At 37.7% G+C, this 55307-nt stretch carries 35 protein-coding genes and 1 pseudogene; 34 read left to right on the forward strand and 2 right to left on the reverse strand.

Annotated features, from left to right (window positions below):
- Positions 1-298: 298 nt before the first annotated feature.
- Entirely contained in the window at positions 299-1654 is a 1356-nt protein-coding gene (locus DW000_RS04110; protein WP_004692934.1) for a hemolysin family protein, read from the reverse strand.
- A gap of 254 nt (positions 1655-1908) precedes the next feature.
- On the opposite strand from DW000_RS04110, the gene DW000_RS04115 reads away from it, so the two are divergent.
- The 23 genes from DW000_RS04115 to DW000_RS04225 all read left to right on the forward strand — a co-directional run bounded on the left by DW000_RS04115 (position 1909) and on the right by DW000_RS04225 (position 30545).
- A complete protein-coding gene (locus DW000_RS04115; protein ID WP_120055231.1) occupies positions 1909-2508 on the forward strand; it encodes a class I SAM-dependent methyltransferase in 600 nt (199 codons plus the stop codon).
- 305 nt (positions 2509-2813) lie between these two features.
- Positions 2814-3992 (forward strand): transcriptional regulator, encoded by a 1179-nt coding sequence (locus tag DW000_RS04120; protein WP_120055234.1) that lies wholly within the window; start codon positions 2814-2816, stop codon positions 3990-3992.
- Between the two features lie 333 nt (positions 3993-4325).
- Positions 4326-6359 (forward strand): LTA synthase family protein, encoded by a 2034-nt coding sequence (locus DW000_RS04125; RefSeq protein WP_101928918.1) that lies wholly within the window; start codon positions 4326-4328, stop codon positions 6357-6359.
- A 57-nt stretch (positions 6360-6416) separates the two neighbouring features.
- Positions 6417-7172 carry a glycosyltransferase family 2 protein gene (locus DW000_RS04130; protein ID WP_101928919.1) on the forward strand — a complete coding sequence of 252 codons (756 nt, stop codon included), beginning with the start codon at positions 6417-6419 and terminating at the stop codon, positions 7170-7172.
- A gap of 67 nt (positions 7173-7239) precedes the next feature.
- On the forward strand, positions 7240-9261 hold the full coding sequence (locus DW000_RS04135; RefSeq protein WP_120055236.1) for an LTA synthase family protein: 2022 nt from the start codon (positions 7240-7242) through the stop codon (positions 9259-9261).
- Between the two features lie 105 nt (positions 9262-9366).
- On the forward strand, positions 9367-10452 hold the full coding sequence (locus tag DW000_RS04140) for a glycosyltransferase family 4 protein (RefSeq protein ID WP_101928921.1): 1086 nt from the start codon (positions 9367-9369) through the stop codon (positions 10450-10452).
- A gap of 41 nt (positions 10453-10493) precedes the next feature.
- Positions 10494-11432, forward strand: a complete 939-nt coding sequence (locus DW000_RS04145; protein WP_101928922.1) for a DUF535 family protein — start codon at positions 10494-10496, stop codon at positions 11430-11432.
- Positions 11433-11512: 80 nt separating this feature from the next.
- Positions 11513-12706 (forward strand): O-antigen ligase family protein, encoded by a 1194-nt coding sequence (locus tag DW000_RS04150; protein ID WP_008714512.1) that lies wholly within the window; start codon positions 11513-11515, stop codon positions 12704-12706.
- Positions 12707-12955: 249 nt separating this feature from the next.
- Positions 12956-14395 carry an undecaprenyl-phosphate galactose phosphotransferase WbaP gene (gene wbaP / locus DW000_RS04155; RefSeq protein WP_119563097.1) on the forward strand — a complete coding sequence of 480 codons (1440 nt, stop codon included), beginning with the start codon at positions 12956-12958 and terminating at the stop codon, positions 14393-14395.
- Positions 14395-15495: a UDP-galactopyranose mutase gene (gene glf, locus DW000_RS04160; protein ID WP_120055238.1), complete on the forward strand. Its 1101-nt coding sequence runs from the start codon at positions 14395-14397 to the stop codon at positions 15493-15495. The genes wbaP and glf overlap by 1 nt, the downstream gene beginning before the upstream one ends.
- Positions 15492-16496 (forward strand): acyltransferase, encoded by a 1005-nt coding sequence (locus DW000_RS04165; RefSeq protein ID WP_120055240.1) that lies wholly within the window; start codon positions 15492-15494, stop codon positions 16494-16496. The genes glf and DW000_RS04165 overlap by 4 nt, the downstream gene beginning before the upstream one ends.
- 25 nt (positions 16497-16521) lie before the next feature.
- A complete protein-coding gene (locus DW000_RS04170) occupies positions 16522-18132 on the forward strand; it encodes an O-antigen ligase family protein (protein WP_120055242.1) in 1611 nt (536 codons plus the stop codon).
- The gene (locus DW000_RS04175; RefSeq protein WP_207798785.1) at positions 18113-18883 is read left to right on the forward strand and encodes a DUF4422 domain-containing protein; all 771 of its coding nucleotides are present in this window, start codon (positions 18113-18115) and stop codon (positions 18881-18883) included. The genes DW000_RS04170 and DW000_RS04175 overlap by 20 nt, the downstream gene beginning before the upstream one ends.
- A gap of 10 nt (positions 18884-18893) precedes the next feature.
- The gene (locus tag DW000_RS04180) at positions 18894-19985 is read left to right on the forward strand and encodes a glycosyltransferase (RefSeq protein ID WP_120055244.1); all 1092 of its coding nucleotides are present in this window, start codon (positions 18894-18896) and stop codon (positions 19983-19985) included.
- Positions 19982-20983, forward strand: coding sequence for a polysaccharide deacetylase family protein (locus tag DW000_RS04185; protein WP_120055246.1), 1002 nt, complete (start codon positions 19982-19984; stop codon positions 20981-20983). The genes DW000_RS04180 and DW000_RS04185 overlap by 4 nt, the downstream gene beginning before the upstream one ends.
- Positions 20984-20995: 12 nt before the next feature.
- Complete coding sequence (locus DW000_RS04190; protein ID WP_120055248.1) at positions 20996-21790, forward strand: LicD family protein; 795 nt, start codon at positions 20996-20998, stop codon at positions 21788-21790.
- 16 nt (positions 21791-21806) lie between these two features.
- Positions 21807-22526, forward strand: coding sequence for an IspD/TarI family cytidylyltransferase (locus DW000_RS04195; protein WP_008601797.1), 720 nt, complete (start codon positions 21807-21809; stop codon positions 22524-22526).
- A gap of 9 nt (positions 22527-22535) precedes the next feature.
- Positions 22536-24044 carry a transporter gene (locus DW000_RS04200; RefSeq protein WP_008601795.1) on the forward strand — a complete coding sequence of 503 codons (1509 nt, stop codon included), beginning with the start codon at positions 22536-22538 and terminating at the stop codon, positions 24042-24044.
- Between the two features lie 13 nt (positions 24045-24057).
- Positions 24058-24978, forward strand: a complete 921-nt coding sequence (locus tag DW000_RS04205) for an NAD-dependent epimerase/dehydratase family protein (RefSeq protein WP_004692913.1) — start codon at positions 24058-24060, stop codon at positions 24976-24978.
- A gap of 5 nt (positions 24979-24983) precedes the next feature.
- On the forward strand, positions 24984-26039 hold the full coding sequence (locus DW000_RS04210; RefSeq protein WP_004692912.1) for an NAD-dependent epimerase/dehydratase family protein: 1056 nt from the start codon (positions 24984-24986) through the stop codon (positions 26037-26039).
- A gap of 235 nt (positions 26040-26274) precedes the next feature.
- On the forward strand, positions 26275-27351 hold the full coding sequence (locus DW000_RS04215; RefSeq protein ID WP_101928925.1) for an acyltransferase family protein: 1077 nt from the start codon (positions 26275-26277) through the stop codon (positions 27349-27351).
- A 66-nt stretch (positions 27352-27417) separates the two neighbouring features.
- The gene (locus DW000_RS04220) at positions 27418-27744 is read left to right on the forward strand and encodes a Tat pathway signal protein (RefSeq protein ID WP_119563086.1); all 327 of its coding nucleotides are present in this window, start codon (positions 27418-27420) and stop codon (positions 27742-27744) included.
- A 431-nt stretch (positions 27745-28175) separates the two neighbouring features.
- Positions 28176-30545 (forward strand): autotransporter outer membrane beta-barrel domain-containing protein, encoded by a 2370-nt coding sequence (locus DW000_RS04225; protein WP_120055250.1) that lies wholly within the window; start codon positions 28176-28178, stop codon positions 30543-30545.
- Positions 30546-31174: 629 nt separating this feature from the next.
- Here DW000_RS04225 and DW000_RS04230 read toward each other — a convergent pair.
- On the reverse strand, positions 31175-32584 hold the full coding sequence (locus tag DW000_RS04230) for a YadA-like family protein (protein ID WP_120055252.1): 1410 nt from the start codon (positions 32582-32584) through the stop codon (positions 31175-31177).
- Positions 32585-33003: 419 nt separating this feature from the next.
- Here DW000_RS04230 and DW000_RS04235 point away from each other — a divergent pair, with 419 nt between their 5' ends.
- The 11 genes and pseudogenes from DW000_RS04235 to tnpA form a co-directional block, all read left to right on the forward strand.
- Positions 33004-34047 (forward strand): inverse autotransporter beta domain-containing protein, encoded by a 1044-nt coding sequence (locus tag DW000_RS04235; RefSeq protein ID WP_120055254.1) that lies wholly within the window; start codon positions 33004-33006, stop codon positions 34045-34047.
- Positions 34048-34221: 174 nt separating this feature from the next.
- Positions 34222-35085 (forward strand): IS30 family transposase, encoded by an 864-nt coding sequence (locus DW000_RS04240; RefSeq protein WP_081094609.1) that lies wholly within the window; start codon positions 34222-34224, stop codon positions 35083-35085.
- Positions 35086-35267: 182 nt separating this feature from the next.
- Complete coding sequence (locus DW000_RS04245; protein ID WP_120055256.1) at positions 35268-42797, forward strand: ESPR-type extended signal peptide-containing protein; 7530 nt, start codon at positions 35268-35270, stop codon at positions 42795-42797.
- A 361-nt stretch (positions 42798-43158) separates the two neighbouring features.
- Positions 43159-45549, forward strand: coding sequence for an S-layer homology domain-containing protein (locus DW000_RS04250; RefSeq protein WP_120055279.1), 2391 nt, complete (start codon positions 43159-43161; stop codon positions 45547-45549).
- 467 nt (positions 45550-46016) lie between these two features.
- Positions 46017-46430 (forward strand): S-layer homology domain-containing protein, encoded by a 414-nt coding sequence (locus DW000_RS04255; RefSeq protein WP_243624524.1) that lies wholly within the window; start codon positions 46017-46019, stop codon positions 46428-46430.
- 80 nt (positions 46431-46510) lie between these two features.
- A complete protein-coding gene (locus DW000_RS04260) occupies positions 46511-47092 on the forward strand; it encodes a hypothetical protein (protein ID WP_243624526.1) in 582 nt (193 codons plus the stop codon).
- A 326-nt stretch (positions 47093-47418) separates the two neighbouring features.
- A pseudogene (locus DW000_RS04265) lies at positions 47419-53213 on the forward strand (ESPR-type extended signal peptide-containing protein).
- 536 nt (positions 53214-53749) lie between these two features.
- Positions 53750-53914, forward strand: coding sequence for an ESPR domain-containing protein (locus DW000_RS04270; RefSeq protein WP_120055258.1), 165 nt, complete (start codon positions 53750-53752; stop codon positions 53912-53914).
- Positions 53905-54069 carry a hypothetical protein gene (locus DW000_RS09810; protein ID WP_165850989.1) on the forward strand — a complete coding sequence of 55 codons (165 nt, stop codon included), beginning with the start codon at positions 53905-53907 and terminating at the stop codon, positions 54067-54069. The genes DW000_RS04270 and DW000_RS09810 overlap by 10 nt, the downstream gene beginning before the upstream one ends.
- A 98-nt stretch (positions 54070-54167) precedes the next feature.
- Positions 54168-54815 carry a hypothetical protein gene (locus DW000_RS04275; RefSeq protein ID WP_120055260.1) on the forward strand — a complete coding sequence of 216 codons (648 nt, stop codon included), beginning with the start codon at positions 54168-54170 and terminating at the stop codon, positions 54813-54815.
- Positions 54816-55101: 286 nt separating this feature from the next.
- Positions 55102-55307, forward strand: a 206-nt coding sequence (gene tnpA, locus DW000_RS04280) for an IS200/IS605 family transposase (RefSeq protein ID WP_120055281.1), incomplete at its 3' end; no start/stop codon positions are given.

A 55307-nucleotide genomic window follows, 5' to 3' on the forward strand; every position in this document is an offset into this window, starting at 1 on the left:
TATATATTTTATACAATTTAATAATACTATATTTATATTGAAAGTTCTAGCCTTTATGCAGAAAATTAAAGAATTATATACTTAATTTATATAATTGATGATATATTTTAATGATAATTTTTAAAAGTAATCTATATTTTGCTAGTATTTGTATTACTTATTTTATGAATACAAAAATGTAGCAAAAAAGTGAGTCCTCTATTAATTAAGCTGTATCCAAAAATATGTCCAATTTTTTGGTGTACAGTTCATAGTAAGAGAACTCACTTTTTTAGCTTTTGTCTATATAATTTGAACTTTATTTTTCTTCTTCTTGTTCTACAATAGGTTCTTCATAGGTTACAAGGATTTTATCGATACGAGTATGATCCATATCGATGACTTCAAAGGTATAGCCGTTCCATTTTGCCTTGTCGAGTTCCTTTGGGATACGACCGAAGAGGACGTTTAAGAGACCGCCCATAGTTTTGTACAAGTCGTCTTCTTCGCCTGGCAATTCTTGATCGATGTGAAAGAATTCTTTAAATTCATCTACGTTGAGAAGGCCATCTACGAGCCATGCACCATCGCGTTCGATGATCTTGTTTTCTTCTTCCTTGATTTCTTCCTCACCAGAAGGCATAAGACCTACGATTTCTTCCATGATGTCATGCAAGGTGACAAGGCCAGTAAAACCACCATATTCGTCGAGGATAATAGCTTCGTGAACGCCTTCTGTACGTAGAACGTTCAATAATTTCATGAGTGAAATGGATTCAGGAACGAGAACTGGTTCTTTCAAACAAGCTTTGATGATATCGTGAATGGAACTTTCACTAGGACGTTGCATAATTTGAACTAATACATCGGATACGGTAACGAGACCCTTTAATTCATCCAAGGAATCGGTACCTACAGGAATGCGGTAATGGTTGGCATTCTTGAGGACCTCCATGATTTCGTCTTCCGTGCCGTTAAGATCAATCCATTTGAGCTGTGTACGAGGCGTCATGATGTCACCTGCGTTCATATCTGCGAGATGGAAGATATTTTCTACGAGGATAGGTTCTTCTTCTTCGTAAGCACCCATAGCAACGCCTTCGGTAAGCATTTTATTAATTTCAGATTCTGTAACAGGCGCTTCTTCTTTTACAGTAACGCCTAGCATTTTTAAGAGAAATTCTGTGGAAACGCCGAGGAAGCTAACGATTGGTTTTAACGCCACAGATAGCCAGTAAATTGGTTTTGCTACTACAACGGCAATGCTTTCAGGGCTATTTAAGGCCAAGCGTTTAGGCACGAGTTCGCCGATAACGAGGGATAAATAGGTGATGATGGCGACGATAATGAAGGAGCTCACAGAGGCTGCGTATGGTTCGATGCTTGGAATATTTGATACTAAAATTTCTTCTAATGGACTAGAGAAGGTGGCACCAGAATACAAACCAGTTAAAATGCCTACGAGGGTGATGCCGATTTGAATGGTAGAGAACATTTCATTTGGGTTCTCCGATAATTCAAAGGCTGTTTTCGCGCGTTCATTGCCTGATTCTGCTAATTCTTCAAGTTTACGTTTTTTCGCATTTACAATGGCTAACTCTGTCATGGAGAATAAACCATTTGCGATGATTAATACAATGATAATAATAAAATCTAAGGTCAGATCACTGTCCATGTAAGTAGATACTCCTTTTTAATGACATATAATTCTGCACATGAGAATAATAGAAATATTACTCCTAGTATACCATATCGGCATTAATAAGTGTTTCATATAACAAAAGCACCCGATGTGGATGCTTTTGTTATATACTATAGGTGTTACTGGACTAGTAAATAGTACCCTAATAAGGGTATAGTATGTATAGAAATTAAGATTAGTATTAAATATTAGGTCATATATTTTGGCCTCATAATAGGATTATATAGATGGCAATAGAGCAAGAGTGGGAAAGTGTATTACAAATTAAAACCTCTGGTCGCGATGATAGTCGTTCCGATACGGAGCATCATCCGTACGAGCCGACGGATTATTGCGTGCTGGAGCGATTGGCAAATAGCGGTCATATTCGCAAGAAAAATACGCTCATCGATTATGGCAGTGGCAAGGGCCGAGTGAGTATTTTCATGGCTTACCAAACGGGCTGCTATTCCATAGGCATCGAATACGATGAACGGCTCTATGAAAAGGCTTTGATCAATGGTGAAAGCCCGGCAACTCGTAATCGTGTAAGCTTTGTACTAGGTGATGCAGCGCTGTATGAATTGCCAGATCAGGCTGATCGATGCTTTTTCTTTAATCCCTTTGCACTCCATACGATTAAGCGGGTACTAGGAAATATCTTTGATTCGCTATATCATAATCCTCGGGAGATTAAGTTATTTTTCTACTACGTTAATGACGAGGTGGAGAACTTTTTAAATAACCATGTGCGCTTGGAACAAGAGGAACCTATTGATTGTAGTGACCTTTTTGAAGGAAGCGATACAAAGGAACGAATTCTCGTCTATTCAGTTAACTTGTTTTAGTGCAGTAATTTAAGACTTTTATGTAACAATTAGATATATTTTTGATGTAACAGTTAATTAAATAACCTCGGTTTGAATAGTGTTTTAATAGTATGAAATGCATACTATTAGGGACGTATTTAAATTGAGGTTTTATTCTATTTTTAAGGAACTTTTACACATATTATTAAGGAAAAAGCAGATAAATTCTGCTATAATAATATATTAGAGATTATAAAATCAATTTATTTTTATGATTCTATACATTGATTCGTATACGCTAATGTAGCGGGTAGGACTGAGTGTATTGAATATAGGAGGTGCATATGGAACTCATCAATACAATGTTGATTGAACGCATTCGTAAAGCGTTAATTAAACGATATGACCGAGATCAACAGATTCAACAAATGATTGAAGAAATTGGTGCAGAGGAAGGTCTTAATGAGACCGAATTATCTATCGTTTACCAAGCGTATTTAGAGGTAAAAGAACGGGTGTACTATACATCTTCTCTCGTTGATTTGTGGAATCAAATTGAAGATGTTCAAAAACGTATGGCCTTATTGCATTCTTACGAATCTTTAGAAGAAGATCTATTTGGCGATGTGCTAGGTGACGATAAGGAAGATATCGTCATTTCTAATACATCTGGACTTGGCAAGGGTGCGAGTTACAATGATGATGCATATGCTATGGAACAGGTACAATTATCTGACGTTTCTGTGCATCATGATTCTACGGTGGGCATGAATCATATTAAATTGAATGAATTAAAATCTATAGGTGGTCTCTTTACTGGTTTTGGTGAAAGCTCTGGTAAGGAAATGGCGGATTTTGAAGATACTGCGATTGAGCACCTTGATGTAAAACCATTAGAAGGCGTTGAAAGTTTAGCAATTCATCATTTAGATGAAGATGAAGCGATAGATGTAGATGGTCTTGAAGAACTTTCAAAAGATAAGAAATTAGAGGCAGCTAACGTGGATGATGAGGATATGTCCTCTATCGATCCATACACGGCGGTGAATGCTTTATTATTTGGTAAAGCCGGTTTAGAGTCCGATAAAACAAATAAGAAGATGGAGAAGCTTCTTAAAAAGAAATTGAAACGCGTTGACGATGAATGGGCGCGTATTAACGGTTCTGAAGATAAGAAATCTAAGGACGATAAAAAATCCAAGGAAGATAAAACATCTAAAGAGGATAAGAAATCCAAAGAAGACAAAAAGTCCAAGGACGACAAAAAATCTAAGAAAGATAAAAAGTATAAAGAAGATAAAAAAGAGAAAAAACACAAGAAGTCTAAGGAAGAAAAACGCTCTAAAGACGAAGAAAAGTTAAAGAAAAAGAAAGATAAAGCTGAAAAGAAGCTTAAAGTCTTAAATGATAAGTTAAAAACAGTCTTCTTAGCTGATACTTTCAAGAAAAAAGATAAGAAGAAAGACAAGAAAAAGGATAAAAAATCCAAAAAGGATGAATCCGCAAAAAAGCAGAATCGATAGTTTCCGTATGGAATAGTAAGGCCTCTGAAAAGATGGTCAAGGAGAGTGCTAGTGCGAAAAAATCAGCAGGTGCTGAGACTATCGACCGTGGATGCGGTAAATGCAAACGATGTAAAGGTCCTAAATGTAAGAAATATCCAAAATAATTGATAGTTATGTAATTAGTAGAATATTACGTAACATATTACGTAGGATATATATGTAGTATATCTAGTTTATGATGTTTTATTACTCATTTAGGCAGTATAGTTATGTAGTTTTGTTATATTTGTAACAATATAGTTGGATTAGTGATTTAACAATTTGGTTATACGATTCAACAGTTAGGGGTTAATGATGAACCGATGGCAGCGATTATTTGAAGGCATACGAACAGAGATTAAGGTATTTATCTTTTTCTCTGTTCTGTTGACTGCATTTAGAATCGTGTTTCTTGCAGTATTTCAATCACAACTAGCTTCCGTGACGATGGAGAATATCCTCACGTCCTTGTGGCTAGGATTTAGATTGAGTCTCAAGACCGTCGGTTCTTTGTGTTTACTAGGCTTTTTAGGGGGGACGTTGGTACATACCTTTGTGCCAAAATGGCCGTCCTTGCGCATTAAACAGGTCCTCTACTCCATTGCGACTATATTGTTGACCTTCCTGTTTTTGGGACGCATTCCGTTCTACAAGATATTTAACTCTTCCTACAATGCGATGCTCATCAACGGTAAAAACGATGATATCGGCGCCATTGTAAATACCGCTATCAATGAATATAATGCCCTCATGTACATCATAGGGGCCGTTGTATTGAGCGCAGCGCTTTGCTATTTTCTAGTTCGTTTCCTAGCGTGGGGGGCCAAGAAATATAGTGACTACGCTGTTGACCTAAGGAATGGTGATGATGCGGATAATGTAAGAAATAGTGATTTTGCAGATCATCAACGACTTTGTACTACTTGGTATCCTAAAACTAAGAAAACGCAATGGATGACGGGCATTGGATTAACTGTCGCTATCGGTGTAATAGGTCTATTCTTTAGATTTGGCGGTGCTTTCAGCTATACAAATTCTATCAACTGGGAAAGTGCGGCCCGACTTAGTTCCAATTTGTTGAACGAAAATATTCTAGACGATGTGCAGGCTCTATATCGTGTTAAAAGCATTGCAAAACGGACGGCTGAGCTTGAGGTTATTAACTTAACGCCTCAAGAGTTAAATGAAAAAATCACTGCCGTTGGTGGTAAGTTTAACGGTACAAATTTTGACGGTTCTTTCACGAGAACCATTACGACACAACGATTAGCGGATCAACCGCAGTCTATAAACCTCGTTCTTGGAGAATCCTATGGCTTGTGGCCGTTCCTCGCTGAATATAACGGGCCTGGTGCGTACCTCGTTGAGCAAGGTCGTAAATACGCTGCCAGCCCTCAAGCGATGAGCACGCAGCTAGCCCTTGCCCAAGGCACCGGTACGATGCCGGCCATCAATGGTTTGTTGACAGGGATGCCTGATACAGGGCTATATCCTAACTATGAAGGTGAAAGTTTCAAAGAACCTTACGGTTTAGGCATTGGTCCTGTTATGAAAAAGCTAGGCTACAAGACTGTATTTTGGTATGGTGGCTTTAGCACATGGCAAAATGTTAAAAACTTTGTTTTATCTCAAGGTTTTGATGAATTCCACGATGCCTCTGAAATGCCAAGCGAAGACGGCAATGCTTGGGGCGTAGGCGATAAAGACTTGTTTAAAGCTATTTCTGCCTACATGGATCAGCATAGAGGGGAAAAAATCCTCAATGTGATTATGACCACCTCTAATCATCCACCGTATAGCATCAATGTGGCTAAGGAAGGCTACGATGTGAATAAGGTAAAAGGGCATTTGCCAGATTCTATCGAAGAAAACGATAAGCAATTGAACGAAATGGGCCATATTTGGTACGCAGACCACGTAATGGGTGATTTTATCGCTCGCGAAGAAACAGCAGATCCGTCTGCACTGTTCGTCATTACAGGTGACCATAGCGAACGCTTTAACTTTGCTCGTGAAGTAGGTCCTAATGTGGCATCTACTATTCCTATTATTTTTTATGGTCGTGGTATTCATAAAGATTGGCTTGCACCTAATGCGTTCGGCATGAGCATTCAAATCATTCCAACCTTGGCGGAATTGGTAGGCCGACCTGGTCAAACCTATGAAGCGATGGTACCAAGCTTGTTTACACAAGAGGAATTTGTATTTAATCATAGACTATATCTTGATAAAAGTGGCAAAGTGTTAGAACAAAGTGCGAGCATGCCTCAATCCTATGGGGATATGATTAAAAACATGCGTGAACTTGCGGCATGGCGCATTAAACATGGGGATGTCATCAAATAAAGAAATATACATTTTTATCCATTAAATTTAATTGATTTGTAAGTTAAAGGATTATCTATGAGTACTGTGACGGCTATTATCTTAGCGCGCAATGAAGAACAACATATTGTAGATTGTATTAAGAGTATTCAATTTGCTGATGAAATTTTAGTCATCGATGATGGCAGTACAGATCAGACAGTATCACTTGCTACGGGATTGGGTGCAAAGGTTATACCACATCCCTTAAATGGAGATTGGTCACAACAACGACGGTTTGGTATTTCACAAGCCCAGAGTGAATGGATTCTATTTGTCGATTCTGATGAACGTGTATCACTAGAGTTAGCAAAGTCTATTCAACGAGCTATTCAAGGTGAACCGAAGGCGTATTGGTTACGCAGATATAATCTATTCCATTATAATCAGGCAACCCATGGTGTGGTGAGGCCTGATAAGGTATTACGATTGATGCCTCGAGAGGGAGCAACTGTGGAAGGGGCTGTTCACGAAGCTTTTATCAGTCCGTATCCACAAGATACATTAGAGGGAAAATTGTATCATTATACGTATGATAATTGGCATCAATTTTTTGAGAAGTTCAATAAGTATACGACGGTAGCAGCTAATAAATACAAGGCACAAGGGAAGTCTTGTAATTTTTTAGGGGATATTATATTGCGCCCTACATGGGCATTTTTCAAGATATATATTTTGCAAGGTGGCATATTAGACGGAAAAATAGGTTTTCTATTATCGATCTATCATATGATGTACACCATGACAAAGTATGTAAAATTGTATTATTTGAATAAATCTAATGGACAATTATAATCAGTAATGTAGTATAAGTAGGTTGCTATGGGGAAGTATTGTTCTTTAAGTAGATATGGAAGTATAAATGAGTGAACAATTTTTTCTATCCCTACAACAAAATATAAAATTAATGATTTGGGCACCCATATTGAGTAGTATCTTTCGAATCATTTTTATGATTATTTATAATCCGTATCCAACATGGAAAGGTCGTTGGAAATCAGCTCTAGGTTCATTGCGTTACGGCTTTTGGTGGGGCATGGATTTTGATGCCTATGTATTCTTATTACCTTTAGTCTTGGTGACACTCCCTGCACTATGGTTTGAAGGGTACCATCAAATAGAAGATTCCATACGATTAGTAGGTCTAACGATGTATTCCTGTGTACTGTACGCAGCCTTTGCAGGAAAAATGATCTTCTACAAGCATTTCCATGATACGTACAACTATATGGTTCATTATGGAAATCATGCAGAGAAACGGAATTTGATTGATGTATTCTTTAATCAAGACCGAGGAATTCTTGTCATTCTAGGATTGATTCCTATTGCAGTTATATCCTGGTTCATGGGAGGTTTCTTCTTATCCTTGCCATCTATACCATATCCAAACATTGAAGGAACCTGGCCTACTGTAGCTTGGAATATAGGACTTGTGGCGGCATCTGTTCTAGGATTCTATTGGTTCCGCTACGGTGGTACCTTATCTCATGATGATAAACCAGAATGGGATACGATTCCTACAGTGGTAAAAGAAGATATATTCTTTGCTCGTGCTACAGTGCCAGATTTATGTGCCTTAGAAACGGTGTTTAAACATCCGCTACGTGATGAATATACCGCATCTCCTGAAGATATTGATGACGCCATTTATCGTATTGTTCCTAACGAATACAAAGATTCATGGCAGGATCTACACACACCGCTTCATGCATTTAAACGTGTTGCATCAGGTCCTCGTATTGATAAACCGCAGCATATTTTCTTTATTGTTGGTGAAAGTATCCCTCAATGGTCTCTTGATGAACCTTATAAGGATCTCAATATATGTCCTGGTTTATGGGATTTTAAAGATAATCCTCATACGGTGCAAGTACCTAATTTCTTGCCTGCTGGTAATGTGTCTCGTCCATCCATTGTAAGTCTATTATCCGGCGTCTATGATGCGGGTATGGAAATCAATGAACGGGAAGCTTTTTGGCATGAACCGTTGCCGACCTCTTTGGCAGCTCAAATGAAGCGATTAGGCTATGATACGATTTATTGGTATGGTGGTAATGCGTCGTACGGCAACTTTAATCACTTCGGTAAGGCTCAAGGCTTTGACCGTGTGGAAAGCGCTTCTGTTTTCTGTGGTCCTGATGTACCTAAAACTTGGGTGGGCGTATACGATCACGTATTTTTAGAGAATATAACGGAACAAATTAAAGGATTAGATCATCCGACATTCCATTTTATTTACACTACATCCAATCATGGTCCTTATAAAATGGAGGATTCCTTATTAGATTATGATCCTGAAAAGGTCATGCCGAATCTTGGGGATGATCTAAAATCTAATAAGAAACGCAATAAAGAATTGGCTACCTATCGCTATAGTGATAAGGCAATATTTAACTTTGTAAATGCTATGAAAGAGGCCTTTCCAGATAGTTTATTTGTTGTTACAGGTGATCACTCTAATCTATTTGGCTCATTGAATAATACATCTTTAATTCAACGGGACTATACCTTGCGCGATACATTCTGTACCGTAGGGTTGTTACAACATCCTGCTTTCACTAAGGATGTGATTACGGTGCCCATTGGCACGCATATGAGCCTCATGCCTACCATTATTGAAACCATTGCACCAAAGGGTTTTGAATATTATTCCATTGTGCCGTCCTTGTTTGATGAGCAGCCAGAAACTTTAGTTACGCCGTACCAGTGGATTACGCCGCATATGATGGGCGATGTTCGCATGGATTATGGTGAAAGCAACATACCGTCCTATAAACCGGTTGAGCCAATTCGGCCTATTGATAATCATGGGGATGATGCTCGTGATTGGACATTGTTGACCATGTGGCTCATTAATCATGAGGACAGTATGAATAAGTCGTAGTATAATTAGACGATGATATCTATTGATGTATATGTAAACATTATTTCGAATACATCAATGGATGCCACTATATGTGTATTGATCTGTATATGATAGGAGGAACCTATGTCTATAATCAATATTGTAGGCGCCAAAATTTGGGGCGGTGGTGAACAATATGTATATGATATTTGTAAACAATTACAACAACGACATAGGGCTGCTTATACCTTAGTAGACCAATCAAATGAAGAGATGCAATCTCGCTATGCTCAAGTCGGCCATGTGATGACTGCCAATCTCTATACTTTGAAGGGTTTTCTATCTGTTAATGCAGTAGCCAAACAGATGAAAGCACAAGGAATTAATACAATTGTATGCCACTCTGGTAAATATATCTTATTCTGTATTGCTCTTAAGCAGTTAACGGGTGCTAAATTGATGTTTATTAAACATAATCTTGTACCTGGTAAAACAGATATGTATCATAAATGGATCAATTCACAAGTAGATGCCTTTGTATGTGTATCTAAACTCGTTTATGATGACCTTATGACACCTATTATTAAGAATACTAGTAAATATTATATTGTTTATAATGGTATTGATCCAAATAGATTTCTTTCATTTGCAGATAATGTGCCAATGAAATCTAAAGTTACTACATTTGGATATAGTGCGCGTATTACAGAACGTAAGGGTTTATATCTGATTTTAAGTGCTCTTGAACAGATTCATCAAAACAATCCAGATATTCGGTTGATTATATCGGGGGCTGGTACAGAGGATCAAATCAAAAAACTTAAAGACTATATAGATGCGCATCACATGCATTCTTATGTTGAATTTATAGGTTTTACACCTGATATTGAAGGTTTATATAGATCAATTGATTGCTTGTTATTGCCAACTGTAACGCGTGAAGCCTTTGGTCTTGTTATTTGTGAGGCTATGTATTGCGGTGTACCAGTCATTACGAGTGGATCTGGGGCTCAGAGAGAAATTATAGAAGATGGTATATCTGGATTTATTGTTGATCCTTTGAATGAACATACATTACAACAAGCAGTGGAGCATGTGATGAGTGATGCGGTAGATTTATCAAGTATTATCACAAATGCACGACGTGTTGTTGAGGAACGATTCATTGTTAATCGTGTAGCTGATGAATTAGTTGCGATTATAGATAATTTACACTCCACTAATCATTAATGATAAAGTTTGTTAGTTGTATTAGTGGATAGGAGTATGAGATGGGATATTTACAAATACAATGGCAGCGAGGTCGTAAGATTTACGGCAAGCGTAGTTGGAGGGAAACACGTCGTACCTTCTTACATACAATGCGCTCCATACGAAATAAACGAGAAATAGAGGCGCTAGAGAACTACTTTGCAAGTTACACGCCTGATTTAACACTATTAGACCGACAAGTTGGTTTATTTGAGTTGATGACAAGATTTTTCTTGTTTAAAAGCTCTACACCTCAGGAACGATTAGAGGCTATTGTTAATCATTTTGATTATTTGAAAGATATATTTACAGATGAAGCAATTCGTGAGATGTACTCTGTAGATCCTGATAATATTTATGATGACGTAAGTCGGATGAATCGTGGCTATATCGTATGGGAATCGGTAGACCTTGATATGGTAGCTCGTTTATATTATGGACCTGGTCAGCGTAAAGAAGGTTTTTTGACCTTGTTACTCACCTTGGGTAATCAAGGGGTATACCATGCTAACTTCCGTTTTGGTAAAGGTTTTAATGGGGAATCTGCTATGTGGATTGGTACGATTCAAGGTTATAAAGATGGTCTTGATAATGCTAAAATAGTTACAAAAAAGATGTTTGGCTATCGTCCAAAAAACTTTATCATGTTCCTATTACGTCATATTGCAGCCATTTGTAAGGTAGAATCTATTTACGCTGTATCTGATGAAGGCTTTTATGCGAATACTCATTTAGTTCGCGGTCATCGTGCAAAGGTAGCTGAGCTAGATTCATTGTGGGAGGAATCTGGCGGTGTACTATGTAGTGATGAACGTTTTTTCAAAATTCCTTTAGAGGAATATCGTAAGCCTATTGAGGAGATAAAGTCACAAAAACGTAGCCAATATCGTAAACGCTATGAATTACTCGATCAATATGAACAAGAAATTCAAGAACATATGAAAAATTTAATAAAATAAGTATACATTTATACGTTATATGTAAGTCGTAACTATACTTAATTATTAGATAATAACAATAAGGGGATAAGGGTGTTAGTATGAAATCTTGGATACTTAAGAATTATGAAATGATACTTACTGTACTCATTTCAATTATGATATGTACGACGCGGTCATCTATGGCTTTTGGTAATTTTATTTATGGACTTATAGTACTCGTTACACTTTTAACATGGTGGTATAAAAGAGATGAAGTTTCTATACCAAATTCGATACGCCAATATGGATGGGCGTACTTAGGTATGCTGTTATGTATATTACCGTCTGCATTTATTAGTGATAATATACGAGTGACGACTAAGTACTTCTTTAATATTTGGATTTGGAAGATTTTAATTATCGTACCAATCTTGCTATTTATCAAGAGTTCTCGCAAATTATATACTATTTTATCAATATTTTTTGTGTATATAGGCATCGATGCTCTATCTGCCTTTGTACAATATTTACTGGGGTATAATGTAGGAACAGAGGGTCGTGCAGGTGGTGTCATTAATGGCTCTATGATGGGGCTAGCTATGTTGTTAACGCTCGCTTTTTCATTAGCTTTAATTACTGTTTATGATAAAACATTTCCTTCTTATGTAAAAAAATCAGCTGTATTCTCTTTATTTAGTATAGTGTTGGGAATGTTAGGCAATCAAAGCCGTGGTTCTTGGCTATTTAATGGTATTAATGGTGTACTTATTACATTGCGCTATTCCTTTGTTAACATTCGTTATTTATTGGTACTTCTTGTGGCTACTATAGGAATCAGTTTTATATTTACTAGTAATCAAGCTTATATGGCTCGTTTTGAAAGCACCTTTAATGTAACTACTGATGGCTCAAATTTAGGCCGTATCTATGTATGGGAGTCGGATAGAAAAATGATTATGGATCATCCTGTAATTGGTGTTGGTCCAGGTTTGTGGCAGAAAACATATCGAGAGCAGTATAAATCAGAAAAAGAAACCCAAGACTTAGGTCATTCTCATAATAATATGTTACAAATAGCCTCTGAATCTGGCATACTAGGTCTAATTGGGTTTTTAGGATTCTCAATTTTCACAATCTATAAATCAGTAAAAAGCTATATTATATCTACAAATCCTTATGATTTATCAATCATTGTAGGTTTTATTAGTTATTTATTTTTATTTGGATCTATTGATTATACTTGGGGTAATTCATCGGGTATTCGCATTTTTTGGGTTGTTATGGGGATTATGCTTCAATTGCGGGATAATTGAGAATTATATAGCTGTATTGGAAGGCATCTAACTACTATTTAATAGACAATTAAGTAGGATTTAAATAGACTTAAAGAATAAATAACTACATAAAAGATAGGTGAAATCTATGTTTTTTATAGTTTTATATATTTAAATATGATACAATATATGTAAATATTGGTACATTGTATTCGTATGATAGAGAGGTTGTTTTCTTAATATTTTGAGATTGAGAAAACAACCTTTTCTTATAATTGGGGTATTAGTATGAATCGTTCTATCTGTAATAACAATAATAAAAAGTTATTTATAAGTAAGCTCATAGTACTTATAGCAGATTATATTGCTATTGTTTTGGGGATATTAGCAGCCTATTATTTGCGTTTAAACTTATCAATTTTACCAGTAAGTTCAAATTTTAAGGTAGAAGAAATTTACGTATATGGTATTGTGCCTATCGTATTTTTAACTATCTTGTTGCTTAATAATGTCTATTCTGTGGTAACACCTTATTGGGATACGATGAAAAATTTGTTTCGCAGCATTACCATAGGGGTTGTCGTATCGATTGTTCTCATGTACACAGGACATGTTATTAATGATGTGTCTCGTTTATTTGTTGCCTTTGCTTATATATGTATGCTCGTATTTATCTTTAGCGAGCGTTTTATTGTAGGAAAATTACTTTCAAAAGCAGGATATTTAACAATTCCGATTCTTCTCGTTGGGGCGGGAAAGACAGCAGAACTTGTACAGAGATCATTAGAGCGTATGCCGATTACTACCTATAAGATTATTGGTTATGTAGATGATAATCCTAAATCATCATCCATCGCTAAAGAATATCCATGCCTTGGAGCCTTTAAAGATGTAGAAAGCGTTATTAAAGATACAGGCGTTCAAACTGTACTGATTTGTGCTCCGGGACTTGAGTCTAAAAAATTAGTATCCTTGATTAATCGATTACAAGTATTAGTAAAACGAGTAGCATTTGTTCCTGAATTATTCGGTTTACCAGCCAGTAATATTACAGCACGTGGCATGATGGAAGAACAAGCCGTCGTATTGCGTGTGCAAAATAACCTAGCACGCAAATCTAACCGTGTTTTCAAACGTATTTTTGATATTGTAGCTACGGTATGTGGTGGCATTTTGATTTTACCAATTCTCGGTATCATTGCTATATTGATTTACTTAGATTCTCCAGGATCTATCGTATTTGGACATAAACGCGTTGGTCAAGGTGGGAAATCATTTTCTTGTTATAAATTCCGATCCATGGTGCCAAATGCACAAGAGGCTTTGGAGCAATATCTAAAAGATAATCCAGCTGCTCGTGAAGAATGGGAGCGAGATTTTAAATTGAAAGATGATCCTCGCGTTACAAGAATCGGAAAATTCCTTCGAAAGACAAGTCTTGATGAATTGCCACAGTTGTGGAATGTTCTCGTTGGGGACATGAGCCTCGTAGGGCCAAGACCTATTGTTCGAGATGAAATTGTAAAATACGGCGACTATATTAATGACTTTTACCTTGTACCACCAGGGATTACTGGTGTTTGGCAGGTAAGTGGTCGCAGTGATACCACCTATGAAGAACGAGTTCTCATGGATTCTTGGTATGTGCATAATTGGTCTGTATGGATTGATATTGTATATCTGTTGAAAACTGTATTGGCTGTTGCTAAATCGAAAGGGGCCTATTAATGAAATACGATTATTTAGTAGTTGGGGCAGGCCCATTTGGTGCTGTATTTGCTCATGAGGCGCACAAGCGTGGTAAATCTGTACTTGTCATCGACCGTCGCAATCACATAGCAGGTAATCTATATTGTGAAAGCAAAGATGATATCAATATTCACGTCTATGGTGCTCATATTTTCCATACATCCTTGAAACATGTGTGGGATTATGTCAATCAATTTGCTGAGTTTAATCACTATGTAAATAGTCCTGTAGCAAACTATAAAGGCGAGATGTACAATTTGCCGTTCAATATGAATACATTCTCTAAAATGTGGAATATTCGAACTCCAAAAGAGGCACAAGATATCATTACTAAACAACGAGCTGCTATATCAGGGGAGCCAAAGAACTTAGAAGAGCAAGCTATTAGTCTTGTAGGTACGGATATTTATGAAAAGCTCATCAAAGGGTATACGGAAAAACAATGGGGCCGTAAATGTACAGAGTTACCAGCTTTCATTATTAAACGATTACCTGTGCGTTATACATACGATAATAATTATTTTAATGATCGCTTCCAAGGTATTCCTATGGGTGGTTATACCAAGATGATTGAACGCATGTTAGAAGGCATTGAAGTCCGCTTAGGTGTAGATTTCCTTAAACATAGGAATGAATACGAATCTTTGGCAGATAAGATTATCTACACAGGCCCTATAGATGAATACTTTGGTTATTCTGAAGGGATATTAGAATATCGTGGTCTTCGCTTTGAAACAGAGCGTCTCGAAGAGGAAAATCATCAAGGTGTTGCGGTGGTGAACTATACGGAAGGAGAAATTCCGTATACTCGTATTATTGAACATAAGCATTTTGAATTTGGCACACAGCCTGTTACGTATGTAACAAAAGAATATCCAAAAGACTGGAAAATCGGTGAAGAAGCGTATTATCCAGTAAATGACGTGAAGAATTTAGATCTTTACGCTAAATACGTTAAAAAGGCCGAAATGATTTCCAATGTTATCTTTGGTGGTCGTTTAGGAGAATATAAATATTACGATATGGATAAGGTCATTGCTAGTGCTTTAGCACTATGTAATAAGGAGTTTCAGGAATGAGAATTGAGTGGCTAGATTCGCTAAAGGGTTTTGCTATATTTTTAGTTGTTGTTGGTCATGTTATTCTTGGCTATATTCGTGCAGAAACTTTTACAGAATATCAATGGAGCTTACAGTTTGTATATGATGTTATTTATAGTTTCCACATGCCGTTGTTTTTTTTGATTAGTGGCTTTTTATATAAGCTTACATGGGCACGAAAAAATTCAGGTCTACTAAAAAAAATTTCTAATAAGTTTTTAAACATGGTACCTATGTATTTATTATTCTCGGTTGTATTTTGGTTATCTAAATATTATGCAACATTGTATGGGAATATCCAAATGAGTGATCATTTTAATCTAGTTGATTTAATGCACATTTATATAGCCCCTCTTTCTTATTTATGGTTCTTGTATGTATTGATTTGGCTTTTTGTAGCTATTCCTATATTTGAATCTATAATAAAGCCTACAATAGTCTTTATTATATTTCTATGTTTGTATTTTTTTATGCCACCCATTCATGGATTATTGAAGATTATTAATCTAATTATTTATGGAGGCGTGTATTTTACATTAGGATCAGTATTATGTATGTATCAGGATCAACTCAGGACAATTATTTGTAATAAGTTGAATGGTATTGGTTTTATTAGTATTGTTCTGGCAGTCATTACATTTCCTTATATTGAAGTGCATAATATTTTAAAGTTTATATGTGCTATATCAGGTTCTGTTTTTTTATCTGTTCTATTTTTTAAGTTTAAGAATATAAAGTGGGTTACTATTTGGAATATTTGTGGTCGTTACTCTTTGGGAATCTATATTTTACATTTATATTTTTCTGGACCATTGAGAACTATATTTAAGCACCTGTCTATTGATAATATTATGGTGTGTTTAATTTTATCTTGTATGATTAGTACAATAGTGCCTATATTTATTGTTAAGTTTTTTGATAGATATAAAATAACCTCTTGGGTTTTTGGTAATTCCAAGTTAATCAAATTGAAATCATAAGATGAGAGTAGTAGGATGAGAGTATATGTCTAGTAATAAATATATTGATAGTTTAATAGGATTAAGTTTTATATTTGTAATATTTCCTGTAATACCCATGTCTTTACGAATAGGTTTTTTAGGTGGTGAGTTTTCAGCAAAAGCATCATTTTATACACTATTTATTTGTTTAGTATATAGTGTATGGCTAAAAAGACATACTCTACGTCAATATCATTTATATTGGAAAGAATTATTATATATAGCTCTTTTAGGTTTCAGTATTGCTGTATCTTTAGTTCATGGTTTGATTAATTTCCCTTATTATGATTTAGTTCCTGGCACTAATTATATGAATCATAAATTGGAAGCTATAATTCAATTCATATTTAATGAAACTGTGAGTGAATATACATTATCGGTCATTCATTTTTGCTTTAGAGTTTTAAAGAACTCTTTGACTCAACTTATTTTTACATTTGGATTTTCTTATTTGATTTTCTATTGGTATAAAAATCGCTCGGAAACAATTTTGAAAATAGTAAGTAAGGGTTCATTGATTTCTGCTAGTCTAGTTGTTGTTTTTGGTGTTGTTGAACTATTTTATTTTGATAAACAGCAATGGGCACTTTCATTATTAACATACATAAGACCTATAGTTCATGCTATTGAGATTAATAATACATGGTGGCCACCATTATTTTGGCCAGAATTACAATTTAGGTCTCTATTTCCCGAACCATCCTTTTTGGGGATTTATGCAGTTATCACAATTCCTTTTATATGGAGTATTATTTTTACATCTAAGAATAAAAAGTTGGTAGGATTATCTTTCATTATTCTATTGCTTTTAGAGATGATTACCTTATTAGCTAATAGTAGAACTGCAACTGTTTTTTTTATCATAGATCACATATTGCTTGTATTTGCGCTTTGTATTCAATTTAGAAACAAAAAATTTATAATACATACAGTTCTTGTAACTTTAATAGGTCTTTTAGCTTTTGTAGGAAATATAGTATATACATCTAATGTTCTTTATGTACAAGATGCTTCTACTAAAAGTACAACTAGTACAACAATTAAAAATATTTCAACTCAGCAGGTTGCAAATGAAATCACATCTTATGGAGAAAATAATATTACGTCTTTATCTAAAAAAGGTGGTCGTAGTAATAACCAAAGATATGGTGTTATGAAAGCTGATTTGAATATATTTAAAGAAAATCCATTATTAGGAATTGGGCAAGGGTTACGTACCCCATATGTTTTGAATCATTTAGATGAAGATACATTAAATGGTGCGGAAGTAAAAATGTGGATTGAAAATATTAAAAATAAGGGCCTTATTAATATTTCTATTCCCATGTTAGGAGAATATACCTCTCGTTTATCGGAAACAGGGATCATAAGTTTTGTATTGTTTATGGGGCCTATTGTACTCTTATTAGTTAGATTGTTTATTTATGTATTTAAAAATCCAAAAGATATATGGATTATATTTTTTACAATTGCTTATATAGAGTCTTTGTTGACAGGGATAGGAACGACTTTAAATGAGCTGTATTATTTTTGGATATTATTAGGGTTTGGTTATGCATTAGTATATACGAGAAATTCATATCGTAATAAGGTGGATGAAATTAGTGAATATTAAGATTTTAGTAGCAACACATAAACAATATTGGATGCCTGAAGATTCTGTTTATATGCCGATTCATGTAGGGCGAGATGGTAAGGCTGATATTGGTTATACGGGGGATCATACAGGAGATAATATATCTTCAAAGAATGCTAATTACTGTGAATTGACGGGCCTCTATTGGGCATGGAAAAATCTTGATGCGGATTATATTGGTCTCGTTCATTACAGACGTTACTTTACACGTAAAGAGGTACGCTCTGTGGAGGATAAAAAGAATCAAATTTTAACGGGAGCAGAATGGGAGAATCTGCTTTCACAATATCCTGTAGTAGTAGCAGATAAGCGTAAATATTATATTGAGTCTAATCGTTCTCACTATAATAATGCCCACCATAGCTCAGGACTAGATGCGGCAGAGCAAATCATCGCTGAAAAACATCCCGAATATAGCGCTGCTTTCACAAAGGTATGCAATCGCACTTGGGCTCATATGTTCAACATGTTCGTGATGCGTAGAGATTTATTTGATCAATACTGTGAATGGATGTTTTCCATCTTAGAAGAAATCGAAAAACGTGTTGATATTTCTGATTATGATACATATGAAGCGCGTATCTATGGTTTTGTTAGCGAAATCTTGCTTGATGTATGGATTGAAGCTAATAATATTAACTATAAAGAACAAAATGTATCTTTCATGGAACCTCAAAATTGGATTAAAAAAGGTGGATTATTTTTAAAACGTAAATTATTTGGGAGATAATATACTGACTATGATAAAGGTAATAGAACTTCCTATAGATAAAGATATGGGAGGTTTAACATCTTATGTTCTTCAATTATATAGAATGATTGATAAAAAAGAATTTGAATTAACACTACTGAGTTATGATAATCCTCAAAATTTTGATGTAAATTATAATGTGGAGACGGTTAGTAGACCATATCATATTATTCAGTTCTATAAAAAAATGAAGTGTCTGCTTTCTGAAGAAAAAGATATCATTCACTTTCATCAATCTTATGTCAATATTATTCCTATTTTGATTGCTAAATTAGCCGGATTTAAAACTATTATTTTACATGCGCATAGCTCTAGTATAGATGATAATCGAAAAATCATACGCTTTCTAAAGACAGGATTACATAAGGTTGGAAGATTTTTATTACCTTATTTGGTTGATACTTATATAGGTTGCTCTACTAAGGCCTCAGAATGGATGTTTCCTAGAAAGTGTATAGATAGTGATTCATATTATTTATTACATAATGCGATTGATTTAGATTTATATGATAGAAATATAAATCTAGGGTTGGAGGTTAGACAAAAATTCAACATTCCTAAGGATGCATTGGTAGTAGGACATATTGGTCGTTTTACGCCTGTTAAAAATCATCCTTTTATTATCGATATATTTAAAGAGGTATTAAAACAAAATCCTAATAGTTATTTATTTCTCTTGGGGGATGGTGTAGAACGTCATAAGATTGAAAGTCTTGTAAAATCAGCAGCTATATCTGACAAGGTTATTTTTATGGGGTATGTAAATAATACTGTGGATATTATGCAAGCTATAGATATTATGATATTACCTTCTTTATTTGAAGGGCTACCCCTAATTGCTATTGAGTCTCAAGCATTAGGTATACCAATATTAGTATCTGATACGATTACACAAGAGGTTGTGTTAACTGATTTATGTAGGACTCTACCAATTGATAATCCTAAACCATGGGCTTATGAGATTATATCTAAATTTGGTAAGAATAAATATATTGATTATAGAGCTAGAATTAAAGAGTTAGGTTATGACTCCAGTGTTGCTATAAAGAAGATTGAAAATATATACAAGGGAAAACAATGAGTCTTAAAGGTTATATAAAAGAGAATCTACCATGGATTCGATCTATCTATAGAAAAAGATTGGCTCCAATTAATTTAATCCATAATATTTATGATAAGCCAGTAGTTGTTTTACTTTATCATAGAGTTAATCATTTGAATCGTGATTTATTTAATATTAATGTAACTCCTGATAATTTTGAAAGACATATTCGAATCTTAAAAAATCACTACAATGTAATAACTTTTAATGATTTAAAACGCAATGATATAAAGGAACCATCTGTTATTATTACCTTTGATGATGGATATTATGATAATTACAAATATGCCTTTCCAATTTTAAAAAAGTATCAAGTCCCAGCGACGATTTTTATAACATCTGGCGGTGTAGATACGGGTAAAGAGTTTTGGTGGGATCGATTAGAAACTGTTTTATTCGAAAATAAAAATCTACGAGAATCAATTGAGTTAGATATATTAAATCAAAGACATATATTTGATGTATCTGATGATAAAAAGCGATTACATAGTTTTTATACATTACACCATATGCTTTTTTCTCTACATCCTAATGAAAGAGATATGATGTTAGACAGATGGTATGAATCTTATGGATTGAAAGTTAATCCTAATAATAGAACTATGACCTCATCGGAGTTAATAGAGTTATATCAAAGTCAGTTAATCACATTAGGAGCGCATACTATTCATCATCCAGCGTTGAAACATATTAGTAGAGAAGAACAAATACAAGAAATACAATCTTCTAAGCTTTTTTTAGAGAACTTGTTACACACGGATATAGATATTTTTGCGTATCCTTTTGGTCATAAAGAAAGTTTTGATCAAGTAACAGAACAAATTGTTCAATATCTAGGATTCACATATTCAGTTAGTACTAAAAGAGCACAGATTCATTCTAATACTAATCCATTTTCTATACCTAGATTCGGCATTGAAGACTGGTCAGAAGATGAATTTATACGACAAATGAAGTTAGTATGGTTTGAAAATTAGGGGATTTTTATAATGTTGACTATATCTGAAATTCAAGATCATTTATATATAATGCTTAAAGAGTTTGATTCCTTTTGTAAAGAGAATGATATTAAATATTCTTTATCAGGAGGATCATTATTGGGGGCCATTAGGCATAAAGGTTTTATTCCTTGGGATGATGATATAGACATTTGTTTAAGTCGACCAGATTATGAAAAATTAATTACTATATTTCCAAAGGTTTTACATAGCAATTACCTGCTTAGATCTATTGAGCGTAATAACTCAAAATATCCTTTTGCGCGATTAGAAAAGCTTGATATCAAGATTGAAGATGAGTACAGTAATGCTAATCAGTTTTTATTTATGGATATTATGCCTGTTGATGGATTACCAAATGATAAAAATGAAGTTGTTAGTATCTATAAAAAACGTAAAGTTTATAGTAAAATGCTCGAATTATGCGATGCTAAATTATGTCATGGTAAATCATTTAGTAGAGCATTTATCAAGTCTATATTAATTATTTTTGCTAAATGTGTGGGATATAAATATTGGGCTCATAAATTAGATCAATTAGCAAAACAGTATGATTATAATACTTCTGATTATGTAGGAGCTATTACTGGGGGCGTTTATGGTGAAGCTGAATGTATGGTAAAGGTTGCTTTTGAAAAACGTGTCCCTATAGAATTTAGAGATTTAAAATTAGAGGTTTTTTCATGTTACGATACATATTTAAGTAATTTATATGGTCGTAACTATATGGAAATACCGCCAGAAGGTAAACGTAAAATATCAAGTATTAGAGCATATGAGATTTAATGTATAGGGGTATAGCATGAATATAGGTATTATTTTTGCTGGAGGAACTGGACAACGCATGAGTTCAACTGGCACACCGAAACAATTGCTAGAAGTTAATGGGAAACCAATATTAGTGTATACGCTAGAACACTTTCAAAATAATGATAATATTGATGGAATTGTTTTGGTAGTATTAGAGTCTATTATTGGAGAGGTTAGTAAATTAGTACAAAAGTATAGTTTGGATAAAGTCAAATCGATTATTCCAGGTGGAAAAACAGGGCAAGAGTCAATTTATCTTGGAATTCAAGAGTCTTCAAGACTATATGATCAAGATAGTATAGTTTTACTACATGATGGGGTTAGACCTATTATTTCTGATGAGCTAATTAATACGTGTATATCGTCCACAAAAACATATGGCAATGCCATTACTGTTTCACAAGCTATAGAAACTATTGTTTTAAAAGATAATGAGCTTTCTCATGTAGGGAAAATACTTTCTCGAGATGAATGTTTACTTGCTAAAGCTCCACAATGTTTCTATTTAAAAGATATTTATAAGGCACATGACAAAGCAAGATCTGAAAACTTGGAGTTCATAGATTCGGCATCTATGATGCAGTTTTATGGGACTGAACTGTTTACAGTAATAGGACCAGCTGAGAATATTAAGATTACAACACCTATTGATTTTTATACATTTAAGGCTTATTTAGAAGTAAAAAATAGCCTCAATATTATGGGATTATAGGCTGATATTATGCGGACAGTTAGTGCAATTAAGAATATAAATTCCACGTTAATTGTATATGGATTAAATATGGTATTACAGTTCATTATCCGTTTTGTATTACTATATTATTTATCTATTGAATATTTAGGCTTGAATGGTTTATTTGATAATATTTTGACTGTATTATCTCTTACTGAATTGGGCATTGGTCCAGCTATTATATTTAGTTTATATTCTCCTTTAGCTAATCATGATTTAGAAACAGCAAAATCAATCATGAGAATATTTAAAAAAGCATATATTTATATTGGTACACTTATTCTATTCTTAGGGTTATGTATATCGCCTTTTGTTCAATATCTTATAAAGGTACCTCCTAATATTGCATATTTAAATATTTTCTTTTTACTTTTTGTTGTTGATACGGGTATTAGTTATTTTTACTCTTATAAAAAATGCTTGCTTATAGCTGACCAAAAACAATATATAGCTAACTATTACAGAGGGATTACTCAACTGATAGGGAGTTTATTCCAAATTGCCTTAGTCATTTTAACTCATAGTTTTTGGGTATATATTATTCTACGTATATGTATGACCTTTTCTGAGAATTTTTTAATAGCTAGAAAAGCCGATCACTTATATTCGTTCTTAAATGAAAAGAATATTCAGCCTTTAAATAAAGATATATACCAAAATATTATTAGAAATATAAAGGCTTTAATACTTCATAAAATTGGTGGTGTTACTGTTTTTGGAACATCAAATATTATTTTATCAAAATTTGTAGGTTTAAGTGCTGTTGCGTTATATACGAATTATTATTTGATTATTAATGGTATCGATAAGTTGTCTGATCAGGTATTTAATGCACTAAAGGCATCTGTAGGAAATTTGAATGAGTCTCATGATGATGCTCATAAATTAGTCATTTTCAAGAGATTAGAATTTATGACAGCCTATTTGGCTTGTTTTATCTGTAGTAACTTGTACCTTTTGTTAAATCCATTTATTACCATCTGGCTAGGAAGTAGCTATCGTTTTGATGAAAGTATAGTGCTTTGGATGGTTATCAACTTCTATCTAATGTTTATGCGTAAAGGCGTCTTAGTATTTAAAGATGCTATGGGGCTCTTTTGGCAAAATCGATATATGTCCTTAATAGAGGCCTTAATAAATTTAGGATCTTCCATTGTTTTGGTTCAATATTTTGATGTTTGGGGCGTGTTATTGGCTATGTTTATTAGTACGATTTGTATGCCTTTTATAGTTGAACCATATGTTTTGTTTAAATACGGATTACGTTGGTCTTTGGTTAGTTATTTTAAACTTTATTTCCGTTATACTCTAATTACATTTATATTAGTTTATTTCAGTAAATTCTTATCACAGTTTATTGCTTTGGATAGTGGCTGGTTTGGGCTTTTACTGGGGGTTGTATGTAATAGCATCTTTATAATAGTGGCATGGGGAATATTATTTATTAGAAGTAAAGAATTAAGGTTTTATCTTGATTTAATAAAAAGTAGGCTATAAGAAGGGGATAATAATGAGAATAACTGTAACTGGTGGGGCTGGGTTTATTGGCTCTCATTTAGTTGATCGTTTAATAGAGGATGGTCATACTGTACAGGTTATTGATAACTTATATACAGGAAACAAAGAATTTGTTCATTCGAAAGCACAATTCGTAGAATTGGATATTAGAGACCCAAAGTTATACTCTGTCTTAGAAGAATTTCGTCCAGACTATATATTTCATGAGGCTGCACAAACTGAAGTTTCCACATCTATGAGTGATCCAATGTTAGATTGTGATATTAATTTGATGGGGTTAATCAATTTACTTAATGCAGCAGTAAAACTAGATGTTAAAAAGTTTTTGATGCCATCTTCTGCAGCGGTTTATGGTAATTTAGATACATTACCACTAAATGAGGAAATGATTGGAAATCCGTCTTCATTTTATGGATTAACAAAGTTAACTACAGAACATTATCTTCGTATTTATCATGAAGCTTTTGGATTACCATATATATGTTATCGCTATTCTAATGTGTTTGGTCCACGACAAGGTAATGGTGGAGAGGGGGGCGTTATTAGTATTTTTGCTAAAGCGATTGTACAAGGCTCTCCTATTATTATTTACGGTGATGGAAAACAAACAAGGGACTTTATATATGTGGATGATGTAGTTGAAGCTAATATTTTAGGTATGCAACACCAGGTTACAGGTATTTATAATGTAAGTACTGGCATCTCAAGTTCCGTCAATTTGTTAGTGGATGAGTTTAGAAATATTAGCGGTAAAGATATAGAGGTAGTTTATGATAAGCCTAGATTAGGCGATATTAGAGATTCTGTTTTGGCAACTGATAAATCAGAAAAAGAGCTTTTATTTACAGCAAAATATAATTTACACGATGGGTTAATAAAAACATATGAGTATTTTAAAACAGTAGAGGGCTAGTATTTATGAATGATGTTTTATCTTATGAGTTGGAACGCACTGCTAAAGATATTCATATTTTCTTATCTAAACTTTCAGGGAAAACTATTTTGATAACGGGGGCAACCGGATTCATAGGATCTATGCTCACCCGATTGTTTTTAGTTAGTAATATGAAATATGGAACAGATATTAATATTATTTGTTCCGTGAGAAATATAGAAAAGGCAGAGGCTTTGTTCTCTAACCTTAAGAATTCAGAACAGTTAGTCTATATTACTAATGGCCTTGTTGCATGTAATGATTCTGTTGATTATATATTTCACACTGCAGCACCTACTACATCTAAGTTTTTTGTTACACAGCCAGTTGAAACGTTAAATGGTAGCATTAGTACAACATTAGACGTCTTGCAATATGCAACAAAGAATAGAGTTAAAAAAATCGTATATTTATCCTCTATGGAACAATATGGTATTCAGCAAGTGGATTATCAAAATATGACTGAAGATGATTTAGGTTATATTAATCATTTAGATGTTAGAAGTTCGTATTCTGAAGGTAAACGTATTTGTGAATGTTACTGTAGTGCTTATTTTCATGAATATAATGTACCAATTTGTATTGCTCGCGTTGCACAATGTTTTGGTCCAGGTCTTTCACTTTTAGATAATCGTGTATCTATGCAATTTGCTAAAAGTGTTATGCATAATGAAAATATTATTTTACATACCAAAGGACAATCTGTATCAAACTTTTGTTATATAACTGATGTACTTTCCGCTTTGGTACTATTACTGTTTAAAGGAGAATGTGGAGAAGCATATAATATATGTAATAGTAATGAAACAAGAAGCATCAAAGATATTGCAAATTTAGTAGCGAAAGAAGTCGCTAAGGGTAAAATAGACGTGGTATTTGATATACCAGATAATGCCAATCAATATGGATATGCACATGATGTAAAATTTATTCTAAATAGTGAAAAAATCCAGTCGTTAGGGTGGAAACCCAAGATTAACATGGTAACAGGATATAGAAATTTAATTGATTATATAAAATATGAGAAGAACATCTCATAAGGGTAAAAAATAGTCGTACCGAATCGTATATGTTAAAAACAAGTATATTAGAGTAACTTGATAATATATAATTTGTAAAGACAGTTGATTATATCAGCTGTCTTTTTTATGTGTAAAAATTGTCACAACATTCTCATATATTTCATGTATTTTATGATGTATACAAGTCATCTAGGTAGTTACTAGTTGGCGTAGTATTCATATAGTTTAAGAGGAAGAATATGAGGTATAGAGAATGAGAGCGAGCAATATTGAATTGTTGCGTATCATTTCGATGATACTAATTATTATGCACCATTTCAGCGTGCACGGTTGTTTCCCCTTTACGCCAGATTTAACGTTTAATAAGGTGTTTCTCCAAGTATTTGGACTTGGAGGTAAGGCTGGTGTAGTCGCCTTTGTTATGATAACAGGCTATTTTATGATTTCTAGTAGCTTGAAGTTGCACAAGTTTGCCAAATTAGTTGGGCAAATATGGTTTTACAGCATTGCCATGCTCGGCATGGCTATGGGTTTAGGACTCGATACGGTGACGTCAAGGAATATGATGCTCGCTTTATTGCCCATTGGTGCCATGAGTTGGTTCGCCCAGAACTTTTTAGTACTCTATTTATTAACGCCTGTTATTAATCGAGTACTTCATTGGCTGCAGCATACATACTACGTTATACTCCTAGTGGTTTCCACGGTAATTTGGTTCTTAATGCCGACGGTGCTGAATTTGTGGCCTAATGTACCGCATACCACCTTTGGATTTAAACATATCTTTTCATTTGTCGTATTCTATTCGCTAGGGGCGTACATCAAACTGTACGGCTCACATATAACAAAGAAAATAGGTATTATTTTTACCGCCATAGGCTTTGTAGGGGCCTTTCTAGGGGATATCCTCGTCGATGTACTAGCTATGACGAATCCAGTGTATATGAAACAGATTTTCTACTTTACGCAAAATGATTATGGCTTCTTTCAATTGCTATTAGGCATTGGCGTATTTATTATTTTTTTGAAAGCAAAGATCACTTATCACCCTTGGATTAATGCGGTAGCATCTACTACCTTTGGTATATACCTATTGCATGATAATAAGCTATTCCTTCATTACATGTGGGACAATGTATTAGCAACGTATCAGTACTATGATTCAATACTATTACCTCTGTATGCAGTTCTTGTAGTGGTGCTTATTTTTGTCATCGGTATGATTGTAGACTATGTGCGGTTAGATTTCATAGAAAAACCTGTGATGAAAGCAATCACGCCGAGCCTCGAGCGAATTCAGTCAAGGGTTGAGAAAGTAGTGCCATTATAATGCGATTATCAGTGTTTTTTGGTATAATATATAAGTATTCTTACCATAAAACGGGAGGTAATTATAATGCGTAAATTCTTATATATGTTAGCGGCGTTGCTTGTATTAATTGGCATTAGCACAAACGATGTAGAAGCTCGTCAAGATGTGTATGCTACGACGTATCTCGGTAATAACTGGTATGTAGATCAAGACTCTGTAAAACGGGTGGGGGATATACTCAACTTTACGGTGTACACAACAGCAGGTCTTAGCTACAAAGTGACATCTAGTGATGACAACTATTACAATGCAGACGTATTTTACGATAATAATAAACTCGTATCAGATAATGGCCAATCCGTCTGGAAGTCGCCAGGCATGATGGCAGCCATGCGCGTGGCCCGTAGATAAACAAAAAAGGCAGGAATTATTGATATGTCCTCCATTACTGAACATCTAGTAATGGAGGACATGTTACATAATCTCTGCCTTTTCTTTTGCTTTGGAAAAAGAAAATAGCCCTTCGTTACCAGTGACTGGAGAACTGAAAGGCCATTCCATCATATTCTTTATTCTTTTGGGATGAGCCCGACAGAACTACTCGTCTGGCTATCTACCTATATTAAAGGGATAAAGATATATATCGTCAAATTCGAATAAATGATAATATAGCTTTCAATAGATTTTTTTATAATTATGAGCAGCACTTAGGTGCCGCCTTTTTTTGTTATTTATTATTTTTTGATGATGAAACAGTTTTCTTATGTTTACAATAATAGCCTTATAAATTATAATTAAAAATGTTTAATTATAATTTATAGTGTGAATAAGAGAGGGTTATTATGAAACGCATGTGTAAAGCGAATTTATCCTTAGCGATTGCCCTGACGATTGCTAGCTCTGTAGTGCCGTATGTAATGGCAGAATATCCTGTTGTTAGTGCTGTTAAAGGTGAAACTTTAAACTTGGGAAAGGTACAAGGGACACTGTTTGGAATTGATGCAGATAATAAGAGTACTATTAATGCAGATTATGTATCTGGTAGACTAATGGATGGACGAAAGACTATCATTACTAGTCAAAATGGAAGTACTGTGAATATTAAAAATGGCGATCTTCAAGTTGGTCGTGACAGTAATCCACTTGTTATTGCTAAAGGCGGTACTGTAAATCTCGGCGTAGATGGTAATAAGGGTAATTTTACTGGCCATGATATGTCCATTGAAGGCGATGTACGTATCGATGGTAGCAATACACATCCATCTGAAATTAATATCGGTGTAGATAGTGATGAAGTACTATGGACTGGCTTTGCTCTCAACTTAGCAGATAAGAATGCAAAACAGCCAAACCATATCAATGTATTTCTTGGTGATCGTGGTTATTGGGACCATATGTATCAAGGCGGTTTGAATGGTACTAGTTATAGCACAATGACAACTCCAAGCCGTGTACATCGTTTGGTCGGTTCAAAAAATCGTAATTTTGAATCCATAGTAACTCAAAGTGAGCATAATGAAATTCACATTGATAAATTAGAAGGCCATGTAAATTTTGTGTATGATCCAAATGGTGAGTATGATGATAAAGAGGATCCAAGTTATAAAGAGCGTGAAAATATTGTAAATGGATTGACTCCAGAATCATTCTGGGGTGGTGATGTTCATATTACAAGTGCGGCACCTAATTCCGGTGCTCATATGTACACGAGTCGTAAGGGCTTAGACTTGTCTACTGAGGACAATGTAAATAAAGTTTTGGATAATTTGGCGCATAAGGTGTACTACCATAATTATGTAAATGGTGAAAGAAATCTTCAAGGCACGGTTGCTATTGCTTCTGAAGGTGCTGAATCTGCGCGTTTTAAAGTATTAAACGAAGGTTATGCTAAGGAAGGTGCTGTTACGTGGCAGGCCGATAAAAATGGTCAGGGTAAATATGAGTATGGTAAGGTGCAACCGACTCCGAAGCCTGAGGTGAAACCGGCTCCGGTACCAACGCCTAAGCCTGAGGTAAAGCCAGCACCGCAACCGACTCCGAAGCCTGAGGTAAAACCGGCTCCAGTTCCAACGCCTAAGCCGGAAGTGAAACCAACACCGCAACCAACTCCGAAGCCTGAGGTAAAACCGGCTCCGGTTCCAACACCTAAGCCGGAAGTGAAACCAGCACCGCAACCGACTCCGAAGCCTGAGGTAAAACCGGCTCCGGTTCCAACACCTAAGCCGGAAGTGAAACCAACACCGCAACCGACTCCAAAAACTGAGGAAAAACAAGTACCAGCTCTTGAGCAGAATCCTCAGATGAATGTCAATATGGGTGCCTTTGATACGCCACATATGCGTGGTACTCGTTCCGCCATCATGAGTAATATTAATGGTTGGAGAACGTTGACAGATAATATGTATCGTTCACGCGTATTACAACAAGGTGAACCAACAGGTATTTGGGCTCGCGTTGGTGGAGGTAAATACAACTTTAATGGAAGCGGAATCGATACAGATACAACATACACGCGTATCCAAGGTGGTTACGATGCTAAAACTGGTAGCGGTTGGACCGTAGGTGGTCAAGTTTCTTATCTTCGTGGTAACGATGATTACGTTTTCAACGGCTCTGGTAAGGAAAAAGCCTTTGCTGTTGGTGCGTATGGTTTGAAAAATCTTGGTAACAACCAATATATCCATATTGAGTCCCAAGTAGGTCGTGCATCTAACGATTTCACTGTTCGTAATGAGATTGGTGAAAAATTTTCTGGTGAGACTAAAGCTAATGCGTATACAATTGGTGCACGCTATGGTAAAACCGTGAAACTTTCTAATGGTACATATATCGAGCCACAAGCACAATTGAGCTATACTCACTTTGGTGGTGATAGCTTCAATGCTGGCAGTATGAAAGTAGATCAGTCTGGTGTGAGCAGTACAGTAGGCGGTCTTGGCCTTGAAATCGGTAAACATTTCGGCGCAGGTAATCTATATACTCGTCTTGGTGTTAACCATGCATTCTCTGGTACAGTAAAAACTACATATACTAGTGGTGCTACTACTAAATACACTTCCGAGGACATTAAAGGCACTTGGACAGATTTAGCCTTTGGAGGTCGCTACGGTTTTAATGCAAATAACAGCATCTTTGCTGATATTAGTACAGGTCTATCTGGTGATTATAAGGCCGGTTGGTCTGTAAATGCAGGATTTACACATAAATTTTAAGCGAATTATTAATAGATAGGAGCGATTTTAGTACATCGATAATTGCATGACAGGTAAAGTCGTCTATTGATTCATTCATATATTTCTTTAAAACGTTTCTTATTGTATCGAGCATTAGTTCGACTTATAATAGGATTAGGATAGCCAACGAGGTTGGGCCTCTCTTCGTTAATGAAGGGAGGGGTGTCTATGAGTGATTATGAGTTAATCATGCTAATTCTAGAGGTAATAACTGTAGTTATTGCCTTTGGTGCACTTGTGGCTCTTATTTGTCTTGGAAAAGACAAATAGCCCTTCGTTACCAGTAACTGGATAACTGAAAGGCCATTTCATCAATTATTTATAGTTCTGAGATGAGCCTAACGGAACCACTCGCTTGGCTATCTACCTATATTATAGGGATAAAAATATATATCGTCAAATTGAGATGAAATACATTATTATAATAACTACATATAAATAATCATAAAAGCTGTACATACATAGATTAGATTGAATGGATTTGATGTCAAAACGAATGTAACATCAAAGGTGGTTCAAAAATTGATTATGTATGTACAGCTTTTTTGTGTTTTGGTTTTAGTGTGTTTGTGTGAAAGTAGTTATAGGACTACTATAAAGTGATCTTATTATTTTTCAAGTTTGTCTACCAAGCGTTTTACTGTTTCTTGTAGATCTTTATTTTGTGTTTCTAATGCTTGTACGCGTTGTTCTAGTGCGTTATAAGAGGCAGGGGACATAGCAGTAGATAAAGATTTTCCTGGTCTATAGGTGATGCCTACATTGGCCATAACGTGATTGTTCATCGTAAACCCTGTGGTGAGTAAAAGATTATCTTTGTGATAATAGCCTATACCTAAAGCTACTGCATTTGCATTTTTATAATGACCGTAGCCCGCCATGTATTGAACGCGATTATCTGGATCATATGGTAATGGATGTAATGCAGCTAATGCAGCGGCACGAGCATCACCTTTATTGGATTCCGATTCAACACGTTGTACCTCTTGAGATACATGTTGTACAGACTTTTCAATGGTGCTAATAGAATTATTAAGCTGTTGACTTGTACTTTTACCAAGGGTATCAATCATTTGATGAACGCCGTAGAGTTGGGATCCGTTGACCGCATCTGTAGAGGTAGCACTCACGCGACCTGCTGCGAGATTGGTAATCGTCCGTTCCTTGCCCTTAGCCCCTACGGATACTGTTGATACAGGGGCGGTGCCGGCATAGTTGACGGTAGTACCATTTTCAAAGGTATGACTTGCTGTACCGACTACATCGCCGTCAGCGGAATCATTGCCAAGGACAACGCCATTTTTTAGAGAGGTAGTCACATTATTGCCGAGAACAAAGGTGTTCTCTCCAGAAATGTGGTTGTAATTACCTATACTGTAAGAATTGGCTGCATCAATAGCTGTTTTACCGTATTCGCCCTGGCCGAATACACCGGATGCGGTCGCTTTCTCTGATAGTGTATTATAAGAGCCTACAGCCAAACCTTTTGCGGCTTTTACATTCACATAATGCCCTACGGCAAGGTCGAACTGACCGTTTACTGTTGAATTCGAGCCGATGGCTACAGAATTGCTGGCCTTACTGTTAGCACCTTGAAAATTACCAATCCACACGTTTTTATCACCTGCGGAGTTTTCCCCTGATTGAGTCCCCATGACAATGGAGTTCGTCAACTGGCTTGCATTACCTGCGGCGAAACCGACGGTTACGTTAAAATCGCCAGTACTGCCTCGGAAGGACTTCGCCCCAAGGTTGATATTGCCGCCGCCTGATGAGCCGGCCCCAGCAGCTGCACCTAAGGCTATGTTATTACCTTGCGCATTAACATTCTTACCCTTGCCGTTCGCCGCACCGGCATTCTCACCGAGGGTGATGTTGCCGCCTGTTCCTGCGGTGAAAGTTTGACCTTCCTTGCCGATGTTACCGTTGTTATCAACGATATTGACCGGCGCCGCATAAACTGAGGCGGACAAAGCTACCATTACAACACTTGCTAATACAAAACGTTTCTTACTCATCGTATACACTCCTTTGTGTACAAACAAACTTTCACAAAACTTTCATAAAAAGACTTACATGGCTACTATAATACCAAAAAGGTATATTGTAAATAGAATATTCACATAATTCCAATAAATATACAATATATTCTATAGGTATTTATAGTTAATAAGAAACCTTTGACACATAATTATAAAGTTTAAATATTTATTTATTCTATAAATTGTATTCTAGCATTTTATATGTATACATTGCATTCTATATGCATTGACAAGCCTCTATATATTTATATAAAATAGAAATAATTTCATGTTTTGTTCATGATAAAATCATGAGTCATCGGCGTGTGTAATCGTGTGTAATGACGTATTAAGTACATAATTAAGTAAATAATTATGTGCGTAATGAAAAGTGTGTTTGTATGTAAGAGTGTGTAATGAAATATATAATCGTGTTGATGGGTGCCCTTTATATGTTTGTCATGCCTGTATCGGGGGAGCAGGTAAATAAAGCAGAGCAGCCTATACAGGGGACTACGGTAAAACAAGTTCATAGTGAAAGTAAGACCGTATTATCTGACGACTTAGATACCTTCCATGTTAATTCGTCCCATACGCCGGACCATGTTATCGGTCAGGGCGGATTGGAGATGCCGGACTCCACAGATAAAAAGACGACTCGTTATTCCGATACGGATGCAGTCAATTCTGCGTTGCAGGCGGTGGTCATGACGGGTGTTCATTCCGCAATGCACGGATCGAAGGCGAAGCCCTGGATGCAGAGAACTGTCGTATCATTGCGCTTTCAGAAAAACTGGAAGCCCTTGTATGGCGTGGAAACCTTGCAACCACTAGGTCATTATGATGAGACATCTCGCCATGTGTGGTTTACACAGGAGCGTTTGGCGAATGCAGCGGATACAGGAACGACGGCGAATGTGGGCATCGGCTATCGCCGAATCGCAGCGAACGATGAACACTATTACGGTGGTAATCTATTTTATGACCATCGGTTCAGAGGCAATCACGGTCGCATGAGTGTTGGGCTGGAGTATGTGTCGGGGATTGGTGCGTTTCGCATGAACTGGTATCGCGGTGTGTCCAGCGAGCGTTCCTTTGATGGTGCGTCACGCTTGGAAAATGTGTCTAACGGATATACTGCGGAATATGGGACTAGCTTTAAGAATGCTCGTTGGGCGCGCGTGTACATGGAAGCCTATCGTTGGCAGTTGCGGCGTAGTGAGGATAAGCATGGCTTGCGCATCGGTACGGAGTTGCAGCTCACGCCAAGGATTTCCGTGGACATGGGCTATAATAAGCCCGAGCATGAGCACGGCAGTCCGTACGGAAAAATCATGTTCCGTCTAGCCGGTGTCGATACGGCATGGTTTGGTGGTAACCATCGATCGGATACAAAAACATCGGTTCGTGCTAATATGTTGGAAAATGTGCGTCGTCAACATACGGTGCACGTTGATTGATAGATTAGTATATATATATTTATTATTTTGATAAAAGCCGCATAAGAATCTATATTTATTTTTAGATAAAAGCAATAGCTTAATTGTAGAATGAAATTGAACACATAAAAAGTCCATAGTGAACCTTGTGTCATGATTTAAGTGACCAAACATAATCTAACCGAGGTAATCACTATGGGCTATACTAATCATAACACGACATTACGTACAAACAAACACTTAAACCTTGAAGAACGCTTTTATGTAGAAAAGAGAATCGCCGCAGGTGATTCTGTTACCGCTATTGCAACCGTATTAGGACGCTCTAGAACCACTATTTATACAGAACTAAAACGTGGTTCAGTTGTCCAAATTCGACAAGGTAAAGTCTGTATTGTATATGTAGCAGATTCAGGGCAATTAACATATGAACAACAACGTCTTGGCTCATTTAATACAATGAAGTTAGGTTCCATAGAGTCCTTCATACTTTGGGTTGAAGAAAAAGTATTTAAAGAACATTGGTCTTTTGATGCTGTTGTCGGATATGCTAATCGTCAGTGTATATTTGCACGTAATGAAATGGTTTGTACAAAAACTTTATATAACTATCTTCATCAAGGTTTACTTGGGGTAAAAGCCATTGATCTGCCTTTGGTAGTACGTCGTTCTATGAGAAAATCCATTGTCAGAAAACATAAGCGCGAACTGGGGCAATCCATAGAACTTCGTGATGCTACAATTGAAACTCGTAAAGAATTTGGTCATTGGGAATTAGATACTGTTCGTGGAACAAAGGATAAAACAGATAACGTATTAGTGACGTTATTAGAGCATAAGACGACAAGGCCATTTTCTCCGTGGCAGAATGGAAAAGTAGAGCGCAGTCATCGAATTGATGGTGAAAGATTCTATTCTCGTAAGTTTAATAGTATGGAGAGTTTTCTAAAAGCACATAGTCGATATGTTAATAGATATAACAACATTGCACAGAAAGTCTTAAACTTTAAATCACCGAACCAAGTTGTAACAGAGTACTTTATGAATCAAAAGGCATAGGTATTTGTCACAAATGTTTGATTACTCTAAATTAATTGTGAAAACAAGATGAAAAAAGTATTGATTTCGATAAAAAATAATGGTAGTATGAACCTGATTATCATTAGTGTATGTTATAAATGTATAATTAAAAGTTTTTAGTGTGTTTCAAATTATTATGTTGTTAAAATAGGAGTGATGTAATGAATCGAGTCTATAAGGTCGTGTATAATCGCACAAAAGGTCAATATGAAGTAGTGTCAGAATTAGCAAAAAATGGGGGTAAGGCGAATGGCAACCCTCTATTAAAGTCTATTTCGACTTCAGCTAAAGGCTTAAGCAGAGCGTTGTTGGTAGGTATGTTCCTCATGGGAGGAATCTGCGGTGTTCAGGCGGAAACGATTAATGACGGTGATAAAATTGTTGCCGGCCCTAACATTTCTGTAACTAAGGATGCTGCAACTAATACGATTACCGTTGCTGCGACAGGTGTTGCTACTACCGCTGAAATGGCAACAGCTACAACAAATATTACCCAAAATAAGACAGATATTGGGACTAATAAAGCAGCGATCGAAACGAATAAGACAGCTATTGCTGCAAATAAAACTGCGACTGAAACTAATAAGACAGATATCGCTAAAAATAAGGCGGCTATAGATACTAATAAAAATGCTATTGCAGCTAATACCGGTTCTATTAATACTAATAAGACCAATATTCAAGCAAATACTAATAATATCAATACAAATAAGACCAATATTCAAGCAAATACTAATGCTATCAATACAAATAAGACTGCAATTGGAACCAATAAGACAAATATCGATAAAAATAAAGTCGCCATTGATAAATTGGAAGACCTCAATACTAAATTGGGGTTAGTTCCAACTAAACCGGGCATGAAATATTTCAGAGCCAACTCTACAGGTGATGATGCACAGGCACTAGGTGATGATGCAATTGCTGTAGGTGTTAAGTCTTATGCGGGTGCTCAGGATTCATTAGCTATCGGTAATGATGCTCGAGCTTCCGGTACTGCTAGCAGAAGTGTTGCTATAGGTAATAATGCAACTAGCGGGTCCTTTGCGGGCATGACAGCTGATGGCAACAGCTCCGTTGTCGTTCTTGGCGGTGGGCAGTCCAGCGTATCCATTGGTGATAAAGCTAATGCACGTGGCAATACTTCTATCGCTATGGGTAAAAGGGCCACAGTTTACAATGATGGTGCTAATACTCAAATTGTGAGCAATAGCATGGCAATCGGCACCGATGCTAAAACTATTGCATCAAACAATGCCATAGCTATCGGTAACACTACTACTGTTGAAAAGAACAGCAATAGTGCGATTGCTATCGGTGATGGGACAAAAGTTAGAAGTGAAGCCGGTGTTGCTATCGGTAAGGAGACCGTTGCGTCCGGAAAAGATAGCTTATCTTTCGGTACGGAAGCGAAAGCTGGTGATGTAGGCGCAGTTGCGATGGGTAAAAAAGCTTCGGCAGGTCAAGCAGATTCCGTTGCCATTGGTACTGAAGCACTAGCTAATGCAGGTGCAGGTATCGCTATTGGTAATAAGGCTGAATCTACCGCTACAGGCTCTGTTGTTGTCGGTAATAATGCCGGTAAAGGTATGGTTGGTGACTTGTTGGGGGCTAAAGGTTCTCATGTTGTCATCGGTGACAATGCCGGTCATGATATAGATGGTCAACAAAATATCGCTATCGGTTATAAAACTGGCAAAGCCGTTAAAAGTGATCATAATGTGGCTATTGGTTCCGAAGCCGGTACAAATATAGGTTCTACCGGTAATACATCAGAAGGCAAAAACGTATCTATCGGTTATCATGCTAATAAAAATGATGCACCTGTATCTAGAATTCAATCTACTGCTATTGGTAGTGAAACTATAGCGGCTGATGATGCAGTAGCTATCGGCTATCAAGCTAGTGCTAATGATAATGGCGCTACCGCAATCGGTTTTAACGCAAGAGCAACAGGTGCTGCCAGTGTTGCAATCGGTCAAGGTGCTCGCTCTGAAGATGGCAATATCGCTCTTGGGAATAGTTCAGTAGCGACCGCTGCTATGAATACGGGTACCGGATATTTAACCGGTCAAGCAAAACCAAGGAACGTGGTTTCCGTAGGTGACACCGGTGCATTGCGTCGTATCGTAAATGTAGCCGATGGTTCTGCGGATCAAGATGCAGTTACAGTAGCACAATTGAAAAGATCCATTGATGATACAGTGGCTCGTGTAACGAATGCCGGAGCTGGTGGTGCCGGCAATACTGGGATATTCTACGATACCGTAACCACAGGCCCTGCCGATAATAGCATTACTCTTCGCAACACGAGCGGTAAAGGTACTATTGTCCGCAATGTGGCACCAGGTGTATTAGATACCGATGCTACTAACGTAAAACAAGTTAAAGAATTGGTAGATACTTCAAAAACGCATTATTACTCTGTAAAATCATCGAATAATAATAACTTTAACAATGATTTGGCTTCCGGTGTAGATTCCATGGCTGCCGGTGTGAGTATTAAGGCATTAGGCGAACGAAGCGTTGCTATTGGTAATAACAATGAAGCTCAAAGTACGGGCAGTATCACTCTTGGTGTAGGATATTCTGACGGCAATGCTGCAAATGGTCTAAAACAAACACTTGCCGTTACCGGTTATGAATACAACATGGCTATCGGTGCCGGTGCTCAATCCGCAGGTAATAGTTCTATTGCTATGGGTACACTGGCTACATCATCCATTAAAAACAAAGGCGATGCGGTAGATAAAGCGATTGCCATCGGTTATTCCGCAGGCGTATCCGACAGCAAGGCGATTGCTATCGGTAGCGATGCTAAAAGTAATAGTAAGAGTGCGAGTGCATTAGGTGATACAGCACAAGCTTTAGCTAATGATGCTCTTGCTATCGGTACACAAGCACAAGCATCCGGAAGTACATCCGCTGCAATTGGTGCAAGAAGTGCCGTATCCGGTGCCAATACATATGTGGTAGGTAGTGATAACAGCAACAATCCGGCAGGGACTGGAGCTACTATTACAGCTACTAATTCCGGTGTATTCGGTAATCAAAACCGTTTAGAAGGTAATAAAAATAGACTTGTCGGTAATAGTAATACCGTTAAATTGGAATCCATGGCGTTATTGACAACACCTAAGAAAATCGAAGATGTGATGATCACCGGTAATGATAATACTGTTTCCGGTGATCCTGATGCGTCTACTCAAGGCGATGCAGGCAATATCCTCGGTATTTCTGTAACAGGTTCCAAGAATACTATTCAAGCCAAAAACAGTGGCAACAAAGATCTTAAAAATATCGGTATTGTAGGTAATAACAATACCATCGACACATCCAATACAGCACGTAATCTCTCCGATACTCAAATATTGGGTAGCGATGTGACGGCAACATTGGGTAATTCCGTATACTTAGGTAGTAAATCCGCTTATGTAGTAGCCGGTGCCAGTACAAAAGGCATGGATGCATACACAGGTAACGGTACCTATAACTATGCAGGCGGTACACCTGCAGGCGTAGTCACTGTCGGCTCCGTAGGCAAGGAAAGACGAATTCAAAATGTAGCAGCTGGTTTGGTAAGTACCACCAGTACAGATGCTATCAATGGTAGCCAATTGTATAACCATACATTACCATTGCGCTTTGGCTCCGACAATTCTACAATCGGTGCTACTGCGGCGGCTGACAACAATGTGATACACCGTGGTTCCAATCAAGCTATGTCTATCCTTGGTGGTGCGAACGGAAATAATTTAACTGATAATAATATCGGTGTCGTTACAGAAGCCACAAATAATAAGATGACCGTAAAATTGGCGAAGGATCTTAATGGTCTTAATACCGTGAATGCTAATACGGTTAAAACCGGCGATACTACGATGACAACGAATGGTGTGACTATCAACAACGGTCCTAGGATCGTTAAGACCGGCATCGACGCAGGCGGTAAGAAGATTACTAATGTAGCTAATGGTACTGATAACAGTGATGCAGTTAACTTCGGTCAATTAAAATCTCAAAGCGATGCATTGACTGCCAAAGGCTTCGGTATCAAAGCGGAAGACGGCAACAAGGTTCATAAAGCTCTTGGTGAAGATGTTGACGTAATCGGCGATGGCAAAAATATCTCTACAAAGGTAGACGGCACATCCGTTCGTGTCGCTATGAAAGACGATATTACCGTGACTAGCGTAACAGCTCAAGATGGAAATGGTAACAAAACCGTTACTAATGCAAACGGTGTAACGACTGAAGATAATGCTGGAAACAAGACCGTTGTTAATAAAGACGGTATTACCATCAATAAGGTAGACCCAACAGGTAATAAGACCGTATCTTTAACAGGTGATGGCCTAAATAATGGCGGTAACCAAATTAAGAATGTAGCTAAGGGTACAGATTTAACAGATGCTGTCAACCTTGCTCAATTACGTGACGAAATCAGTTCCAATGCGACTAAACTTGTGGACGGTAAAAACACAACCGTTGAAGGCGACGGTTCCGCTAATAATCCGTATAAAGTCAATGTAAGCGACGACTTAGTGCTTGGTAAGAAGGGTGCTGACGGCAAAGACGGCTCTATCGGCGTTAACGGTAAAGACGGCTCCGCTGTAGTAATCAACGGCAAAGACGGCTCCATCGGATTGAACGGCAAGGACGGTGCTAACGGCATCTCCATTAAGGGTGGCGAGGGCAAAGCTGGTGTTGACGGCACTAGCATCACACGCCTCGTTGTGGAAGAAAAGAATGGTACTAAACATGACGTAGCTACATTGGATGACGGCATGAAGTACGGTGGTGACACAGGAAATGTCATCAATAAGAAACTTAATGAACAAGTAAATGTAGTTGGTGGCATTACGGATGAAGGTAAATTGACTACCGATGACAATATCGGTGTTGTATCTGACGGTACTAACAATCTGAAAGTACGGTTAGCTAAAAAACTTACCGGCTTAGAATCCGTTACGACCGGCAATACGACTATAAATACCAATGGTATTACCATCAATAATGGTCCTTCTATGACGACAAATGGTATCAATGCTAACAGCACAAGAATCCAAAACGTTGCCAATGGCACCAGCGATACTGATGCAGTAAATCTCGGCCAATTGAAATCTCAAAGCGATGCATTGATTGCAAAAGGCTTCGGTATCAAAGCGGAAGACGGCAACAAGGTTCATAAACCTCTTGGTGAAGATGTTGATGTGATCGGCGATGGTAAAAATATCTCTACAAAGGTAGACGGCACATCTGTTCGTGTCGCTATGAAAGACGATATTACCGTGACTAGCGTAACAGCTCAAGATGGAAATGGTAACAAAACCGTTACTAATGCAAACGGTGTAACGACTGAAGATAATGCTGGAAACAAGACCGTTGTTAATAAAGACGGTATTACCATCAATAAGGTAGACCCAACAGGTAATAAGACCGTATCCTTAACAGGTGATGGCCTAAATAATGGGGGCAATAAGATTACCAATGTAGCTGACGGTGTTGATGATAAAGATGCAGTTAATAAATCTCAATTGGATAAAGCGACTGCAGCTGCGACTACTACCGTAAGTGCCGGCAATAATATTACTGTTACAAAAACTACAAATCAAAATGGTTCCACGAACTATGAAGTTGCTCTTAAAGATCAAGTGACATTGGGTTCGGATCCTACGAAACAAATTGTGCTTGATGGTACTACAGGTACGATCAAGGCCGGCGATAAGGTTACAATCGATGGCAACAAAGGTAATATTACTGCAGGTAAAGTGGCGATTGATGGTGAAAATGGTATCATCAAGGCCGGAGATAAGGTAACAATTGACGGTAAAGACGGTAAGATTGATGCAGGTAAAATCGCTGTGGACGGTAAAGACGGCTATGTTACCGGATTGGAAAATAAAACATTCGATCCTGCTAATATCGTTAGCGGCCGAGCTGCCACGGAAGATCAATTAAAAGCATCTCATGACTCTTTAAATCAAAAGATTACCAATATGGGTGATGAAATCACGAAGAAAGGCATGGATTTTGCAGGTAATACAGGCGAGTTCCACCGTGATTTAGGTCAAAAGGTTACTATTAAAGGCGAAGGTACCGAAGCGGATGATAAATATTCCGGTGAAAATATCAAAACCGTAGCTGATCAAGCGGGTAACATCACCATCAAGATGGCGAAGAACATCAAAACCGATAGCGTAACTACTGATAAGGTGAAGGTCGGTAAAGATGGTCAAGACGGTGTTTCCATTACAGGTCCTAACGGTGCTGACGGTACAAATGGAAAGGTAGGCATTTCCGGTAAAGACGGTAAAGATGCTGTATCTATGTCCGGTAAAAACGGCATTGGTCATATCGGATTAAACGGTAAAGATGGACGCAGTGCTGATATCACCGTTGAAAAAGGCGATCCTAACCTTGATGATAAAGAAATCACTCGCATCAAGTATAAAGATGAAGATGGTACGACTCATCAAGTGGCAACCAAAGACGACGGCATGAAATACGGTGGTGACAGCGGTAACGTTATCAAGAAGAAGCTTAACACTCAAGTCAATGTTAAGGGTGGCATTTCCGATGAAAGTAAATTAACGGATGAGGCTAATATCGGTGTTGTTTCCGATGGCACAGATACCTTGAAATTGCGCTTGGCAAAAAACTTGCAAGGTCTTAACACTGTAAATGCTAATACAGTCAATGCTACAAACGTTAATGCGACAACAGTAAAAACAGGTGACAGCAGCTTAACTAACAACGGTTTGACTATCGAAAACGGTACAGCCGGCAAGCCTGTTTCTGTTACTAAAGACGGTTTAGACAACGGTGGAAATAAGATTGTAAACGTAGCACCTGGCGAAGTTTCCGCAAACAGCACAGATGCTGTAAACGGCAGCCAATTATATGGTTTAAGTGGTCGCGTTTCTAAATTAGGTACACAAATTAACCGTGTAGGCGCTAGTGCCGCTGCGTTAGCCGGTTTACATCCGCTAGACTTCGATCCTGATGATAAATGGGATTTCGCGGCTTCCTATGGTAATTACAAAGGCACAAATGCCGTTGCTATTGGTGCATACTATCGTCCTAATGAAGACACTATGGTCAGCGTAGGCGGTTCTTTCAGTGGCGGCGAAAACATGCTTAACGTAGGGGTAAGCTGGAAATTTAGTCAAAATAATACGGTATCTCGTTCACGCGTTTCCGTAGCAAAAGACGTGTTGGGCTTGAAACAACAAGTAGAAATGTTGACTAAGAAATTAGAAGCTTATGAATCCGGTCAAGCTCCGGTTCCTGGAAACGGCTCTCGTCATGCCATGGTATTCCCTGATGTTCCTGAAAATCACTGGGCATATCAATATGTTAAGACATTGGGAGAACGTGGATACTTACAAGGTTATCCTGATGGAGAATTCAAAGGCGATCGTACGTTAACACGTTATGAATATGCGGCTATTATCTATAGAGCATTACAAAATGGTGCACCTGCAGATGGAAATATGGCGCGTTCTGTTGATGAATTCGGCTCCGAACTCGAATCTATTAGAAATATCGATAGATTCCGTGTGGATCGTGTGTCCGGCGGCGATAATGATCGCAATAAGGTAGAACGTGTTCGCATCAACGATAAAGACGATGTTGACCAAAATGACTACAGAGATAACTATGGATCTCGCATTGAAAAAACAAAATAATCGATGTATCATAGCATATTATTAGGGAAATGAAATACTATTTCTCACTAAGAAAAAGGAAATGACATAGCATTTCTCATTAAAAAAGAGATGGCTGATCAAAGGAGATTGGCCATCTCTTTTTGTATTCATATGGAAAGTTTATGAAGTAAAATTAATAAATGATATATGTTATATTAGACGTTTTGTCCTCTTTGTTAAAACGGTTTAGCCTATATTTATGAGGTTTTGCAACGAGTTATGTAAAACGTTTACAGATTTTTTCAATGTGCTATAATATTCATGTAATTATCATGATTTTGTGATAATAGTTTCGCCGATGGAGACGAAGTTAATGTTTATGAAATGGGGATTGAACGATATGAACAAACGGAAACGTTTATTAACACTGTTGATTAACGGTGTATTAATGTCTAGTCTTTGCATTGCCTATGCGGCACCGGATAATAACCCGGGTTCCGGTAACGGTGTGGCTATTGGTACAGGTAGTAATGCACCAAAAGCGGAAAACGTGGCTATTGGTAAGGGTGCCCTTATTAAGTATTCCAATGGTGCGAGTGATGCTACAGGTGATGTTGCTGTAGGTAATGGTGCTTATATCGACAACTATGCCAGCCAAGGCGGTAGTGTTGCCATCGGTAAAAATGCAAAAATCGAAAACATGACAGGTGTCGTAGAAAAAAGCTTTGCTCTAGGTCAAACGACTTACAGCGGAAGTCCGTTCTCTTCTGTTAGAATCCCTGCAGACCCTACGAAAGTTGTGGGCAGTGTTGCAATTGGTGATAATACATTTGCGCGCACCGGCAGTACCATGATCGGTTCTCATAATTACAAAGGTAAGTTGGGGGATATCGATGTAGATAGTGCTACGACTAGAACCTATGCTCTTAATGCATATGCTACAACCATCGGTGCTAACAGCTTCAGTAATGGTGCTTTCACTACGAATACAGGTGTGTATAACATCATGTCCAGTGAATATACCGGTGGATTTTTTTCAAACCCGATCAAAAACTTTGGAGCTACGATTACCGGTTCATTAAACAGCATTGAATCGCAAACCGCTAATAACCGGTATGCAGGTATTGCGAACAGTATCGTAGGTACAGCGAATAGAACATTTAATTCCAATGGTTCTATCGTAATGGGTGCCGGCAATGAGATTACAAATTCCATTACTACCATTTCGGCTCCAAGTGACGGTGGTAATTCTGCTAAGGCATTAGCTGATAGTTTGCGTGGCGCTATTAAAAACTCTAAGAGTGGCGGTGCTACCATGGCTCTCGGTGGTGGTAATAAGGCCGACTATACATTGCGTACATCCATAATCGGTGTGAACAACACGATCACGGGTGCTAGTGGTGATGAAAGCACCAATAACCTTTCCATGGGTGTTGATAATACAGCGGATAAGGTTAAAAATACAACCGTAATCGGTACGGAAAATAATATAACTAACTCTACAGGAACGCTTGTTCTTGGTGATAAACGTACCATAACGAACGCTAACCATGCGGTTGTTATGGGCTCCAGCGATAACGGCACAACGATGAATGTCGATGATGCGGTAGCCGTAGGCCATAATACAGATGTTTCCGTAGCAGGTGGTGCCGCTATCGCTAGTGAAGCAAAGGCAGGCGTTGACAAAGGTGAAGTTGGATATGATCCAAGTAAAAAGGCTGCATCCACTGAAACGAACGCTACATGGAAATCGACGCGTGCTGCAGTATCTGTCGGCGATGTGGACAATGGTGTGACTAGACAAATCACGTCTGTAGCAGCAGGTTCTAAAGATACAGATGCTGTTAACGTGGCACAACTTAAACAATTACAAAACCAAGTAAATTCTGTTGGTTCAACAACTGTTAGCGCAGGTAATCACATTAAAGTAGATGCTACGACAAACGGCAATGTTAAGGACTACAAGGTTAGCTTGGCTGATGATATTACTAATCAAATCAACAATAACACAACGAATATCACGAACATCCAAGGTGATGTTAGCAATATTAAACAAGATGTAACTAACATTCAAAATAATATTACAAATATCGGTCAAAATATTTCTCGTTTCGATAGAAAAATCAATCGAGGTGTAGCAGGTGCTGCCGCTCTTGCCGCTTTACATCCATTGGATTTCGATCCTGATGCAAAATGGGATTTCGCAGCTGGTTATGGTCATTTCCACGATGGTAATGCCGCTGCATTAGGTGCTTTCTATCGTCCTAATGAGGATGTACAACTCAGCATCGGCTCCACATTGGGTAATGGTGAAACCGTTGTTAATGCCGGTCTTTCCGTGAAAGTCGGCGCTCATAGCAATGTATCCCGTTCCCGTGTAGCTGTTGGCAAGGAAGTGTTGGAACTTAAGAAAACCGTGGCTGTACAAAATGCGCAAATTCAAAAATTGACTGCCATCATCAATAGCTTGGCAGGCATGAACATGAAGGCGGATCGCACTACATTATTCCCGGATGTACCTAGCAATCACTGGGCTTATGATGCAGTATATGCACTCTCCGAACGTGGATTGGTAGAAGGGTATCCTGATGGTACATTCGGCGGAGACCGCATGATGACTCGTTATGAATTCGCTCAAATCGTATACCGCGCTATTCAAAAGGGTGTAAGCGTAGATGAACGTCTCGTAACGGAATTTGGCCCTGAAATGGCATTGTTCCGCGTGGACACAGTTGCAAAAGACGCTAACGGTCAACCAACTATCGAACGTGTCAGAGTCAACAAAAAATAATTAATCAGATACAGTATTAAGTTTTGTTTATATTGATTGATGTATCGCATATTGATTAATAGATATAAATTATATTAGAAATAATATAATTAAAGACTTATATACTAGCATATTATCTGATAAAAATAGACAATAAAAAGGGTAGTAACTGTCAAAGTTGCTACCCTATTTTATTATTGTCTTTAGACTGGTTCGAGACGTAGTCGCGAATCATAAAACCACCCGCTATGCGGGTGCGGCAACGAAAGTTATACAAAAAAATCACCTTGCTTAAGTATAATGTAGGTGTTCAAGTCGCATTATATGCAAAAGAAAGGTTTGAACAGTGTAACTACCGGTAATACTGTTATGAACAGTGATGGCTTGACTATCAATGGCGGTACTAAGATTGTTAAGGACGGTATCGATGCCGGCGTTAGCTTGAAACTTGGTCAAGGCAATCACGTATCTACTTCCAGAGTAGAGCTATGGAGAAAGAACTTAAGGATCTTCGTGCAGAACTTGAAAATATGAAGGGCGCACTCATAAAAGTTTCCGAAGGTAAACAGCTTAACTCCTTGGATTTGGATAAGATGCAACTCTTCCCAGATGTGCCTGAAAACCACTGGGCATATGACTATGTGGCAACATTGGCAGGTAATGGCATCATCGTTGGCTACCCAGATGGTAAGTTTGGCGGAGACCGCATGATGACTCGTTATGAAATGGCTGCTTTGATTTACAGAGCTATTCAAAACGGTGCTGTTGCCGATGAACAAATGGCTAGAGCTCTTAAAGAATTCCAACCAGAACTTGAACGTATCAGAGTGGATACTATTTCTAAACATAAAGATGGTACTCCTGATATTCAACGTGTTTGCGTTATCAAAGGTCGCGGTTAATCGAAGCGAAAGGCTTTCATATGAAAAAATTGTGTTTTCTTGTGATTGGAATGTTATCAATACTATTGCTGTCGGGGTCTATGGCCTCGGCGGCAGATGGTATTACCGTAAGAGGTCAGTTTGAAGGGGCCTATGCGGAAAATGTATATCGTTTTGTCACTCCTGAGGGACAAGAAATTCCTGCCATGATGGAAAATGGAGGCAAGATAATGAGTTACACGCCTTTTCAGGCGTTAGGTTATATAGCCCATAATCAGGCTCAACAACCTATACTGATTACTCGAAAAGTGGCTTATGAAGATCGTCTTTCAAATCAACCCATGGTGAGCTACAGAAAAGATGTTGAAGATTCTTCTTCAAAGATAATGACACGGAAACCTCCTAAGGTTGAGATAACTCGTGATGCAGGCTATTTTCAAGGTCCTGTAAAGAGCGATCTTAACAATTGGTATCAAGTCAATCCTGGCGCTTTACGCATAGATCAGCTAGATGGTTATCAAGTTGCGTGGAATTTATCCGGGATTCCAATGAGGACTAAAATCTGTACCGTTGGTAGAATTATATCCTCTGCGGAAGGCGGACTCATGAATTTCCGTACGGTTCAAGGGACTACTATTCTTGTAGATCTCAATGGTGCAGTGTTCCTATGGGACAACGGGTAACCATTTTGGGGATTATCTCCTCTCCGTCGGTATTGATGATTCAGTTCGTACACAGCATTGGCAGCGAATGAGATAAAGGATCTTTTTAAAAATAAAACCAAATAAACTTTTCTCCGGAAAGAGCTTTTATCAATACGATGCCTTGGAATGGGGCTGGACGGTCAATGACAGAACGTCAATATATCATTTACAACCTATAATTTTATAAAATCTTTGTAAAAAACTTTGAGTTATGTCTCCTTGAATGTATAATAGTAGTATTGAGGAGACATAGATCATTTTGTCTTTTTAGGGAGTGTGTTTTTCAATCCAAAGGGAGGAAAATTATGAATCACATTTATAAAGTAATTTGGAGTCGAGTGAAGCATTGCTATGTAGTGGTTTCCGAAATCGCTACTAATGGTGGAAAAAGCAGAACCATTTTTGAAAAGAAAAATGCATCATTCGGTGCACTTTTATGCGCTTTTGCCTTGGCAGGATGTTTAGTGCCGAGTGTGGTGGAAGCATCATTTAATGCGGGAATTGGGTCTTCTGTATTTCATAAAAACAGTATTGCTGTAGGGGATACTGCTAAGACTACACAAGAATATACGGTGGCTCTCGGTAGCAGAACACAGGCAACTGATATATATGCTATCGCTATCGGTGACCAAGCAAAAGCTACAGGTCAAGGGGCGACGGCTATAGGTTCTTTATCTCTATCTACGGCACTACATTCTCTTGCTGTTGGTGATCAAGCTCATGCTACGGGTCAAGACAGTTCGGCATATGGTCTTAAATCTCAAGCTACCGGATTGGCCAGTGTAGCAGTGGGAGCCGATGCTAAGGCAAACAGTCAAAATGCAATCGCCATGGGTAACACATCTACTGTAACAGGATTAAATGCTATAGGGATTGGTTCCTTAGCAAATGCGGCAGGTACTCAAACGGTCGTAGTAGGACGTCAGGCCCATTCCGATGCAAACTCTGAAAACAGTGTTGCTATAGGTCAAGGCGCTCATGCAGGGGGACAAAAAAGAGCAAACGATCCTTATTCTGCAAGCACTATTGCTATTGGTAATGTAGCACATGCAATGGAAAATGGCGATATTACTATTGGTCGTCAAGCTACAAGCTCGGTATCCAAATATCATGATCAAGAAGGATCTGGTGCAGTTGTCATGGGGGCGGAAGCTCATTCTTATGGCTCTCGTGGTGATGTGGTTATTGGTTCCGGAGCGGAAGCCAGCATCATTAGAAAGAGCGTTACCAATCCTGATGATCATCCTGAATACTCTCAAGGCACGGCTATCGGTAGTATGGCAAAGGTGTATGGCACTCAATCTATAGGTATCGGGGGAGATGTAAGAGCTATTGGTCATTCCTCTATTGCCATCGGTGGAGATGATATTGAAACGGCGAAGCCTGATTTGAATACAGTAGTGCCTGATATGGCGGTTGCTGGGACACAAAAAAACTTTAATCGAGAACTGGCCGCTCTATACCCTGGAACTACATTGGGATCTGGTGCACTTAATGATAGTAAAAAGTATGTAAATACCGCTTCTATCGGTCATGGCAGTATGGCTATCGGTATGATGACGCAGTCTCTTGGTACGGGTTCCACGGCAATCGGTGTTAACTCATTGACAAAAGGCGTTGCCAGTACAGGTATCGGTGTCATGGCACGAAGCTGGGGTAAAAATTCTCTTGCCGTAGGTAGCCAGGTAGGTGCGTATGGTGACAAAGCCATATCCATTGGTGATACGAATACAGTTGGTTTCGATATGACCGATGGCGCTACATCCGGTACTAAATCTGCTGCTCTCGTGTAGAAAATAAAGTGTATGGAAGCAATTCCTATGCTATTGGTGATGGTAATACGATTGGTTCCGCGACTATTACGGAAACCACAGAAACTAATGGCGATAAGATTAAAAAGGTTACTGCCGGTACGGTTAAAGGTAATACGGCAGGAGCTTTCGGTAATAAGAATACCATCACAACGGATAATGCATATGCGGTAGGTAATAATTCCACAGCTTCTGCTGATGGTGCCATGATTGTAGGGAGCAGTGCATCCGTAACAGGAAAGAATGGTGTGGCTCTCGGTAACAATACAAAGGTAGCGAATGAAAATGCTGTAGCTATCGGCGATGGTTCTGAAACAGCGGCAGCAGTGGTGACACAATCCGCAACGATTAATGGGGTAGCTCATAATTTTGCTGGCGTAAATCCGACTTCCACCGTGAGTGTAGGCAAGGCGGGTGTAGAACGGACCATCACTAATGTGGCGGCAGGCCGCATTTCTGCTACATCGACCGATGCTATCAATGGTAGCCAATTATATGCGGTGACTACGGAAGTAGATAAGGGCGTAGTTTATGCAGGTGATGTAAAAGCTGCTGCGGCTCCGGATAATAAGTTTACCCAAAAATTAGGTGCTCAAACTAATATTGTCGGTGGCGTGACCGATGAGTCTAAATTGAGTGATAACAATATCGGTGTGGTATCTAACGGCACGGATACGTTGAATGTCAAATTGGCTAAAGATCTAAATGTAGAGAGCGTAACAACAGGTACTACGGTAATCAATAATAATGGATTGACCGTTGGTGGAAAGAGCTTTATTACTCCGAATGGTATCAATGCCAATAATGCGCCTATTACGAATGTTGCCGACGGCAATGTAGCCCCTAACTCCAAAGATGCAGTTAACGGTGGTCAATTGAACGAAGTAAAAGAATTAGCCGGCAAACATACCATTGTGAAAGTAGATGGACAAGAAAACAGAACTGACGGTAACTTGCTCATCACTAAGACTGACAATAATGGTCAAGCTACTTATGATTTGAAGTTAAATGATAATCTAGCAATCGGTAAGGAAGGTCCAACAGGTAAAGATGGTTCCATCGGAGTCAAGGGTAAAGATGGTTCTGCTGTTGCTATCAACGGTAAAGACGGTTCCATCGATCTTAACGGTGCAAATGGTGCAAACGGTCTTACTATGAAGAGCGGTGACGCGAAACCGGCTGTAGATGGTACCGGTATTACTCGTCTCGTTCTTGAAGAAAACGGAGTGAAACACGACGTAGCAACCTTGGATGATGGTTTACAATTCACAGGTAACAATGAAAACACCGTTAATAAACACAAATTAAATACCTTGGTAAAAGTACAAGGTGAAGGTGTGACACAGGCAGATTCTGATAATTTTGCAAGTGCGTCCGGCAATATCAATGTAAAGGCGAACGGTACAGATAAATTAGAACTTCAATTGGCAAAAGATCTTAAGAATCTCGACTCCGTAACTGCAGCTAAGACTGTGAAAGCAGGCGATGCTGTTATGGGCGGCCAAACAGTGACTAATGCAGGCGGAGATAATGAAACCGGTAATTATGTAACAGGTTTAGATAATAAGACTTGGAATCCGGATAAAATTGTATCCGGTCGTGCTGCCACAGAAGATCAAGTGAAAGATGCTATAGCGGCTCAAACGGCTACGGGCCTTAAGTTTGATGCCAATGTGGGTGGTGTGAAAACTAATAAATTAGGCTCCACTGTGCTTGTGAAAGGTGAAGGCACCGCAGCCGATAATGATTACAGCGGTGAAAATATCAAGACTTTCATCACCCAAGATAATGATGGTAATACTACTATTAACGTGAAGATGAATAGAAGTCTTCTAGCTGATTCCATCAAGGTCAATAAAAAAGGTAAAGATGCCAAAGATGGCGTTACCCTTACAGGCCCTGACGGAGCAAACGGTACAGACGGTAAGGTAGGCATTTCCGGTAAAGACGGTAAAGATGCGGTATCCATGTCCGGTAAGGATGGTGTCGGTCATATCGGCTTGAATGGTAAGGATGGCCGTAATGCTGATATGATAGTCGATAAAGGCACTCCTGATCTTGACGGTAATGAAATCACTCGTATTAAATACACCGATGAAAATGGTACCCCTCATGAAGTGGCAACCAAAGATGATGGTATGATGTACGGTGGTGATTCCGGTACTGTTATCAAGAAGAAACTTAACTCGCAAGTCAATGTTAAGGGCGGTATCACTGATGAAAATCTATTGACCGATGAAGATAATATCGGTGTTGTTTCCGATGGTAACAATACATTGAAATTACGCTTGGCGAAAGATTTGCAAGGTTTGAAATCTGCAACTTTCAAAAATGGTAATGTTAATACTGTTATCAACGGTGACGGTATGACCATTACTGAAACAACTCCGGCTGGTAATAATTCGGTGAGCCTCACTAAAGATGGTCTCAATAACGGCGGTAAAAAGATTACCAATGTAGCTGAGGGTACTGATCCTAATGATGCAGTCAATGTTAATCAGTTGAAAAAAGCGACTGATGCAGCGACTACTACAGTAACTGCCGGCAACAATATCACTGTTACACCAACTACTAATCCTAATGGTTCCACGAATTATGAAGTTGGTCTTAAAGATCAAGTGACATTGGGTTCAGATCCTACGAAACAAATCGCGCTTGATGGTACTACAGGTACGATCAAGGCCGGCGATAAGGTAACAATCGATGGCAACAAAGGTAATATTACTGCAGGTAAAGTGGCGATCGATGGTGAAAATGGTATCATCAAGGCCGGAGATAAGGTGACTATCGACGGTAAAGACGGTAAGATTGATGCAGGTAAAATCGCTGTGGACGGTAAAGACGGCTATGTTACCGGCTTGGAAAATAAAACATTCGATCCTGCTAATATCGTTAGCGGTCGAGCTGCCACAGAAGATCAAGTGAAATCGTCTCATGATACGTTGGATAAAAAGATTGATGATCTAGGTGATGAAATCACGAAGAAAGGATTAGATTTTGCAGGTAATACAGGCGAGTTCCACCGTGATTTAGGTCAAAAGGTTACCATTAAAGGCGAAGGTACCGAAGCGGACGATAAATACTCCGGCGAAAATATCAAAACGATAGCCGATAACGATGGTAATATCACTATCAAGATGGCGAAAGACATCAAGGCTGACAGCGTAACTGCGAATACGGTTAATGGCGGTACAGTGAATGCTGATAAGGTAAAAGTCGGCAAATCCGGCCCTGATGGTGTAACTATTACCGGTCCTAACGGTGCTGACGGTACAGATGGAAAGGTAGGCATTTCCGGTAAAGACGGTAAAGATGCGGTATCCATGTCCGGTAAGGATGGTGTCGGTCATATCGGCTTAGCCGGTAAAGACGGTCGCAATGCGGATATCACTGCTGAAAAAGGCGATGAAGATCTTAACGGCAATGAAATCACTCGTATGAAATACATGGATGAAAATGGTACACCTCATCAAGTGGCAACCAAAGATGACGGCATGAAGTACGGTGGTGATTCCGGTGCTGTGATTAAGAAAAAACTTAACGAACAAATCAATGTTGTGGGCGGTATCTCTGATGTTAGCAAATTGTCCTCTGAAGATAACTTAGGTGTGGTATCCGATGGTACCGGTAACCTTAAGATTCGTATGGCGAAAGACTTAAAAGGACTTGAATCCGTAACAACTAAGGATGCTGCAGGTAATACGACTGTTGTAAACGGTGGCGGGATGACGATTACACCTTCTACAGGAAATTCCGTAAGTCTTACTAAAGACGGTTTGAATAATGGTGGTAATAGAATTACTAATGTAGGCCCTGGTGTAAACGGTACAGATGCTGTTAATATGAATCAATTGAATGGCTTAATGAGCGATATGGAAGGTCAAATTGCAGACTCCGGTGCTGCTAGTGCGGCTATTTCCGGTCTTAAACCATTACAATACGATCCATTGGAACCTACTCAAGTAATGGCTGCGTTAGGTCACTACAAAGGTAGCACCGCGGCTGCTTTAGGTGTGGCTCATTACACTAATGAATCCACATTGTTCCACATGGGCGTATCCCTCGGCGGTCATGACAACATGTTCAATGCGGGTGTATCTTATAAATTCGGTACATCTGATGCGAAGAAAGCCGTTCCGGAACGTTATAAAGGCGGTCCAATCAGCTCTGCTTATGTAATGCAAGATGAAGTGACAGCTTTGAAAGCGAAGTATGAAAAAGTACAACGCGATAATGAAGAAATGAAAGCACAAATTGCATTCTTGATGGAACAATTGGGTAACAAATAATATGATAAACATATTGATGTAATATGATATGAAATCACATATTCATATTGTAGTGCCATAAAAGGCGCCAAAAGCATTTTGCTTTTGGCGCCTTTTAGTATTTTATGAATTTACTCTTGCTTTTATTGGGGGTATTCGTACATATTATCTATCGAGTATATGTTGCATATATGTAAGGATAATCCATTATCGATTTAATATAAACGAATGAAATTAGATATAAACGAATGAAATTAGATATAAACGAATGGGAGTAGAAAGAAAAATTTTTTAGTTGGTTTTATACGTAAAAAATGGTACATTTGGCATGAATATAAATAAAATGGTTAGATTTGTTGTATATTTATAAGTGATTATAATTTTTAGATGAATATAAAATTAAATTTCTTTTACTTTTCACATAGGATATGGTATGTTTAATACGATATGTATCGAAAAAAGTCCATATATTATATATGGTTTTACTTTTTTCTAGAATTATAAATGATTTTAATCTATTCATATAACCTGATTATTTTATGTAAGGAGTAAAGTAAATGAATCGAATCTTTAAGGTGATTTGGAATCGTACGAAAGGTTGTTATGTCGTTGTGGCTGAAACGGCGAAGAACGTGTCGAAACGTTCGACAGTAACTTCTGTGTTTGCAAAGATGGTTGGCATGAACGTTACAAGGGTGGCCCTATTAGCTCCATGTATGTAATGCAAGATGAATTGACGCAATTGAAAGTTGAGAATGCACTCATGAAACAACGTGACCAAGAATTGACCGCTAAGTATGATCAAGTGCAACGAGACAATGAGGAAATGAAGGCTCAAATTGCATTGCTCATGAAACAAACAGGACTTACTAAATAATTTGTACTTGGAAGTATTTGATTTTTATTATATTCTATTTATGTAAGGAATATGAAGCCCGCTCATTTGGCGGATGATTATGAGGAGGATTAGGGTTTATGAAATTAAAGAGATTTATGCCTATTTTAGCGCTTGCTTGTGTATGTGTTGCAGGTCAAGCTGATGCAGCTCGCGATACATTGATGATGCGTGAACAAGCACCGTTACCTTTAACTAACATCGAACAGGAAGTAGTTCTTCCTGTTCCTAGTGAAGAAGTGCGTGACGTAGTAAGGGATTTCACATATTTTCAATTGAATCAAGCCGGTAAGCTTATCAAAGACGATACCAATGTTGTGTCCGGGCAAGAACGTTATAGTAATAATGCGCTTTATTATATGAATGTCCGCCGCAGCTGGTACATCGTGAGTCATCGCTATAAAGAAGACAGCTATGCACGCGTGGCTTTAGATCGTTTGTATGATGACTATAAAAAGTTCTTTGAATCACATACTACGGTATCTGAAGCCGGTAAAATGGATTATGCACAAGAAATCATCGATATCTTGGATCGTAATACTGCCGAAATTAAAAATGATGAATTGCGCTTTTACATGAATGAAATGGTTATTTTCAGTTTGAAACAATCTATGAAAGATGGGAATAATCGTGTGAAAGTTGTTCAACAAACAAATGAACTGGTAGCTGAAGGGTATCGTGTAGTTGATCTTCGCAAAGCTATCAACACAGAGGAAGCTCTTGACTAATATGGTTGAAAGTTTACTCGAATAGCAAGTCATATAATAGCTTGTATAGTAATTCTCATAGTGACTGAACTATATTCATACTTTTTAATTAAGTGCTAAGGGGCATCATTTTGGTATCGCCTTAGCACTTTTTTTATTGTCTTTAGACTGGTTCGAGACGTAGTCGCGAATCATAAAACCACCTGCTATGCGGGTGCGGCAACGAAAGTTATACAAAAAAATCACCTTGCTTAAGTATAATGTAGGTGTTCAAGCCGCATTATATGCAAAAGAAAGGTGATTTTATATGGCAACAAAGACACAGAGCCTTGCGCACACAAAATGGTTATGCAAATACCACATAGTATATACACCTAAGTATAGACGTAAAGTTATATATAATCAATATAGAAATAGTTTACGTGAAATACTGAGACGTTTATGCGAATATAAGGGCGTCAAGATTATAGAGGGGGAGCTTATGGCAGATCATGTGCATATGCTAGTATTAAT

This window comes from Veillonella sp. AF36-20BH, from assembly GCF_003602765.1.
GTDB lineage: Bacteria > Bacillota > Negativicutes > Veillonellales > Veillonellaceae > Veillonella > Veillonella hominis.

Excerpts from the sequence above, each read along its gene's own strand:
- DW000_RS04125 (WP_101928918.1), top strand. The coding sequence starts at position 4,326 with ATGATGAACCGATGGCAGCGATTATTTGAAGGCATACGAACAGAGATT.
- DW000_RS04270 (WP_120055258.1), top strand. The coding sequence starts at position 53,750 with ATGAATCGAATCTTTAAGGTGATTTGGAATCGTACGAAAGGTTGTTAT.
- DW000_RS04130 (WP_101928919.1), top strand. The coding sequence starts at position 6,417 with ATGAGTACTGTGACGGCTATTATCTTAGCGCGCAATGAAGAACAACAT.
- DW000_RS04225 (WP_120055250.1), top strand. The coding sequence starts at position 28,176 with ATGAAACGCATGTGTAAAGCGAATTTATCCTTAGCGATTGCCCTGACG.
- DW000_RS04185 (WP_120055246.1), top strand. The coding sequence starts at position 19,982 with ATGAGTCTTAAAGGTTATATAAAAGAGAATCTACCATGGATTCGATCT.
- DW000_RS09810 (WP_165850989.1), top strand. The coding sequence starts at position 53,905 with ATGTATGTAATGCAAGATGAATTGACGCAATTGAAAGTTGAGAATGCA.
- DW000_RS04175 (WP_207798785.1), top strand. The coding sequence starts at position 18,113 with ATGAAATTAGTGAATATTAAGATTTTAGTAGCAACACATAAACAATAT.
- DW000_RS04140 (WP_101928921.1), top strand. The coding sequence starts at position 9,367 with ATGTCTATAATCAATATTGTAGGCGCCAAAATTTGGGGCGGTGGTGAA.
- DW000_RS04235 (WP_120055254.1), top strand. The coding sequence starts at position 33,004 with ATGAAATATATAATCGTGTTGATGGGTGCCCTTTATATGTTTGTCATG.
- DW000_RS04230 (WP_120055252.1), bottom strand. The coding sequence starts at position 32,584 with ATGAGTAAGAAACGTTTTGTATTAGCAAGTGTTGTAATGGTAGCTTTG.
- DW000_RS04250 (WP_120055279.1), top strand. The coding sequence starts at position 43,159 with ATGAACAAACGGAAACGTTTATTAACACTGTTGATTAACGGTGTATTA.
- DW000_RS04190 (WP_120055248.1), top strand. The coding sequence starts at position 20,996 with ATGTTGACTATATCTGAAATTCAAGATCATTTATATATAATGCTTAAA.
- DW000_RS04110 (WP_004692934.1), bottom strand. The coding sequence starts at position 1,654 with ATGGACAGTGATCTGACCTTAGATTTTATTATTATCATTGTATTAATC.
- DW000_RS04115 (WP_120055231.1), top strand. The coding sequence starts at position 1,909 with ATGGCAATAGAGCAAGAGTGGGAAAGTGTATTACAAATTAAAACCTCT.
- DW000_RS04195 (WP_008601797.1), top strand. The coding sequence starts at position 21,807 with ATGAATATAGGTATTATTTTTGCTGGAGGAACTGGACAACGCATGAGT.
- DW000_RS04255 (WP_243624524.1), top strand. The coding sequence starts at position 46,017 with ATGGAGAAAGAACTTAAGGATCTTCGTGCAGAACTTGAAAATATGAAG.
- DW000_RS04135 (WP_120055236.1), top strand. The coding sequence starts at position 7,240 with ATGAGTGAACAATTTTTTCTATCCCTACAACAAAATATAAAATTAATG.
- DW000_RS04260 (WP_243624526.1), top strand. The coding sequence starts at position 46,511 with ATGGCCTCGGCGGCAGATGGTATTACCGTAAGAGGTCAGTTTGAAGGG.
- DW000_RS04210 (WP_004692912.1), top strand. The coding sequence starts at position 24,984 with ATGAATGATGTTTTATCTTATGAGTTGGAACGCACTGCTAAAGATATT.
- DW000_RS04170 (WP_120055242.1), top strand. The coding sequence starts at position 16,522 with ATGTCTAGTAATAAATATATTGATAGTTTAATAGGATTAAGTTTTATA.
- DW000_RS04215 (WP_101928925.1), top strand. The coding sequence starts at position 26,275 with ATGAGAGCGAGCAATATTGAATTGTTGCGTATCATTTCGATGATACTA.
- DW000_RS04240 (WP_081094609.1), top strand. The coding sequence starts at position 34,222 with ATGGGCTATACTAATCATAACACGACATTACGTACAAACAAACACTTA.
- DW000_RS04205 (WP_004692913.1), top strand. The coding sequence starts at position 24,058 with ATGAGAATAACTGTAACTGGTGGGGCTGGGTTTATTGGCTCTCATTTA.
- glf (WP_120055238.1), top strand. The coding sequence starts at position 14,395 with ATGAAATACGATTATTTAGTAGTTGGGGCAGGCCCATTTGGTGCTGTA.
- DW000_RS04120 (WP_120055234.1), top strand. The coding sequence starts at position 2,814 with ATGGAACTCATCAATACAATGTTGATTGAACGCATTCGTAAAGCGTTA.
- DW000_RS04180 (WP_120055244.1), top strand. The coding sequence starts at position 18,894 with ATGATAAAGGTAATAGAACTTCCTATAGATAAAGATATGGGAGGTTTA.
- wbaP (WP_119563097.1), top strand. The coding sequence starts at position 12,956 with ATGAATCGTTCTATCTGTAATAACAATAATAAAAAGTTATTTATAAGT.
- DW000_RS04245 (WP_120055256.1), top strand. The coding sequence starts at position 35,268 with ATGAATCGAGTCTATAAGGTCGTGTATAATCGCACAAAAGGTCAATAT.
- DW000_RS04275 (WP_120055260.1), top strand. The coding sequence starts at position 54,168 with ATGAAATTAAAGAGATTTATGCCTATTTTAGCGCTTGCTTGTGTATGT.
- DW000_RS04200 (WP_008601795.1), top strand. The coding sequence starts at position 22,536 with ATGCGGACAGTTAGTGCAATTAAGAATATAAATTCCACGTTAATTGTA.
- DW000_RS04150 (WP_008714512.1), top strand. The coding sequence starts at position 11,513 with ATGAAATCTTGGATACTTAAGAATTATGAAATGATACTTACTGTACTC.
- DW000_RS04165 (WP_120055240.1), top strand. The coding sequence starts at position 15,492 with ATGAGAATTGAGTGGCTAGATTCGCTAAAGGGTTTTGCTATATTTTTA.
- DW000_RS04145 (WP_101928922.1), top strand. The coding sequence starts at position 10,494 with ATGGGATATTTACAAATACAATGGCAGCGAGGTCGTAAGATTTACGGC.
- DW000_RS04220 (WP_119563086.1), top strand. The coding sequence starts at position 27,418 with ATGCGTAAATTCTTATATATGTTAGCGGCGTTGCTTGTATTAATTGGC.